Genomic DNA, 41,153 nt, shown 5'->3' with positions numbered 1-41,153 from the left:
CGTACCCCCCCCCCCCCCCCCCCCCCCCCCCCCCCCCCCCCCCCCCCCCCACCCCCCCCGCCCCCCCCCCCCCCCGGGGCCCCCCCGCCCCCCCCCCCCCCCCCCCCCCCCGGGGCTGACGGAGTGTGGCCTTCGTTCCGCTCCACGTCAATCGACCGGTCGAAACCCACCGAAACCGGCCAATCCGCGCTGGATCTGATCGATTTTGTACGAATTCCAGGCATGTCACATCAGTCGCCTGCGCGATTTGTCCGTATTGTTACTCACTAGATCGTGATCTTTCGCTAAAGCCGGGCACGGTAGCTGCCGAAGCAGACTGTGACCCTTTCCAAACGCGGAACACTCCGACCGCCCCCATCGGGGTTCCGTCCGCCACTCCCCGCAGGAGGCCTGGTGTCGGTCCTTCTTGAGCACCCCGCAAACGTGGTCGCCTACCGGCCGACCAAGCCCACCGCCATGGTGGTCATCGCCGATCCCCGCGTCCGAAACACCGTCACCCGCCACCTGTGGGCCCTCGGCGTCCGAGACGTGATCGAAGTGTCCTCGATCGCGGAGGCCCGCCCCCGGGTCTCCACCCCACGCGACATCTGCGTCGCCGACGTGCACCTCCCGGACGGCTCCGGGCTGACCATCCTGGCCGAGACCCGCGCCGCGGGCTGGCCCAACGGCCTGGCACTCTCCGCCGCCGACGACATCGGCGCCGTCCGCAGCGCGCTGGCCGGCGGCGTCAAGGGCTACGTCGTCACCGGGACGCGCACCAACGTCGCCATGCCGGGCCGCCCGGGCCTGCCGCTCGGCGCGGGCGGCCTGGCCGGCCGGATGCGGCGCCCCGGCATGCCGGGCGTGCCGGGCTCGGCCGGTGTGCCGGGCGCCCCCGGAGCCCCCGGAGCGCCGGGCGCACAGCAGGCCGCGTACCGCGAGCTCTCCGGCCGCGAGGTGGAGGTGCTGCGGCTGGTCGCGGAGGGCCAGTCCAACAAGGCGATCGGTGTGGCGATGGGCCTGTCCGCGCTCACCGTGAAGAGCCACCTCGCCCGGATCGCCCGGAAGCTCGGTACCGGCGACCGGGCCGGGATGGTCGCGGTCGCGTTGCGGACCGGAATCATTCACTGACGCCCTAGGTGGGACCGCTGCGGCGGCCCTGGAGGAACGTTTCCTCCAGGGCCGTATTTTCGCCCGCTCGCCTCTGTGTTTTCGCCCGCTCGCCTCCGGGGCGCTCTGGTCCGGTGCCGACGGTCGTCGCTCCAAGGCCCCTCGTTCCTCGGGGCCTCCTCGCTCCTTCCTTTCGGCACCGGCGCGCCCCTTCGGCTCGGGGCGGGTAGGGCGGGCTGGGGCGGGCGGAACGAGGCGAACGGGTGGGAGCGGGTTGGGATTGGTGCGGCGCTTCGGCTCGGACCGGGTGGGCGGAGAGATCGTCATGGACCCGGTCTGACCAGTCCGACAACACTCCCGGTTCTGAGGACCGTCGTACCCTTGGTGGGTGACCGACGCCGTAGCAGCCATCCCAGAAGAAGCAGCCCCGGTCCCGCTCCTTGAGCCGAAGGAGGGGATCCCGCCAGTCGTGGCGGACGAGGGGGCGCTGGCCGCCACCGTCGCCGCCTTCGCCGCGGGTACCGGACCGGTCGCCGTCGATGCCGAGCGGGCCTCCGGCTACCGCTACGGACAGCGCGCGTACCTCATCCAGCTCCGCCGCGCGGGCGCCGGCTCCGCGCTGATCGACCCGATCGCCTGCCCCGACCTCAGTGGGCTGGGCGCCGCCCTCGCGGACACCGAATGGGTGGTGCACGCCGCCACCCAGGACCTGCCCTGCCTGGCCGAGGTCGGCATGAGACCCCAGAGACTGTTCGACACCGAGCTGGCCGGGCGGATCGCCGGCTTCGCCCGGGTCGGCCTCGGGCCGATGACCGAGAGCGTGCTCGGGCTGAGCCTGGCCAAGGAGCACTCGGCGGTCGACTGGTCCACCCGCCCGCTGCCCGAGCCCTGGCTGCGCTACGCCGCTCTGGACGTCGAGGTGCTGGTCGAGCTGCGTGACGCACTCGAACAGGAGCTGGACGCCCAGGGCAAGCTCGACTGGGCGCTGGAGGAGTTCGCCGCGATCGCCGCCGCGCCCCGGCCCGCGCCGCGCACCGACCCGTGGCGCCGCACCTCCCAGCTGCACAAGGTCCGCCGGCGCCGCCAGCTGGCCGTGGTGCGCGAGCTGTGGCTGACCAGGGACCGGACCGCGCAGGAGCGCGACATCTCGCCGGGCCGGGTGCTCTCGGACGCCGCGATCGTCAACGCCGCGCTGGCCATGCCGCTCAACATCGCCGCCCTCCAGGGCGTTCAGGGCTTCGGGCCGCGGGTGCACCGGCGCCAGCTGGAACAGTGGCTGGCGGCCGTACAGCGGGGCCGGGACGTCCCGGAGAACCAGCTGCCGCCCGCCGCCGCACCGCACGACGGCCCGCCGCCGCCGCGCGCCTGGGCCGAGAAGGACCCGGTGGCCGCCGCCCGGCTGTCCGGGGCGCGGGCCGCGGTGAGCGAGCTGGCCGAGCGGCACAACCTGCCGGCCGAGAACCTGATCACCCCGGACCTGGTCCGCCGGGTCTCCTGGGAACCGCCGGCCGACGCCGACGCCGAACGGGTGGCCGCCGCGCTGCGCCGGCTCGGCGCCCGGCAGTGGCAGGTGGAGCTGGTGGCACCGGCGATGGCCGCGGCCTTCGCCAAGGCGGCGGCCCAGGAGAACTGAGCGGCACCGGCACACGGAGGTACGCCGAAAGGGGATGTCGTCACGGACGGCATCCCCTTTCGGCGTACCCGGGCCGGGGGAGTCCGCAGAGGCATGTGACGGGGTGTGGCGGGGACGTGGCGCGGGACACACGGGGAGATCGGGCCGCCGGGCCTGGGCAGGTTGGTTACCGACGGGTAGCATGGCGGTGGAGCGGCGCCGCCCGGGTCTTCGACGGCGGCGGCCTGCCCACCTCAACCGTTGGTCCCTGGGAGGAGAGCCCCCGTGCCTCGTACCGCGAGGGACGTCGTCTTCGTCGATGGCGTCCGCACCCCGTTCGGCAAGGCCGGCCCGAAGGGCATCTACCACGAGACCCGCGCCGACGACCTGGTCGTCAAGTGCATCCGGGAACTCGTACGCCGTAACCCGAACCTGCCCGTCGAGCGGATCGACGAGGTCGCCGTCGCGGCCACCACGCAGATCGGCGACCAGGGGCTGACCATCGGCCGCACCGCCGCCCTGCTGTCCGGCCTGCCGAAGTCCGTCCCGGGCTACGCGATCGACCGGATGTGCGCCGGCGCGCTGACCGCCGTCACCACCACCGCCGGCGGCATCGCCTTCGGCGCGTACGACGTGGTCGTGGCCGGCGGCGTCGAGCACATGGGCCGCCACCCGATGGGCGAGGGCGTCGACCCCAACCCGCGCTTCGTCTCCGAGAAGCTGGTCGACGAGTCCGCCCTGTTCATGGGCATGACCGCGGAGAACCTGCACGACCGGTTCCCGCACCTGACCAAGGAGCGCTGCGACGCCTACGCCGTGCGCTCGCAGGAGAAGGCCGCCAAGGCGTACGCCAACGGCGACATCCAGCCCGACCTGGTGCCGATCTCGATCCGCAACACCAACCCCGAGGTCGGCGAGACCGGCTGGGGCCTGGCCACCGTGGACGAGCCGATGCGCCCGGGCACCACCCTGGAGAACCTGGCGGGCCTCAAGACCCCGTTCCGCCCGCACGGCAACGTCACCGCGGGCAACTCGGCCGGTCTGAACGACGGCGCCACCGCCTCGCTGCTGGCCGCCGAGGACGTCGCCGAGGAGCTCGGCCTCCCGGTGAGGATGCGGCTGGTCTCGTTCGCCTTCGCGGGCGTCGAGCCCGAGGTCATGGGCATCGGCCCGGTGCCGGCCACCGAGAAGGCGCTGGCCAAGGCCGGTCTGACCATCGACGACATCCAGGCCTTCGAGATCAACGAGGCCTTCGCCGTCCAGGTGCTCGCCTTCCTGGACCACTACGGCATCGCGGACGACGACGAGCGGGTCAACCCGTACGGCGGCGCGATCGCCTACGGCCACCCGCTGGCCTCCTCCGGCGTGCGCCTGATGAACCAGCTGGCCCGCCGCTTCGGGCAGCGCCCGGACGTCCGCTACGGCCTCACCACGATGTGCATCGGCTTCGGCATGGGCGGCACGATCATCTGGGAGAACCCGCACTGGAGCGGAGCCACCGAGCAGGCAGAGTCCGAGGGCGGTAAGTGACCATGAGCACCACTGAGCTGCTGCAGCACGGCGCCGGGCTGTTCCCCGGCGAGGTCGTGACCACCGCGCACGTACGCCACCTGGACCTGCCGCTGCGGGCCGGACGGCTGGCCCTGATCACCCTGGACAACGGCTTCGACCACACCAAGCCGACCACCTTCGGCCCGGGCTCGCTGCTGAAGCTGTCCGCCGCACTCGACCAGGTCGAGGCGGAGGCCGCCGAGGGGACGATCGTCGGCGTCGCCGTCACCGGCAAGCCGTTCATCTTCGCGGTCGGCGCCGACCTCAAGGGCGTCGAGCTGCTCAAGGAGCACGCGGACGCGCTGGCCATCGGCAAGGGCGGCCACGAGGTCTTCAAGCGGATCGCCGCGCTGCCCGTCCCGTCCTTCGCCTACTACAACGGCGCGGCGATGGGCGGCGGCGTCGAGGTCGGCCTGCACTGCACCTACCGCACGGTCAGCGCGGGCGTGCCGGCCTTCTCGCTGCCCGAGGTCTTCCTGGGCCTCGTCCCGGGCTGGGGCGGCTGCACCCTCCTGCCGAACCTGGTCGGTCCGGCGAAGGCCGTCAAGGTGATCATCGAGAACTCGATGAGCCAGAACAAGCAGCTCAAGGGCGCGGACGTGTTCGAGCTCGGCATCGCGGACGCGATCTTCGAGCCGGCCGACTTCCTGGAGCAGTCGCTGCTGTGGACCGCCAAGGTCCTCAACGGCGACGTCGTGGTCGAGCGCGAGGAGATCGACCGCGGCAAGGCCTGGGACGACGCCGTCGCCTGGGGCCGGCTGGTCGCCGACGCCAAGGTGCACGGTGCCGCTCCGGCCGCGTACAAGGCGCTGGACATCATCGCCCGGGTCAAGGACCAGGACCTGCAGGCGGGCTTCGACGCCGAGGACGCGGCCCTGGCCGACCTCATCATGAGCGGCGAGCTGCGCAGCGGCATCTACGCCTTCAACCTGGTGCAGCGCCGGGCCAAGCGCCCGTTCGGCGCGCCGGACAAGTCGCTGGCCCGCCCGGTCACCAAGGTCGGCGTGGTCGGCGCCGGTCTGATGGCCTCGCAGCTGGCGCTGCTGTTCGCCCGCCGGCTGGAGGTGCCGGTGGTCCTCACCGACATCGACCAGGAGCGCATCGACAAGGGCGTCGGCTACGTCCACACCGAGATCGACAAGCTGCTCGGCAAGGGGCGGATCGGCCAGGACAAGGCCAACCGCCTCAAGGGCCTGGTCACCGGCTCGCTCGACAAGGCCGCCGGCTTCGCCGACGCGGACTTCGTGATCGAGGCCGTGTTCGAGGAGATGGGCGTCAAGCAGACCGTCTTCGCCGACCTGGAGAACGTGGTCTCGCCGACCTGTGTGCTGGCGACCAACACCTCCTCGCTCTCGGTCACCGAGATGGCCTCGAAGCTGAAGCACCCCGAGCGGGTCGTCGGCTTCCACTTCTTCAACCCGGTCGCGATCCTCCCGCTGCTGGAGATCGTCCGCGGCGAGCAGACCGACGACGCCTCGCTGGCCACGGCCTTCGGCGTCTCGAAGAAGCTGAAGAAGACCGCCGTACTGGTCAAGGACGCCCCGGCGTTCGTGGTGAACCGGATCCTGACCCGCTTCATGGGCGAGATCCAGAGCATCATCGACGAGGGCACCCCGATCGCCACCGTCGAGAAGGGCGTCGAGCCGCTCGGTCTGCCGATGTCCCCGATCGTGCTGCTGGAGCTGGTCGGCCCGGCCATCGCGCTGCATGTCTCGGAGACCCTGCACGGCGCCTTCCCGGAGCGGTTCACCGTCTCCGAGAACCTCGGCCGGGTGGTCAAGGCCGGCAAGCGCGGCTTCTACACCTGGGTCGACGGCAAGCAGGTCCTCGACCCCGAGGTGCTGGAGCTGCTGACCTTCGGCGACTCCGTGCTGACCGAGGAGCAGGTCCTCGACCGCGCGCTGGAGGCCGTGACGCAGGAGATCGGCCTGATGCTGGCGGAGGGTGTCGTCGCCGAGGCGCAGGACATCGACCTCTGCATGATCACCGGTGCCGGCTGGCCCTTCCACCTGGGCGGGATCACCCCGTACCTGGACCGTTCGGGCGTCGCCGAGCGGGTGAACGGCAAGAGGTTCCTCGCCCCGGGCGTGGCCTCCGTCCCCGCGTAACGCGGCCGGACCCGCAGGAGCCCCGGTGACCTCCACGGTCACCGGGGCTCCTGCTCGTGTGCCGGGCCCGGGGCTCAGCGCTTGAGGCGGTAGACCACGGTGTCGGCGAAGACGCCGACCATCTCGTAGTGGGTGTCCAGCAGGTTCTCGATCTTCGGCACCAGCCCGGGCTGGTACGGGGCGAGGCCGGAGTCGTCCACCACGACCTCGGGCAGGCTCTTGGCGATCTCCTGGTCGAAGGTCTGCCAGGCGTTGCTGACGCTGAACTGTTCGCCGACGTTCGGGTTGCCGTCCTTGCCGCCGCTGTAGTTCGTCAGGAAGCCCGCCGTCAGGTAGCGGGTGGCCGGCTTGCGGTCGGCCAGCCAGTACAGCTCCGGGTGCATGCCCCAGACCAGCACGGTGTCCTTCGGCGTGGTCTGCGCGGCGACGGCGGTGGCGACCTCCGTGGTCCGGTCGAGCCGCTCCCCCGGCCAGGCCAGCGCCAGGCCCCAGAACACCGTCGCGACGGCCGTGGTGTACACCAGGACCGGCCGCCAGCGGACCGCCGAGGTGGCGACCGCGCCGGTGCCCAGCAGCACCAGCGGGGGCATCAGCTGCAGGTAGTAGTGGCCGAAGAAGTGGAAGCCGACACTGACCGCGACGGCCGAGGAGAGCAGCCAGACCCAGAGGTCGGTGGTGGAGCCGTGCTCCTCCCCCGCGACGGGCAGCGGGCGGTGGCGGTACTTCAGCCAGAGCCGGCGCCCGACCGGCAGCAGGAAGCCCAGGCCGGCCCCCACCAGGATCGCGGAGTTGCCCAGCGCCCGGCCGGTCATCTGGAGCCAGGCACCGCCGAAGGAGGCGTAGTCGCCGCTGCCGGTGACCACCCAGAACAGGAAGCCCTTGGGCTTGGTGAGGATCACCGCGACCAGCGCTATCGGCAGCGTGAACCCGAAACCGATCTTGAACAGGGCGGGCAGCCAGCGCACCCCGCGCCGGCGGGCGTCCTGGAACAGCATCCAGAGCACCGGCAGCATCACGGCGCCGCCGGTCTGCTTGGTCAGCGAACAGAGCGCCACCGCGATGCCCGCGGCCAGCCAGCGGCGCCGCTCGGCGTACCGGAAGGCGGCCACCATGGCGGGCAGCATGAAGACCTCGAAGGTGGCCGCCTGGGTGTCCTCCGGGGAGAGCCCGATGGAGACCAGCAGGTAGAGCAGGCCCGCCCCGGCGCCGGCCCGGTTGCCCCAGCGGCCGCGGGCGATCGAGGCCAGCAGGATCGCGGTGACCAGGTGGGCGACCACGGCCAGGGTGCGCAGCGGCCAGAGCGAGGCGGAGCCGAAGACGGTGAAGCAGGCCTGGTAGAGCCAGGGCAGCAGCGGCGGCTTGCGGTCCACGACGGTGTCGTACAGCACCCCGCCGTCGGAGAGCATCCGCGCCTGGGTGGCCAGGAAGCCCTCGTCGGGGCTCCAGACCGGCCGGACGAAGGAGGGGATGTGGGTGACGAGCGCGACCAGGGCCAGCACCGGCACCAGCCTCGTCCAGTAACCCGTACGGACGCCCGCCCAGCGGTCGGCCAGGAAGGCCGCCATGGGCAGGCGCTGGGCCGGGCCGGCGAGGCGTGGGTGGGTGGGGGTCGTCGGCACGAGTGACAACCTACCGGGCGGGATCGGCGCGGGCAGCGCCGGTCCCGCCTTTCGGTGCGATTATCAGCCTTGCCTGTGACGAACTGTTACAGAGTTGCGTCGGTCGGCCGTCCGTGGGACGGCCCGGGCCCCGGTCAGGCCTCGACGGGGGCCACGTCCAGCCGGGAGACCAGCGCGGTGACCCGGCGGGCGATGTCCGGGGCGTTGAGGCCGATCTCGGCGAGGATCTCGGCCCGCGAGGCGTGGTCCAGGAACTGCTGCGGGATGCCGAAGTCACGCACCGGCACGTCCACCTCGGCGTCGCGCAGCGCCTGCGCCACGGCCGCGCCCACACCGCCGACCCGGCCATTGTCCTCGATCGTGACGACCACCCGGTGCTCGGCCGCCAGGCCGGGCAGGGCGGCGTCCACCGGCTTGACCCAGCGCGGGTCCACCACGGTGGCGGTGATGCCCTGGGCGGCCAGCAGGTCGGCCACCTCCAGGCTGGCGGGGGCCATCGCGCCGACCGAGACGATCAGCACGTCGGCACGGCGGTCGCCGGCCGGGGCCTCGGCCGCGCGCAGCACGTCCATGCCGCCGACCCGGCCGACCGCGGCGACGGCCGGGCCGACCGTGCCCTTGGAGTAGCGGACCACGGTCGGGGCGTCCCCGACCTGGACGGCCTCGCGCAGCTGGGCGCGGAGCTGGTCGGCGTCACGCGGGGCGGCCAGCCGCAGGCCGGGGACGACCTGCAGGATCGACATGTCCCACATGCCGTTGTGCGAGGCGCCGTCGGTGCCGGTGACGCCGGAGCGGTCCAGCACGAAGGTGACGCCCAGCTTGTGCAGGGCGACGTCCATCAGGACCTGGTCGAAGGCCCGGTTGAGGAAGGTCGCGTAGACCGCGAAGACCGGGTGCAGGCCGTTGGTGGCCATACCCGCGGCACTGGTGACGGCGTGCTGCTCGGCGATGCCGACGTCGAAGATGCGCTCCGGGAAGGCCTTGGCGAACGGCGCCAGGCCCACCGGGTGGAGCATCGCCGCGGTGATGCCGACGATGTCCTCGCGCTCGTGGCCGAGCGCGACCATCTCCTCGCCGAAGACCGACGTCCAGTCCTTGCCGGAGCTCTTGATCGGCAGACCGGTCTCCGGGTGGATCACGCCGACCGCGTGGAAGCGGTCCTCGTCGTTGTTCTCGGCGGCGTGGTAGCCGCGCCCCTTCTCGGTGAGGCAGTGCACGATCACCGGGCCGCCGAAACCGCGCGCCTTGGTCAGCGCGGACTCCAGGGCGGTGAGGTCGTGGCCGTCGATCGGGCCGATGTACTTGAGGCCGAGGTCCTCGAACATGCCCTGCGGGGCGATGAAGTCCTTCAGGCCCTTCTTGGCGCCGTGCAGGGTCTCGAACAGCTGCTGGCCGACCACGGGGGTGCGCTGCAGCGCGTCCTTGCCCCAGGAGAGGAAGCGCTCGTAGCCCTGGGTGGTGCGCAGCGTGGCGAGGTGGTTGGCCATGCCGCCGATGGTCGGCGAGTAGGAGCGCTCGTTGTCGTTGACGACGATGACGAGCGGACGGTCCTTGGCGTCGGCGATGTTGTTGAGCGCCTCCCAGGCCATCCCGCCGGTGAGCGCGCCGTCGCCGATGACGGCGACGACCGGGCGGTCCTGGTGCCCCTGGATCTGGTTGGCCTTGGCGAGACCGTCGGCGTACGAGAGCACGGTGGAGGCGTGCGAGTTCTCGATCACGTCGTGCTCGGACTCGGCGCGGGAGGGGTAGCCGGAGAGGCCGTCCTTCATCCGCAGCCGGGAGAAGTCCTGGCGGCCGGTGAGCAGCTTGTGGACGTAGCTCTGGTGGCCGGTGTCGAAGAGGATGCGGTCGCGCGGGGAGTCGAAGACCCGGTGCAGCGCGATGGTCAGCTCCACCACGCCGAGGTTGGGCCCGAGGTGGCCGCCCGTCTTGGAGACCTCCGTCACCAGGAAGGTCCGGATCTCCTGGGCCAGTGCGGCCAGCTGTCCGGGCGTGAGCCGGTCGAGATCGCGCGGTCCCCGAATGCGGGTCAGCAGGGCCACCCGTTCCTCCTCGTTCAAAGTTGCGGACCGCGGGGGTCCGACGGGCGTCGCTGCCCGGTGTGCCGGCGCGCTCCGACGGTCTCGGTCGGTGCCGACCGGTCGAGTCTAATGTCCGCCTCCCGGACACCGAGCGGCGCGCCCGGTGCCACCGGCCGGTTACCGCCGGCCGCCGGGGTGCGGCCCGCACCCGGATCCGGCCGGGGCCGCGCCCCGCTCAGGGCCGGGCGACGGACGCCGGGACCGGGCGGCCGACGGCGCCCGACTCGTCCATCTCGCTCATCACCAGGGCGAGCGCGCCGAGCACCTCGGCCCGGCCGCCCAGGGTGCCGGGGACCACCGAGAGCTGACGGGCGGCGCTGGGGATGGCGTACCGGGCCACCGAGTCCCGGATCGGGCCGAGCACCAGCTCACCGGCCTCGGCGAGGTCTCCGCCGAGGATGACCCGGCGGGGGTTGAGCAGGTTGCAGAGGGTGGCGACGCCACTGCCGATCTGCCGGCCGGCGTCGGCGATCACCCGGCGGCAGCCGAGGTCGCCGTGGTGGGCCAGCTCGACCACCCGGGGCAGGGTGAGCCCGGTGCCGAGGGTGGGGGTGAGCAGGCCGAGCAGGTAGCGGGAGCCGACGAAGGTCTCCAGGCAGCCCCGGTTGCCGCAGCGGCAGACCGGGCCGGCCTCGTCCAGGGTGATGTGCCCGATCTCACCGGCGGTGCCGCCCGGGCCGCGGTAGAGCTGGCCGTTGACGACCAGACCGGCGCCGACGCCGCTGGCCACCTTGATGTAGGCGAGGTCGCTCACCCCGCGGCCGGCGCCCCAGACCAGCTCGCCGAGCGCGCCGAGGTTGGCGTCGTTGTCCACGTGCACCGGCATGCCGAGCCGCTCGGCCAGCTCCCGGCCGGGGGCGATGCCGGTCCAGCCGGGCAGGATCGCGGTGGAGCCGAGGGCGCCGGTCTCCACGTCGATCGGGCCGGGCACGCCGAGGCCGACGCCGATCACCTTGTCGGGGCGGAAACCGGCCTGCTGGAGCAGCCGCTCGACCAGCGCCTCGGCGCGGTCGAAGCCCTGCTCGGCGGAGACGTCGACGTCGATCGGCGCGCTCTCCTCGGCGAGCACCCGGTGCGCCAGGTTGCCGACGGCGACCCGGAGATGGGTGTGGCCGAAATCGATGCCCACCACGATCCCCGCGTCGCCGCTGAGCGAGACGCTGCGGGCGCGGCGGCCGCCGGAGGAGGTGTCGGCGACCACGACGGTGCCGCCCTCCTTCAGCTCCCGGACGATGTTGGACACGGTGGCCGCCGAGAGGCCGGTGCCGCGGGCGATCTCCGCCTGGGTCAGCGAGCCGGCCATCCGTACCGCCCGCAGCACCCGGTCCAGGTTCGCCCGGTGCAGCGAGGACTGCGAGCCCGGTGTGTCCGTCGACATGATCGACCCTCCCAACGGCGAGGGAACCCCTCCGCCGGGCGTCCCCTTCAACTCCTGAAGCCTACGGCGCGGAGCGGCCCGGGGGTGCGGTCCGGGGCGGGACCGGACGGCGGCGGCCGGTGCGGTCCGGGGCCGTCGCGCAGGGGTCCGGGGGCTCCTGAGGAGGGCCCGGGAAAGCCCACCCGTACGATGGTGCCCAATCTCACCCGCCCCACCGGCCCCGGATGTGAACCGGCCGGGGGGCGCTTCCAGACATGACGGGGCAGCAGATGGCAGGGGATCACCCGATACCGGGGACAGGCGATTCGTCCGGCGGCGGTGCGCAGGGCAACCGGGGCGTCTCACTCGGGCGCACGCCCGGCGGCGTGGACCCGGCCGCCGTGGCGGACCAGAGGACACATGTCGACGGGGCGCCGGTCCCGGGCCGGGTCGCACCGGCCGCGCCCGGCACACCACCGCCGCCCGGGCCGCCGCCGGCTCCGGCTCCGGCTCCGGGCAGCGAGTACGCCTACGCGCCCACCGCGGCCGCGTTCCCCGCGCAGAGCGCGCCGCCGCCCCCGCCGGGCGCACCGGTCGGCCCGTACGACCCGGCTCCGCCGTACCAGGCGCCCGTCGCCGGCCAGCCGTACGGCTACCCCGCCCCGCCACCGGCCAACGGCTACGGGTACCCGCAGCAGGCCGGGTACGGCTACCAGGGCGTGCCGGTGCCGCCCGCGCCGAAGCAGCGCAACCCGGTGATGCTCTGGGGCGGGATCATCGGCGGCGTGCTGGCGATCGCCATCGTGGCCGGCCTGGTCGTGCTCCTCACCGACGACCCCAAGCACGACCCCGTGGCGAGCACCGGGGGCACCGTCACCGGCGGCAGCGTCACCGGCGGGACCACCGACGACCCGACCACCTCGAACTCCCCGAGCGCCAGCGCCAGTGGCGGCACCGGCGGCGGCAAGGCGGGCGCCTACAACCTCGCCTGGAACGCCGCCAAGCCCGCCAACGCCGGCAGCGGCTCCCAGGTCCTCGGGGCCTGGGGCACCGACAAGGTCCTCGTCCGCGCGGACACCACCGGCATCCGGGCCGTCAACGCCTCCGACGGCAAGGAGGCGTGGACCATCGCGCCGCCGGCCGGCGCGAAGGAGTTCTGCACCGTCTCGCACGGGGTGAACTCCAAGCACGTGGTCGCGGTGTCGCTCAACACCGGTGACAGCGACTGCTCCACGGTCGGCACGGTGGACCTCACCAGCGGCAAGCTGCTCTGGTCGACCAAGGTGACCACCGACCGGCTCTCCGGGCCGACCCTGAGCATCACCGACAAGACCGTCGTGATCGCCGGCACCGCCATCGGCGCGGTCAGCATCACCGACGGCTCGCCGGTCTGGCAGTACCAGCCGCGCGAGAAGAACTGTTCCGTCTACAGCAGGGCGGCCGGCAACCAGATCGCGATCAGCGACCGCTGCTACCAGGGCTCCAACACCACGGCGCAGCTCCAGATCGTGGACGCGGAGACCGGCAAGGCCACCAGCGGCGCGCTCCCGCTGGACGACCTGGAACACGTCGACAAGGCCCTCTCGTCCTCGCCCCTGGTGCTGCTGATCACCAACAACACCAGCGGCGACTACGTGCTGCCGTTCGACAAGAGCAACAAGCCGATGGCCAAGCTGCCGGTCAAGGAAGCCGGTTCGGACAGCCTGCGGCTCTCCGGCGAGCACGAGGCGTTCACCCAGAACGTGATCAGCGGCACCACGCTGTACGCGCAGGTCAACGGCACCAAGCCGGCCATCAACGCGTACGACCTGACCACCGGCAAGCGGCTCTGGTCCTCCACCGGCGGCACCAACCAGGGCATCCGGCTGGTCTCCGGCACCGACAAGGACGGCCGGGTCCGCGCGGTGCTGGACATGGGCTACAACAAGGACGCCAAGCTGGTCACGCTCGCGCCCACCGACGGCTCGGTGAGCGAACTCGGCGACCTCGCGGCGCCGAAGGGCACCTACACCATCTCCAGCAGCACGGAGTACGTGATCCAGCCGGACGGCTCGCTCGTCGGCTTCGCCCGCAGCGGCGGCTCGGACGCGCCGGTCTTCAAGTACGCCAAGAAGTGAGGCACCGCCACCCCGGGAAATGCGGTCGGCGCGAGATGCGCTGACCCCCCGTCGCGGGCGGGGCGGGACGGGCCGAACGGCCTGCTCCGCCCCGCCCGCGATTATTCGCCGGCCCCGCGCGTTGGGCATGGGAGGATGCGAAGCATCAGCCTGACGAAGGAGTCCTGCGAGTGCCCGGCACCAACCTGACCCGTGAGGAGGCCCGCACCCGGGCCGACCTCCTGCACGTGGACGCGTACGACATCGAGCTCGACCTGAGCTCGGCCCGCGAAGGAGGCACCTTCCGGTCCACCACCGTGGTCCGGTTCACCGCGAGCACCCCCGGCGCGGCCACCTTCATCGACCTGGTGGCACCGAGCGTCGAGGAGATCACGCTCAACGGCGAGCGGATCGACACCGCGAACTTCGCCGACAGCCGGATCGCGCTGCCCGGCCTCGCCGCCGAGAACGAGCTGCGGGTGGTCGCCGACTGCGCCTACACCAACACCGGTGAGGGCCTGCACCGGTTCGTCGACCCGGTCGACGGCGAGACCTACCTGTACACCCAGTTCGAGGTGCCGGACGCCCGCCGCGTCTTCGCCTCCTTCGAACAGCCCGACCTCAAGGCCGCGTTCACCTTCCGGGTGACCGCCCCCCGGGGCTGGGTCGTGGTCTCCAACTCCCCCACCCCGGTCCCGACCGGCGAGGGCGACACCCAGGTCTGGACGTTCGAGCCGACCGGCCGGATCTCCACCTACATCACCGCGCTCGTCGCCGGCCCGTACGTCGGTGTCTTCGACAGCTACGAGAACGGCGACCAGAAGGTGCCGCTGGGCGTCTACTGCCGGCCCTCGCTGCGCGAGTTCCTGGACGCCGAGGCGATCTTCGCGGTCACCAAGCAGGGCTTCGACTACTTCCAGGAGAAGTTCGACTACCCGTACCCGTTCGCCAAGTACGACCAGCTCTTCGTCCCGGAGTTCAACGCCGGCGCGATGGAGAACGCGGGCGCCGTCACCCTGCGCGACCAGTACGTGTTCCGTTCCAAGGTGACCGACGCCGCGTACGAGCAGCGGGCCGCGACGATCCTGCACGAGCTGGCCCACATGTGGTTCGGCGACCTCGTCACCATGGAGTGGTGGAACGACCTCTGGCTGAACGAGTCGTTCGCGACCTTCGCCGAGGCCGTCTGCCAGGCCGAGGCCCCCGGCTCCAAGTGGCCGCACTCCTGGACCACCTTCGCCAACCAGATGAAGACCTGGGCGTACCGGCAGGACCAGCTGCCGTCCACCCACCCGATCATGGCCGAGATCAACGACCTCGAAGACGTCATGGTCAACTTCGACGGCATCACCTACGCCAAGGGCGCCTCGGTGCTCAAGCAGCTGGTGGCGTACGTCGGCCAGGACGCCTTCTTCCAGGGCGTGCAGGCGTACTTCAAGCGGCACGCCTGGGGCAACACCCGCCTGAGCGACCTGCTCGGCGCGCTGGAGGAGACCAGCGGGCGCGACCTCAAGGCCTGGTCCAAGGCCTGGCTGGAGACCGCCGGGATCAACGTGCTGCGCCCGGAGCTCACCCTCGACGGCGACGGCGCGATCGAGACCTTCACCGTCCTTCAGGAGGCCCCCGCGCTGCCGGCCGGCGCCCGCGGCGAGGCCGTGCTGCGCCCGCACCGGATCGCCATCGGCCTCTACGAGCCGGCCGACGGCGCGCTGGTGCGCACCGGCCGGATCGAGCTGGACGTCGACGGCCCGCGCACCGACGTCCCGGAGCTGGTCGGCCGCCACCGCCCGGCCGTCATCCTGCTCAACGACGACGACCTCTCCTACGCCAAGGTCCGCCTCGACGAGGACTCGCTGGCCGTCGTCACCGAGCACCTCGGCGGTTTCGCCGACTCGCTGCCGCGCGCCCTGTGCTGGGCCTCCGCCTGGGACATGACCCGCGACGGCGAGCTGGCCGCCCGCGACTACCTCGCGCTGGCGCTCTCCGGCCTGGAGCGGGAGTCCGACATCGGCGTCGTCCAGTCGGTGCACCGTCAGGTCAAGCTGGCCCTCGACGCCTACGCCGACCCGGCCTGGCGCGAGCAGGGTCTGGCCCGCTGGGCCGAGGCCGCCGAGGAGCGGCTGCGCGCCGCCGAGCCCGGCAGCGACCACCAGCTGGCCTGGGCCCGCACGCTGGCCGGCGTCGCCCGCACCGACGGGCAGCTCGGTCTGCTCGCCGGGCTGCTGGACGGCTCGGTCGAGCTGAAGGGCCTGGCCGTGGACACCGAGCTGCGCTGGACGCTGCTCGCCCGGCTGGCCGCCACCGGCCGCGCCGACGACGCGGCGGTCGAGGCCGAGCTGGCCCGCGACAACACCGCGGCCGGCCAGGAGCACGCCGCCAGCTGCCGGGCCGCCCGGCCGACCGCCGAGGCCAAGGCCGCGGCCTGGGCCTCCGTGGTGGAGTCGGACACGCTCACCAACTACGTCCAGGACGCGGTGATCGCCGGCTTCCAGCAGGCCGACCAGCGCGAGCTGCTCGCCCCCTACACCGCGAAGTACTTCGCGGCCGTCAAGGGCGTCTGGGAGACCCGCAGCCACGAGATCTCGCAGCAGATCGTCGTCGGCCTGTACCCGGCGCTCCAGGTCGAGCAGGCCACCCTGGACGCCACCGACGCGTGGCTGGCCTCGGCCGAACCGGCCCCGGCGCTGCGCCGGCAGGTCGTCGAGGCGCGGGCCGGTGTGGAGCGCGCGCTGAAGGCCCAGGCGGCCGACCGGGCGGCGGGCGCCCGGAGCTGATCCCGCGGGAACGCCCGAAGGGGCGCCGGACCTGGTCCGGCGCCCCTTCGGGGTCTGTACGGGTCCTGTGGCGGGCCCTCGGGCTACTTCTTCTTGGCCTTGCCGCCGTACGGCAGACCGGCCAGGGCGGCGATGATCACGAAGGCCGCGATCGGGGCCAGCACGTACAGGCCGAGGGTCTGGGCGACGCTCAGGCCGCTACCCGGGTCGTCGCCGTCGTCCCGGGTGAGGGCCATGGCGGGCGACGACAGCAGCATCATCAGCGTGACCGTTGCGGAGACCGCGCCGGCTCGCAAAGCGTTCCTCTTGTCCACGTCGCCCAACTTACCCGTCGTTTACGCGGGCGCGCTCGGCGGGGTCGGCCTTTCGGACCGGGTCGGCGGGGGCTGGGTCGGCGGGGGCTGGGGTACCGGGGCCGCCCGGCGGGGACGGCTGTGGCTGCGGCCCGGCGCGCAGGAGATCGGGCAGGGCCCGGGCGGCCGGTACCGCGGCCAGGGCGTCCAGCGTCACCGGGTGGCCCTCGGCGTCGGCGACCGGCAACCGCCAGTTGGGGTACTGGTCCCAGGTGCCGGGCAGGTTCTGCGGGCGCGGATCGCCCACCAGGTCCGGCAGCCAGACGCCGACCAGCCCGGCCGGGGTGGCCGCCAGGAAGCGGTACAGCGCCTGCGCGGAGAGCGGCTCGCCCTCGGCCAGCAGGCCCAGCCGGAGCAGTTCCGCCCGCCAGTCGGCCAGCTCCGCCGCCGCCTCGGCCTGCTCCTCGCCGAGCGCGCGGGCCAGCAGGCCGAGCCGGTGCCGCAGTTCGACGTGCTCGCCGGAGAGCCGGGCCGCGGTGCTCGGCAGGTCGTGGGTGGTCAGGGTGGCCAGGCTGCCCGGCCGCCAGCGTTCGGGGGGCAGGATCTCCCCCTTGGCCTGCCAGTCCCGCTCGAACCAGAGGACGGACGTGCCGAGGATGCCGCGCGCCGCCAGCTCCTCCCGCACCCCCGGCTCCACCGTGCCCAGATCCTCGCCGATCACGGCGGTACCGGCCCGGTGCGCCTCCAGGGCGAGCACCCCGAGCATCGCCTCGGCGTCGTAGCGGACGTAGGCGCCCTCGGTCGGCGCGTGCCCGGCCGGCACCCACCAGAGCCGGAACAGGCCCATCACGTGGTCGACCCGGATCGCCCCGGCGTGCCGGGCGGCGGCGCGCAACAGCTCGGCGTACGGGGCGTAGCCGGCCGCGGCGAGCGCGTCCGGGCGCCAGGGCGGCAGGCCCCAGTCCTGGCCGTGGGCGTTGAACGCGTCCGGCGGTGCGCCGACCGAGATGCCGCCGGCCAGCACGTCCTGGAGCACCCAGGCGTCGGCGCCGTCCGGGTGCGCGCCGACCGCCAGGTCGTGGATCAGGCCGACGGGCATCCCGGCGGTCTCGGCGGCCCGCTGGGCGTGGGCGAGCTGCTGGCCCACCTGCCAGGCGAGCCAGCGGTGGAACTCGGCCCGGTCCGCCAGCTCCTCGGCGGCGCGGGCGGTCTGCGGGCCGTCCGGGTGGCGCAGGTCCTTCGGCCAGCCGTGCCAGTCGGCGCCGTGCACCTCGGCGAGGGCGTTCCAGAGCGCGTGGCGTCGCAGCCACTCGCCCTCACGGGCCTGGTACGCCTGGAAGGCCGCCTCCCGTCCCACGCCGCGCGGCACCTGGTACAGCAGTTGCAGGGCCTCGCGCTTCAGCGCCCAGACGGCGTCCCGGTCGATCAGCCCGTCGTGGCTCAGCACCTCGGCCCGCAGCCGCGCCGCGCGCCGGCCCAGCTCCTCCGCCTCGGCGCGCTGCTCGCCCGTCAGATAGCCGTACTCGGGCACCGCCTCGATCCGCAGGTGCACCGGGTCGGCGAAGCGGCGGGAGGAGGGGCGGTACGGGGAGGGGTCGGAGGGGACGGCGGGCAGGGCGGCGTGCAGCGGGTTGATCTGCACGAAGCCCGCGCCGAGGCCGCCCGCCCACTGGGCGAGCTCGACGAGGTCCCCTAGGTCGCCCATGCCCCAGGAGCGGTCGGAGAGCACGGAGTACAGCTGGGCGAGGAAGCCCCAGCCGCGGCCGGGGAGCTGGGGCAGCCGCTCCGGTGCGACGATCAGCGGCGCCCGGCCGCTGCGCTCCGGGGTCTCCGCCGTGAGGGTGTGCCGCCCGAGCGGCAGGTCGGCGGGCAGCCAGTGCGAGTGCCCGCGCGGCAGCTCCCAGCGGCCGCCGTCCTCCAGCTCGACGGTCAGCCGCGCGTCGGCCGGCACGTCCAGCGCGGTGCGCCGGCCGGCCCGGACCACCACGCACGGCGGCAGCAACCGGGCCGCCAGCGCTGCCCGGTGACGCTCCAGCGCCTCCCGGGCGGCCTCCGGCGTCCCCGCCTCCACCCCGAGCGCGGCCAGCACCGCCACCAGCGTCCGCGCCCCCACCGGCACGGCCCCGCTCCCCGGGTTGTACCTCGTGTCCACCCCGTACGCGTGCGCCAGCGCCACCAGTTCGGCCGGAGGCGCCGGCGCGTCCTGCGCCGGCACCTCAAGGCTGTCGGCTCCGTTACGGTCGAGATAAGCGGCCACTCGCGGCTCCTGCGATGTCTCGGCAACGCCCTGTCAGGACAGCCACAGTCCTACCCGCGTGACGGGCCGGTGACCCGGCGCGACACGGGCGCGCTACGCCCGGGGCACCTCGGTCGGCGCGCTGCTCGGGCATCCGCGGCAGGATCGACTGATTGTCCGACTCCGGCCGCGGCCCGGGCCCGCGACGCCGGTCGGTGTCGCGGGCCCGGGGTGTGTTCGGGGGCGGTCTTTACAGATGATCAAATAGGACAAACTTGGCATAGCCGTCGGTGACATTGACACCGGAACACCCAGCTGGTGGGCTTTGGCCGCGATGTGGTTCCAGCCCGGCGAGGAGGCTCCTGTGCAAGCCCGAGTATCCGTCTTCGCCGGGCGGCGGCTGCGGCAGCAGGTGGAGCAGAGTGCCGCGCTGCGGGATGTGCTCCAGCATCCGGCGGCGGTCTCGGCGCGGCAGGTAACGGCGCGGACCTGCCGCCAGCTGGCGCCGCGGACGGCGGACCGGCTGATCGCGGATCTCAAGGGGACGGAGCCGTTGCTGGCCTCGGTGCGCGCCGAGCGGGCGGCGGCCGACCGGCCGGGGGCGCCGGGCCGGCGGACGCTGCGGCTCGCGGCGACGCTGTCGGCGGCGGCCGTGGTCGGCGGGCTGCTGGCGGGGTCCGTGCCGTCGGTGGCGTACGCGGCGGCGCCGGGGCCGGATGTGGTGAGCAGCGCGCCGCAGACCCCGCTGGGCAGTGTGAGCAACCCTCAGGTGTTCCCGCGGCCGCAGGAGCAGAGTGTGGCCGGGAAGCCGGTCGCGGTGCCGGCGGCGGTGACGCTGGTGGTCGCGCCGAAGGCGGACCACGGTGCGGTGGACGCCGTCCGGGAGGTGCTGGAGATCGCCGGGGCGACCTCGGTGACGCCGCAGGAGGAGGCCGACGCGCCGGCCGCCGGTTCGCTGGTGGTGTACGTCGGCGGGCCCGCCGAGGGCGCGGGCGGCGCGGTGGACAGGGTGCTGCGCGGGCTGACCGCGGCGGCCGGCGGCAAGGACGTCGCCGCGCCCTCGCCCGGCGGGCTGCCGGCCGGCGGGTACGTGCTGTCGGCCGGTCAGCTGCCGGCCCAGGGCGGCGGGACGTACGGCGCGGTGGTGCTGGCCGGCACGGACGCGGCCGGGACGTTCTACGCCGCGCAGAGCCTGCGCCAGCTGCTCGCGGCGGTGCCGGCCGGGCAGGGGCAGGCGCCGGGTGCGGCCGGTCTCGGCCTGCCGGGCATCACGCTGCGCGACTGGCCCTCGGGCGCGCCGGTGCGGGGCACCGCCGAGGCGTTCTACGGCACCCCGTGGAGCCAGCAGCAGCGGCTGGACCAGCTGGACTTCCTCGGCCGTTCCAAGCAGAACTTCTACCTCTACGCCCCGGGCGACGACCCGTACCGGCTCTCCCGCTGGCGCACCGCCTACCCGCAGGCGCAGACCGAGGAGCTGCGCGCGCTGGGCGCCCGGGCCTGGCGCAACCACGTCACCCTCGGGTACTCGATCGACCCCGGGCAGTCGTTCTGCTACAGCTCGGGCCGGGACGCGGACGCGCTGGTGGCCAAGCTGGACGGGCTGCGCAAGCTCGGCTTCACCGCCTTCCAGCTGCAGTTCCTGGACGTCAGCTACGACGAGTGGCACTGCGGCGACGACCGCTCCAGGTACGGCACCGGGCCGGCCGCCGCCGCCAAGGCGCAGGCCGAGCTGGTGGCCAAGGTGCAGGACCGGCTGATCGCGAAGAACCCCGGGCTGGCGCCGCTCACCGTGGTGCCCACCGAGTACCACCAGCAGGGCACCACGCCCTACCGCAAGGCGCTGGCGGCCGCGCTGCCGGCCGGGGTGCAGGTCGCCTGGAGCGGTGTCGGGGTGATCCCGGAGAAGATCACGGGCGCTCAGGCCGCCGAGACCGGGGACCTGTACGGGCACCCGCTGGTCACCATGGACAACTACCCGGTCAACGACGCCACCCCGGACCGGCTCTTCCTCGGCGCTTACACCGGGCGCGACCCCGGGGTCGCCACCCGCTCCGCGGCGATGCTCACCGGCGCGATGCGGCAGCCGGTCGCCTCCCGGATCGCGCTCGCCACCGCGGGCGACTTCGCCTGGAACCCGTCCGGTTACAAGCCGGACGAGTCCTGGCAGGCCGCGCTGCGCTCGCTGGCCGGCCCGACCGGCGGCGGCGCCACGCCCGCCGGGGCGGCGCTCGCCGCCGTCACCGCGCTGGCCGGCAACAGCTCGTCCTCGCCGCTGTCCAAGCAGGAGTCCGGCTACCTCACGCCGCTGCTGGAGCGGTTCTGGGCCACCGCCGAGCCGAACGCCGGCGCCGCCCCCGACCTCGCCAAGCTGATACAGGCGGCGGCCCCGCTGCGGGAGGCCTTCGCCGCGATGGCGGACGCCCGGCAGACCCTGGCCGCCACCCAGGCCACCGCCCCGCTGGCCGCCGAGGCCGCCCCCTGGCTGGCCCCGCTGCACGACTACGGCCTGGCCGGGCAGGCCGCGCTGGACATGCTGCTGGCCCAGCACGGCGGCGACGGCCCGGCCGCCTGGAAGGCCCGGGTCGAGCTCAACAAGTTGCGCGAACAGCTCGGGCAGAGCCCGGCGACGGTCGGCGCGGGCGTGCTCGACCCGTTCCTGGAGCGCGCCGTCGCGGCCGCCGACACCTGGGCCGGTGTGGCCGGTGGCGGCGTCACGCCGACCACCACCCTGGGCACCGCGCACGACCACCTGCCGGCCCTGATGACCGACGGCGTCGCCGACACCTTCTACTGGAGCTCGGCACCCCCGCAGCCCGGCGACTCGGTGGGCCTGGACCTCGGCGGCGGCCGCCCGGTCGGCAGTGTCACCGTGCTGATGGGCTCCTGGGGCAGCGGCCCGGACGGCGCCAGCGCGATCGACGACTACATCCGCGACGGTGTCCTGGAGTACTCCACCGGCGAGGGCGGCTGGAAGCAGCTCGCCCAGGTGAAGAACCAGAAGAGCGTCACCGCGCAGCTGCCCGCCGGGACGGTCGTCCGGGCCGTGCGGCTGCGCGCCACCGCCGCGCAGAAGACCGCCGTGGCGGTGCGCGAGTTCTCCGTCACCGCGCCGGACGACGCCCCGGCCAGCGTCTCCGGCGGCCCCGGCGCCCTGCCCGGCTCCTCGCCGTCCGCCGTGCTGGACGGCAACCCGGACACCGCCTACCGGGCGGCCACCGCGCCGACCGCGACGGACGAGCCGCTCACCGTCGAGCTGGGCGCGGCCCGCCCGCTGGACCGGCTCACCGTGCTCACCGACCCGGGCGTGCGGGCCACCGCCACCGTCTCGGTGCGCCATGCCGACGGCACCTGGGTGCAGATCGGCACCGTCCAGCCGGGCTACAACGAGCTGTCGGCCGGCGGCCAGGTCGCGGACGCGTTCCGGCTGGCCTGGAAGCCCGGCGGGGAGCCTCCGGTGGTCAACCAGGTGATCCCCTGGTACGCGGACGCCCCGGCGGCCCGGCTGAGCCTCTCCGACCCCGCGCTGGACGTGGTGACCGGCGCGGCCGCCCCCACCCAGACCCGGGTGACGGTCGAGGCGGGCCGCCCGGAGGGGACCGCCGGCGAGCTGCGGACCGAGGTGCCGGCCGCGGCCAAGGGCCTCACGGTGGCCCCGGCGGCCGGGCTGACCGTGCCGCGCGGGGGCCGGGTGGGCGTGCCGCTGCTGGTCACGGCCGCGCCGGGGACGCCGTCCGGGACGTACCAGGTGCCGGTGCTGTTCGTGGCCGGCGCGACCACCGTGCGGCAGGTGCTCCAGGTGCACGTGGTGCCGCCGACCGGCGGCCCGGACCTGGCCGTCGGCGCGCAGGCGACCTCCTCGGGCGACGAGACCTCGTCCTTCCCCGCCTCGGCGGTGGCCGACGGCGACCCGAAGACCCGCTGGTCCTCGCCGGCCCGGGACGACGCCTGGGTGCGGCTGGAGCTGCCGCAGGCCGCCCACCTGGGGGCGGCGGTGCTGCACTGGCAGGCCGCGTACGCCTCCGCGTACAAGATCCAGACCTCGCCGGACGGCGTCACCTGGACCACGGTGGCGACGGTGGACGACGGCAAGGGCGGTGACGAGACGGTGCGCTTCGACGCGCCGGGGGCGAGGTTCCTGCGGGTGCAGGGCGTGGCCAGGGCCACCAAGTACGGCTACTCGCTCTGGGGCGTCGAGCTGTTCGCCGTCACTCCGGAGGCCCCGCCGGCCGGTCAGCCGAACCAGCCCGGTACGCCGGGTGCGCCCGGCACCCCCGCCCAGCCGGTGACGCCGCCGGTGGCGCCCGGCACCCCGCCGCAGAAGCCGTAGCGGAGTCTGCGGCGCAGTCCGTCGCGGAGTCCGCGGCAGGCCCCGGACGGCGGGCCGCCGCGCTCCCCGGGGCGGGGTGCGCGGCGGCCCATGAGGCGTACCGGAGATATGACGGGCAAGCCCTTGTGGAGCGGGATCAGGCGGAGAGCGGTTCGGGATGCTCACCGCGGCGGACGGGGGGCTGGTGGGCGGAGTGCGCCCGGCCGAGGGGCACGGGGTGCGCGGCCTCGGTATGGTCGTGGTGCTCGTACTCGCCCCACTGCGGGGCGCGCATCAGGTCGCCGCCGCCGTAGGGCTCCAGATAGGGCCGCCAGCGCGGGTCCTTGATCCCGGTGCCGATGATGCGCCAGGCCAGCCCGCTGGGCGGGGCCGGTGGGCGCTTCATCCGCCAGCCGAGTTCGGTGAGGTGGCGGTCGGCCTTGGTGTGGTTGCAGCGGCGGCAGGCGGCCACCACGTTGTCCCACCGGTGCTGGCCGCCCCGGCTGCGCGGGATGACGTGGTCGACGCTGGTGGCGGCGGCCCCGCAGTAGACACAACGGCCGTGGTCACGGGCGAACAGCGCCCGGCGGGTGAGCGGGACGGGCCCGCAGAACGGGACCCGGACGAAGCGGGTCAGACGGACGACGGACGGCGCCGGAAGGGCGCTGGTGGCGCTGTGCAGAGTGACTCCCGAGTCCTCCAGGCTGACCGCCTTGTGGTTGAGGACCAGGATGAGTGCGCGGCGCATCGATACGACGCCGAGTGGCTCGTAGGACGCGTTGAGGACCAGGACATGCGGCACGGATGCCTCCTTGGACGCCTGCGGCGCGTGGCTCGCGCCGGGACGAGCGGTTGGATCACACAGCGGGTGCGTGATCTCCCCCAGTGTCGCCTTACGCCTTTGTACGGCGCCACCACTCCTGTGTAACGGACCTGACGTGAACTCCGGGTGTGGCTTCTGTCATACCCGGTATGCCCGGGCGAAGGACGGGTTGCACCCGGGCGCCCTCCCGGGGGACGGCTCGGCCGGTCGGAGCAGCGGCGTGACCGCCGCCGACGGGGTGGTGTGGGGGGCGCGACGGTGCGTTGACGGGGCGTCCGGGCCTGGTCCGCGCGCCGTCGGCGTGTCCGACGGGTGGTTCGGCGGCGGATAGGCTAAGGCGGACGGTCCGCAGGCCCCGGGGCGACCACCGCCACTGCCGGCGGGCCCGCCACGCTCCCTGCAGGAAGGTCCCGCACGTGTCCTGGTCCGGTGCCGCCGGCCTCCTCGCCGACGCGTCCACGAAGCTCACGGCCGCGGCGCTCTCGGCGACCACAGCCTCGTCCACGACGCCGAGCCCGTCCCCGAGCCCCACGGCGCCCGAGCTGCCGCAGCTCGACCTCAGAATCCCCACCAGCGCGCAGGAGGTCAGCGACACCACCAGGCAGGCGGCCGGCTGGCTCGACTCGCACTGGCAGGACTGGCTGGCCGGCGGGGTGCGGATCGTCTTCATCATCGTGCTGGCCCTGGTGCTGCGGGCCGTGGTGCGCAAGCTGATCACCCAGCTGATCGCCCGGATGATCAAGCCGGGCGAGGCCGACGACGAGCCGGGCCGGCTCGGCGGGCTGCTGGCCAACACCGGGGTGGTCAACCCGGAGCGCCGGCAGCAGCGCTCGGAGGCGATCGGCTCGGTGCTGCGCAGCGTGGCGTCGTTCTCCATCCTGGGCACGGCGGCGCTGATGGTGCTCTCGGCGCTCGGGGTCAATCTGGCACCGCTGCTGGCCAGCGCCGGTGTGGCCGGTGTGGCGATCGGTTTCGGCGCGCGCAACCTGGTGACGGACTTCCTCTCCGGGGTCTTCATGATCATGGAGGACCAGTACGGCGTCGGCGACGAGATCGACACCGGGGTGGCCTCCGGCACGGTGCTGGAGGTCGGCCTGCGGGTGACCAAGCTGCGCGGCGCGAACGGCGAGATCTGGTACATCCGCAACGGCGAGGTGAAGCGGATCGCCAATATGAGCCAGGGCTGGTCGACGGCCTCGGTGGACGTGCAGGTCGGCTACCGGGAGGACCTCGTCCAGGTCGAGGCGCTGATCCAGGAGACGGCGGAGGCGCTGGCCAAGGAGGCGCCGTTCGACGAGCTGGTCTGGGCGCCGGTCTCGATCCTGGGCGTGGAGTCGGTGGCGGTGGACTCGGTGGTGCTGCGGGTCGAGGCCAGGACGGCGCCGGGCAAGGCTCCGATGGTGGCGCGGGCGCTGCGGCAGCGGCTGAAGACGGCCTTCGACCTGGCCGGGATCAAGGTCAAGGAGGAGGTCCCGGCGGCGGCCGCCGACACCGGAGCGGCCACCGGCACGGCCGCCGCCGCGGTGGTGCTGACGACCGCCTCGGCGACCACGCCCGCCGATGCCGCGCCGCCGTCCGCGCTGGCGGACCCGGCGTCGCCGCGCTCCCTGGCGACGGCGCCGATACCGGCACCGTTGCGGCCCGCCGAGGACGGCGCCAAGGCGCCCTGAGCGGCCGCCCGGCTCCGGGCCGGGTCCGTCCGTACACCGCCGAGCCCCGCTCCCCCTTCGCCCAGGGGGAGCGGGGCTCTCGCGTGTGCGGGCACGGCGGACCGGGGCGGGGCGCGAGCAGGCCCCGCGTGCGCGGGCTCACGCTTCGACGCGCCCGGGTAACGGTCCCGCGCGCCCGGGTAACGCTTCGGCATCCACCGGCCGGAGGGCCATTGACACCCCTCTGGCGGGGTCATACGGTCCTGTCACAAGCGAACTGGAAAGTTTCCTAACAGTTCGCCCGACGGTTCGTCCCGGGCACCGGCGCGTCACTCGGCCGCGCCCCCGGACACCCGCCGCCACCGGCCGAAAGAGGAGGATCGAGGCGTGACCAGGACCATCGGCTCCGCCCGAACCCCCCTCGCCGGCACCCCCAGCCTGCTGCGCGCCATCAACGACCGCGCCGCCCTCGAACTGCTGCTGGAGAACGGGCCGCTCTCCCGTACCCAGATCGGCACCCTGACCGGCCTCTCCAAGCCCACCGCCTCCCAGCTGCTGGCCCGCCTGGAGGCGGCCGGGCTGGTGCTGCCGGTGGGCACCACCGCGGGCGGCCCCGGCCCCAACGCGCAGCTGTACCAGGTGAATCCGGCCGCCGGCTACGTCGCCGGACTGGACGTCACCACCAGCCATGTCCGGATAGCGGTCGCCGACATCACCGGCACCACCCTCGCCGAGCACGTGGTGCCCACCAAGGGCTGGCCCGCGGCCGGCGTCGTCCCCCGGGTCGCCGAGGCGGTCGCCGGGACCGTCCACGCCGCCGGGCTCGCCGAGGACAGCCTGCGCGCCGTGGTGATCGGCGTCGGCGGCGCCCCCGACCCGGTCACCGGCAAGCTCCGCTACGCCTCCCACCTGCCCGGCTGGCACTCGCCGAGACTCGTCCAGGAGCTCTCGGAGGCGATCGGCGCGCCGGTGTCGATCGAGAACGACGTGAACCTCGCCGCCGTCGCCGAGCAGGCCTCCGGTGCGGCGCTGGGCTTCGAGGACTTCGTCCTGCTCTGGGCCGGCGAGGGCACCGGCGCCGCGATCGTGATCGCCGGCCGGCTGCACCGCGGGTTCACCGGCGGCGCCGGGGAGGTCGGCTACATGCCGGTGCCCGGCTCACCGGTCGTGCGGGACGTGCGCCGCCGCAACTCCGGCGGGTTCCAGGAACTGGTCGGCGCACCCGCCGTCCGGGCGCTGGCCCGGGAGCACGGGCTCGGCGCGCCCACCGCGGAGGAGTCGCTCGCGCGGGCCCTGGAGACCCCGGGCGCCGGCGACGAGTTCCTCGCCGCCCTGGCCGGCCGGCTCGCCGTCGGACTGGCCGTGATCGTCGCCGTCGTGGACCCCCAGCTCGTGGTGGTCTCCGGCGGTGTGCCGAGTGCGGGCGGCGAACGGCTGCGCGCACTCGTCGAGGAGGAGCTGGCCCGGATCTCGATCGCCCGGCCGGAAGTCCGCAGCAGCGCCCTGCCGGGCTCGCCCGTCCTGCTCGGCGCGCTGCAACGCGCGCTGGCGGCCGCCCGCGAGGCGGTCTTCTCCACTCACTGACCCGCCCACTGGTCCACCTGCGATCCACCCACTGATCCGCCCACCGACGCTCCCGCCCGCACCAGGCACCACCGGCACCACGCACCACCCGGCACCACCCGGCACCGCCTCGCACCACCACCAGCACTGCACCTGAAACCTCTCCCCCAACCCCCGAACGCGGGACCCGAGGCAATGACGCCTGCCCGCGCACCCCCAGGAGGACCTCGAAGTGCACACCACCTCCCGCAGAGGACGCCGTACGTTCGCCGCCGTCGCCGGCAGCGCCGTGCTGGCCCTGCTCGCCACCGCCTGCACCGGCAGCAACGACGACGGCGGCAACGACGACTCCGCCAGCGGCAAGGACGTCACCATCACCTTCTGGCACGGCTGGAGCCAGGACTCCGAGGTGAAGGCGATCAACGACAACATCGCCGCCTTCGAGAAGGCCCACCCGAACATCCACGTCAAGGCCGTCCCCAACATCGCCGACGACAAGGTCAACCAGGCCCTGCGGGCCGGCGGTGACGAGGCCCCGGACGTGGTCTCCTCCTTCACCACCAACAACGTCGGCATGTTCTGCTCGACGAAGGCCTTCGCCGACCTGAAGCCCTTCCTCGACAAGGACAAGATCGACACCGCGAAGACCTTCCCGGCCGCGATGCTCAACTACACGCAGTTCCAGGGCAACCAGTGCTCCCTGCCGCTGCTCGGTGACGCCTTCGGCCTGTACTACAACAAGGCCGCGTTCACCAAGGCCGGCATCACCACGCCGCCGAAGACCTTCAGCGAGTTCGCCGACGCCGCCGTCAGGCTGACCATCGCCGACGGCGACGGCTTCAAGCAGCTCGGCTTCATGCCGACCTACCACGGCTACGAGACCACCGTCGAGCACTTCCTCGGCCAGTACGGCCCGACGTACTTCGGCACCGACGGCAAGTCCAGCATCGCCACCGACCCGAAGGTCGCCGCGATGCTCAACTGGCAGAAGGGCCTGGTCGACAAGCTCGGCGGCTTCGACAAGCTGGAGAAGTACCGCTCCACCTTCGGCGAGGAGTTCAGCGCCAAGAACCCCTTCCACACCGGCCAGGTCGCGATGGCCCTGGACGGCGAGTGGCGCACCGCCTCGCTGGCCGCCGACAAGCCGGACTTCGAGTGGGCCACCGCGCCGTTCCCGGTGCCGGACGACCAGGCCGACAGCTGGGGCCGCGGCTACCAGACCGGCACCATCGTCGGCATCGCCAGCAGCAGCAAGAAGCAGGCCGCCGCCTGGGAGCTCGTCAAGTACCTGACCACCGACACCGACGCGGTGGTCAGCTTCGCCAACGCGATCCACAACGTGCCGAGCACCTTCGCCGCGCTCGACTCGCCGAAGCTGATCAGCGACGCCAACTTCAAGACCTTCCTCGACATCGCCAAGAACGCGCACTCGGGCACCACCCCGGCGAGCGTCAACGGCGGCGGCTACATCGTGTCGCTGCAGAACCTCGGCTACGCGTACGAGTCCGGCAAGCAGAGCGACCTCCAGGCCGGCCTCACCGCCACCGCCAAGGAGATCGACGCCGCCATCGCCCAGGCCAAGTAAGGGCCGGACGGAGCTCCCATGTCACTCGCGTTCGGCACCCGCAAGGGCACCGGACCGACCGACCCGGCGGCGCTCTCCTCGCAGCACCTGCTGCGCCGGAAGCGCCGCCGGGAGGCGGCCCGCACCCTCGCCTTCCTCTCCCCCTGGCTGATCGGCTTCTGCGTCTTCTTCCTGTACCCGCTGATCTCCACCGTCTACTTCTCCTTCATGAAGTACAACGGTTTCGGGGCCCCCACCTTCAACGGCCTGAAGAACTGGGACTACGTCTTCAACGACTACCCGTTCTTCTGGCAGGGCCTGCGCAACACCCTCTGGCTCGTCGTCATCATGGTCTCCCTGCGGGTGGTGTTCGGCCTCGGCATCGGGCTGCTCATCACCAAGGTGAAGACCGGCGCCGGCTTCTTCCGCACCGCGTTCTACCTGCCGTACCTGGCCCCGCCGGTGGCCGCCACGGTGGCCTTCGCCTTCCTGCTCAACCCCGGCACCGGCCCGGTCAACCACTTCCTCGGCGAACTGGGGCTGCCGCAGCCCGGCTGGTTCGCCGACCCCGACTGGTCGAAGCCCGCGCTCACCATGCTCGCCATGTGGGGCATCGGCGACCTGATGGTCATCTTCATGGCGTCCCTGCTGGACGTCCCCAGGGAGCAGTACGAGGCGGCCGAACTCGACGGCGCCGGACCGTTCCAGCGTTTCCGCTACGTCACGCTGCCGAACATCTCGCCGATCATCATGTTCTCGGTGGTCACCGGCGTCATCCAGAGCATGCAGTACTACACCCAGGCGATCGTCGCGGGGAAGGTCGCCGGCGGCATCGCGGGCAACTCCGGGCAGCAGTTCGAGCCCGGCTTCCCGCAGGGCTCCACCTGGACCCTGCCGCAGATGGTCTACAACCTCGGCTTCCAGCGCTTCAACAACGGCGCGGCCTGCGTGGTCGCCCTCGTGCTGTTCGCCATCGCGATGGCCGTCACCTCGCTCCTGCTGCGCCGCAAGTCCGGCTTCATGGCGAGCGACGACTAGCGGACCAGTGAGGACCCCACCATGACTCTCAGCACCACGCTCACCAAGACCCGCACACCGTCCGGCACTTCGGGCACCTCCGGCCCGCGCAGCGCCGCCGCCCGGGCCGCCCGCCGCCGCGCGGCGCTCAACTGGGTCGCCGTCCACTCGCTGGCCATCGCCGCCACGCTGTTCTTCCTGCTGCCGTTCGTCTTCGCCTTTCTCACCTCGGTGATGACGGACAGTCAGGCGCTCACCACCAACTACTGGCCCACCTCCTGGGAGTGGGGCAACTACCGCACGGTATGGGAGACCCCCGGCTTCCTGACCTGGTGGCGCAACACCCTGCTGTACGCCGGTCTCGGCACCGTCCTGACCATCGTCTCCAGCCTCCCGGTGGCGTACGCGCTCGCCAAGTTCCGTTTCAGGGGCCGCAATCTGGCCCTGATGGCCGTCATCTCGATGATGATGCTGCCGCCGCAGGTCACCATCATCCCGATGTACCTGTTCTGGTCGAAGCAGATGCACCTCACCGGCACCCTCTGGCCGCTGATCATCCCGATGGCCTTCGGCGACGCCTTCTCGATCTTCCTGCTGCGCCAGTTCCTGCTGACCATCCCCAAGGAGTACATCGAGGCGGCCCGGATCGACGGCTGCGGCGACCTGCGCACCCTGCTCAAGGTCGTGCTGCCGATGGCCAAGCCGGCCATCGCCGCCGTGGCGCTGTTCCAGTTCTTCTACGCCTGGAACGACTACTTCGGCCCGCAGATCTACGCCAGCAACAAGCCCAGCGCCTGGACGCTCTCCTACGGGCTGGAGTCCTTCAAGAGCGCCCACCACACCAACTGGAACCTCACCATGGCCGCCACCCTGCTGGTGATGGCACCGGTGATCATCCTCTTCTTCTTCGCACAGAAGGCCTTCATCGAAGGCGTGACACTGACAGGGGTCAAGGGCTGATGTCCGCACTCAAGCTGGCCATCGTAGGCGGCGGATCGACGTACACCCCGGAGCTGATCGACGGCTTCGCCCGGTTGCGCGACACCCTGCCGATCGGCGAACTCGTCCTGATCGACCCGGCCGCCGACCGGCTGGAGCTGATCGGCGGGCTGGCCCGGCGGATCTTCGCCAAGCAGGGCCACGGCGCGGTCGTGACGACCACCACCGACGTCGAGGCCGGTGTCGCCGACGCCGACGCGGTGCTGCTCCAGCTGCGGGTCGGCGGACAGGCCGCCCGCAACCGGGACGAGACCTGGCCGCTGGAGTGCGGCTGCGTCGGCCAGGAGACCACCGGGGCCGGCGGCCTGGCGAAGGCCCTGCGCACCGTCCCGGTGGTGCTGGACATCGCCGAGAAGGTCCGCCGCACCAACCCCGACGCCTGGATCGTCGACTTCACCAACCCCGTCGGCATCGTCACCCGGGCCCTGCGGAACGCCGGGCACAAGGCCGTCGGCCTCTGCAACGTGGCGATCGGCTTCCAGCGCCGCTTCGCCGGACACCTCGGCGTCGACCCCGAGCTGATCCGCCTGGACCACGTCGGCCTCAACCACCTGACCTGGGAGCGCGGCGTCACCCTGCTCGACGCCCCGGGCGCGTCCACCGGGCGCGAGGTGCTGCCCGAGCTGCTGGGCACGTACGGCAAGGAGATCGCGGCCGACCTGCACCTGCCGCAGCCCGTCATCGAACGGCTCGGCGTCGTCCCGTCCTACTACCTGCGCTACTTCTACCAGCACGACGTGGTGGTCCAGGAGCTCAAGGAGAAGGGCTCGCGGGCGGCCGAGGTCGCCGAGATCGAGCGGCAGCTGCTGGAGATGTACGCCGACCCGGCCCTGGACACCAAGCCGGAGCTGCTGGGCAAGCGCGGCGGCGCGTTCTACTCCGAGGCCGCGGTGCAGCTGATCGCCTCCCTGCTGGGCACCGACGGCCGGACCTCCGTCCAGGTCGTCAACACCCGCAACGACGGCGTGCTGCCGTTCCTGCCCGACGACGCCGTCATCGAGGTGCCGGCCGAGGTGGACGCGGCCGGTGTGCGCCCGCTGCCCCAGCGGGCCGTCGAGCCGCTGTACGCCGGCCTGATCGCCGCCGTGACCTGCTACGAGCACCTCGCGCTCGACGCCGCCCTGCGCGGCGGTCGCGACCGGGTCTTCGACGCCCTGCTCGCCCACCCGCTGGTCGGCCAGATCGAACTCGCCGACCAGCTGACGGACCGGCTGCTCGCGCACAACCGCGAGCACCTCGCCTGGGCCTGAGGCGCCCGCGTGCCCGGCCCGCGCCCCCACCGGGGCCACGGGCCGGGCCGCGAGGAGACCGACCACCCCCGGCCGGGGACAACGGCCGGGCCACGTACGAGCCGCGGGGACCTGATGACCCACCAGCCCGAACCACTTCTGCCCGGCGTTCTCGCCATCGACGCGGGCAACTCCAAGACCGACGTCGCCCTGATCGGCGCCGACGGCACCGTCCACGGCTCCGCCCGGGGCGGCGGCTTCACACCGCAGAAGACCGGCGGCGCGGCGGCCGTGGCCGGTCTCGCACCGCTGGTCGAGGAGGCGGCCGCCGCGGCCGGGCTCTCCCTGAACGGCATCCTGACCACCCACGTCAGCGCCTGCCTCGCCAACGCCGACCTCCCGGTGGAGGAGGAGGCGCTGCGCACCGCCCTGGAGTCGCACCCCTGGGGCGTCAGCAACACCGTCGCCAACGACACCTTCGGCCTGCTGCGGGCCGGCACCGACGGCCCGCGCGGCGTCGCCGTCGTCTGCGGCGCCGGCATCAACTGCGTCGGCCTGCTCCCCGACGGCCGCACCGCCCGCTTCCCCGCCCTCGGCGAACTCACCGGCGACTGGGGCGGCGGCGCCGGCCTCGCCGTCAGCAGCATGTGGCACGCCGTCCGCGCCGAGGACGGCCGCGGCGGCCCGACCGCGCTCGCCCGGGCCATCGCCGAGCACTTCGGCCTGCCGAGCACGGGCACGGTCGCCGAGGCCATCCACCTCGGACACCTGCCGTCGGCGCGGATGCACGAGATCGTCCGGGTGCTGTTCGCGGTCGCCGAGGAGGGCGACCCGGTGGCGCTGGAGCTGATCGACCGGCAGGCCGACGAGATCACCCGGCTGGCCGTCGTCGCGCTGCGGCGGCTCGACCTGCTGGACTCGCCCACGCCGCTGGTGCTGGGCGGCGGCGTGCTCGCCTCCCGGCAGCCGCTGCTGCTCGACAACCTGACGGCCCGGCTGGCCGCCGCCGCCCCGCTGGCCGAGCCGCGGGTCGTGGTCGCTCCGCCCGTCCTGGGCGCGGCGCTGCTGGGCCTGGACCACCTGGGCGCCGGCGCCGGGGCGCAGTCCCGGCTCCGCGAGGCGTACGACACCGCACGGCCCGTCGCGGCGTAACGCCCGTCCGGACACTCCGCCCCCGACCGGTCCGCACACCCGTCGGGGGCGGCCCGCGTGGAACCGCGGCCGGGGCGGGCGTCGTGTACGGAGGTGCCGAATCCGGTCACGCCCCAGGGAGACTTGCGTCATGACCGCGCCCCGTCTGCTGCTCGCCGCCCTGCTGCTCTGTACGGCCGCCCTCGGCCTCTCCGCCTGCACCCCGGTGGACGAGGACCCGACGGTGGCCGCCGCCGGCGAGTTCGACGACGGTGACGACGACGGCGACGGTGCCGACGGTCCGACCGTCGCCCTGGTCTCCCCCGCGGCCGCCGCCTGCACCACCGCCGCCGAACGCCCCGGCCACCGCGTCCTCCAGGTGGTCACCGTGGCCCGCGACCAGCTCACCGCCCGCCCCACCCGGTTCGTCTGCGGCCCGGACATCCCCGACGACGGCTACTACGAGCCCACCGGCTCCCCCGCCCGCTACACCTTCGCCGCCACCGCGACCGCCACCCTGGTCGATCTGGAACACGCCGAACCGGCGAGGCCGGTACCGGTGCCGGAGCTGGTCGACCACCTCGACGACTGCCTCGCGGACCGCGAACCCGAGCCCCCGTACGGCTGCTACGGCAGCGACTACGACGTGGTGCTGGACTCACGCGGCCGGATCATGCGGATCGGGGAGCTGTACCACCCCTGAGGGCTCATGAGGTCCTGCCCCGGGGACGGCGTCCCGGGCCGGTGGAGCGGTGGGCTTCTCCCCATGGTGCGACCGGTGGTGATGCCCGATCAGTGACGCCGGCCAATGATCACCTCGCCGGGCGGCTTTGTATCGTTGGTGGACGGAACGTGTCGTAATCGATCCCATCGCGCGCCGCGTGAGGGAGGACGGAGATCGCCGATGACCACCGACGCCACTCGAAGGATCATTGTGGTCCGTCATGCGCGGGCCGAGCGGGAGACACAGGTCGACCACGAGCGCCACCTGGACGACCAGGGCCGCACGGACGCGCCGCTCGCCGGACGGTGGCTCGCCGGGTCCGGCCTCACGCCCGGTCTGGCGCGTGTCTCCGACGCCGTCCGCACCAGGGAGACCTGGGAGTTGATGGCCCAGGAGTTTCCGGAGAAGCCCGCGGCCGGCTACGAGGAGGCGCTCTACACGCCCGGCCACGACGAGGGCGGGCTCGGCGGGCTGATCGCGCTCGTGAACGGGACCTCCGACGAGGTGAACGACCTGCTCGTGGTCGGCCACAATCCCGAGATGCACGCGCTGGCCGACACCCTCGCCGGGGAGGCGGAGGGAGACCTGCGCGCCCGCATGGAGCGGTCGGAGTTCCCCACCGCCGCCGTCGCCGTCCTGGCGTTCAGCGGCTCCTGGAAGAGCCTCGGGCCCGGCAGCGCGCGGCTCGTCGGCTACTGGACCCCGCAGGGCTGACGCCCAGCGGCCCTTGCCGGGTACGGAGTCGGGCCGGCGGTGCTACACCGCTGCCGCCGTGCGCGGGCAGGGGCCGAAGACCAGGCGGTCGCGGGCGGTCCGGTCGGCCTGACCTGGCCGGGGTCGCCGACCGCCTCGGTACCCAGGACGCGGCGGCCCGCCGCTCGTCCGGCACGGGGGCGTGCGGGGAGAACGGCATGCCGCCGGGGCCCGGGTGCGGGTCAGTGCCCGGTCGTGGTCGTGAAGCCCTCCGGCGCGCGGAGGTCGATCGCCCCGGTGTGGTCGGTCGACACCTCGATCGGCAGGCCCGCCACCGTCAGACCGGTCACGCGCAGTGCCTCGTACCCGGGCGTGATGTGGGAGCGGACCCGCAGCCGCCGGTTGGGCGCGTCGGCCTCCAGGCCGAGCAGTGCCTGGAGGACCAGCACGGAGGAGGCCGCGGCCCAGGCCTGGGGCCGACAGGACGCCGGGTACGGGACCGGTCGGGCGTACTGGCCGCGGGGGTGGCCGGCGAACAGCTCGGGGAGCCGCTGGTCGAAGGCCGCCGCGGCGCGGACCAGACCGGCGGCCAGCGGCGCGGCGGCGTCGTGCAGGCCCGCGCGGGCCAGGCCGTGGACGGCGATGGCGCTGTCGTGCGGCCAGACCGAACCGGTGTGGTAGCCGAGCGGGTTGAAGCCGGCCGCGTCGGCGTCGAGGGTGCGCAGGCCGAAGCCGCTGTCCATGCCCGGGGCGGTGAGCCGCCGGGCGACCAGCGCGCTCTCCTCCTCGTCGAGCAGGCCGGTGCCGAGGAGGTGCCCCATGTTGGAGGCGATGGAGTCGACCTTCCGCTTGTCCCGGTCGAGGGCGACGACCGGGTACGGGCCGTGGGCGTCCTCGGCCCAGAAGTGGGCGCGGAAGCGCAGCCGCAGGTCCTCCGCCCACTGCCGCCAGCGGTCGGCGCCCGGCCGGCCGAAGGCGTCCAGCAGCGTGGCCGCCGCGACGGCGGCCTCGTGGGCGTAGCCCTGCACCTCGCTGAGCGCGATGGGCGCGTCGGCGATCCGGCCGTCGCGGAAGCGGATGCTGTCGGAGGAGTCCTTCCAGCCCTGGTTGGACAGGCCGGTGCCGGAGGTGTCCACGTACTCCAGGAAGCCGTCGCCGTCGGCGTCGGCGTGGTGCTCCAGCCAGGTCAGCGCGGATTCGGCGTACGGCAGCAGTTCCTCGACCTGGTCCCCGGGCAGGCCCCAGCGCCAGGCGTCGTGCAGCAGGGTGATCCAGAGCGGGGTGGCGTCGGCGGTTCCGTAGTAGCAGGGCGGCAGTTGGGAGCCGGCGTCGAGGTGCTGCTCCTCGCGGCGGACCTCGTGGAGGATCTTGCCGGGCTGCTCCTCGGTCGCCGGGTCGACGGCCCGCCCCTGCCGGCGGGCCAGGGTGCGCAGCGTCCCGGCGGCGAGGTCGGTGCCGAACGGGAGCATCATCCGGGCCGCCCAGAGGGAGTCCCGGCCGAACAGGGTGAGGAACCAGGGTGCTCCGGCGCCGAGGAAGTGGTCCTCGGGCCGCAGCGGGTCGGAGAGCAGGAGTCCGCGCAGGTCGCGGTGGGAGCGGTCGATCCAGTGGGCGAGGTGGTGGTCCCGTCCGGTCACCTCGGGGGTGTTCCACGGGGCGGCGTCGGCGGAGGGCGCGGGGAAGAGGTCGCCGTCGCGGTGTTCGGCGGTGCACTCCAGGACGGCCTGCCAGCTGGCGCCGGGCGCGAGTTCGAGGTCGAAGCCCAGGACACCGGTGTCGGTGGCGCGGTGGTCGGGTACCGGTGAGACGGTGAGGGTGGCGGTGAGCGGTCCTTCGGACCAGCGGAGGCCGTCCTGGTGGGCGGCGGGCGCGGTGGCGGGGACGTCGCGGCCGGCCTTGACCTCGTCCATGGCGGCGAAGTCGCTCTCCGCGCGCAGGTCGAGGCGGAGCCGGGCGGTGAGGCCGCCCGCGTTGCGGACGGTGTAGCGCTCGGTGAGGCGGCCGGGCCGGAGCTCGCGGCGGCGTTCCAGGGTGACGGCCGGGTCGGCGGTCAGCTCGGCGAGGCCGCGCAGCACGGTGACGAAGGTGGTCTGTCCGTCGTCGCCCTGCGCGGTGGCGACGGGTGCGTTGGGAACGCCCGGGACGCCGATCTCCAGGCGCGAGAGGAACCGTCGGTCGCCGTGGTAGAAGCCGTCCGCGCCGCCGCCGACCTGGCCGTCCGAGCGCGAGGCGCAGAAGCTCGGGGCGGCCACCGAGAGCTGGGCGTCGTGCAGAAACGGCTGCAGGCTGATCTCTGACATGGCCTCGGCATCCTCGTTTTGGGGCTTGACAGTTGCTTCCATCCGGGCGCAACCTTTCTGTCATTGGAGCGTTCCAAAACACTAACCCCCTGGTGGGGCTAATGGAACACCGTCTTGGAACGCTCCAAGTAATTCGCCGAACGAGACCGAACCCCGGGACCACCGCCATGCCTGCAAGCTCCTCCCCCGCGCCGAAGGCGGGCTCGTCGGTGACGCTCGAGATGGTCGCCGCCCGGGCGGGCGTGGCCCGTCAGACGGTCTCCAACGCCATCAACTCCCCCGAACTGCTCCGCCCGCAGACGCTGGAGCGGGTCCAGCGCGCGATCGACGAGCTCGGCTACCGGCCGCACCGGGCCGCCCAGGCGCTGCGGACCAGGGCCAGCAAGCTCATCGGCTACGGCATCCGGCCGAGCCTGGCGGGCGCCCCGACCCCGGTGCTCGACCAGTTCCTGCACTCCCTCTCCGAGGCCGCCGACCAGGCGGGCTACCGGGTGGTGCTGTTCGCCGCCACCCCCGGGGACGACGAACTGGGCTGCTACCAGCGGCTACTGGACGAGCACGGGGCCGACGGATTCGTCCTGAGCGGCACCGATCGCGGCGACCGGCGTCAGGGCTGGCTGCACGACCGCGGCGTCCCGTTCGTCGCCTTCGGCCGTACCTGGTCCGGCCGGGACGTCGGCGACTGGGTCGACGTCGACGGTGCGGCCGGCACCGCGGCGTCCGTCCGCCGACTGGCCGGGCAGGGCCACGAGAAGATCGGCTTCCTCGGCTGGCCGAAGGGCTCCGGCGTCGGTGACGACCGTGCCCGCGGCTGGCAGACCACCATGCGCGAGCTGGGCCTCTCCGTCCGGGGCCGCCGGGTCGAGAGCCTGGACGACCCCGCGAGCGCCACCGAGGCCGCCGAGCGGCTGCTCGCGGGCGGTGCGACCGCCGCGGTGGCGGCGAGCGACACCCTCGCCGTCGGCTGGTACCAGGCGCTCCGCCGCAGCGGCCGCACGCCCGGCCCGGACGCGGCCGTCATCGGCTTCGACGACTCCCCCATCGCCCCGGCGCTCTTCCCCGCGCTGTCCAGCCTCGCCCAGCCGCTCGACGCGGTGGGCCGCGAGTGCATGCGGCTGCTCCTGGAACGCCTCGGCGACGCCCGGCGCCCGACCGAGCACGTGCTGCTCGCTCCCACGCTGGTCCTCCGCGACAGCGTCTGACCGCCCGGCCCGGTCCGCTTCGCCCTCCATCCCCCCCTCCAAGCACCCCCCACCCTCGCAAGGAGAACCTGCATGGCCACCACTCGCACCCTCGCCGCGGCCATCTGCGCGGTCGTCGCCCTCGGCGCCGTCACCGGCTGCTCCTCCTCCGGCGGCTTCAGCGACTCACCGGCCACGCAGGCCTCCGGCGAAGGCCAGAGCCTGAACGTGCTGATAGCCACCTCCGGCGACGCCGAGACCGCCGCGGTCAAGGCCGCCACCGCCGACTGGGCCAAGCAGACCGGCAACACCGTCACGGTGCAGATCGCCAGCGACATCAACCAGCAGCTCGGCCAGGCGTTCGCCGGCGGCAACCCGCCGGACCTCTTCTACGTCAACTCCGACCAGTTCGCGAACTACGCCAAGGGCGGCTCGCTGTACGCCTACGGGGACCAGATCCCCGACGCCTCGGACTTCTCCGAGCAGCTGCGCAAGGCGTTCAGCTACGACGGCAAGCTCACCTGCCTGCCCAAGGACAGCTCCACCCTCGCGCTGGCGATCAACACCACGCTCTGGCAGCAGGCCGGGCTGACCGAGGCCGACTACCCCACCAGCTGGCAGCAGCTCTCCGACGACGCCGCCAAGCTGACCAAGGACGGGACGACCGGTCTGGTCGTCGCCCCGGACTACCAGCGGCTCGGCGCGCTGATGAAGCAGGCCGGCGGCTGGATCACCAACCCCGAGCAGACCACGATGACCGCCGACAGCCCGGCCAACAAGCAGGCCCTGGAGTACGTGCAGTCCATGATGAAGGCCGGCTCGGCCAAGTACGTGGCCGAGGTGGACGCCGGCTGGGGCGGCGAGGCGCTCGGCAAGGGCAAGGCCGCGATGACCATCGAGGGCAACTGGCTCAAGGGCGCGATGGCCGCCGACTACCCGGACCTCTCCTACAAGGTGCTCCCGCTGCCCGCCGGCCCGGCGGGCCAGGGCACCCTCGCGTTCAGCAACTGCTGGGGCATCGCCGCCAAGAGCCAGCACCAGGCCGCCGGCGTCGACCTGGTCAAGCACCTGACCTCGGCGAACCAGCAGATGAACTTCGCCGACGCCTTCGGCGTGATGCCCTCGCGCACCAGCGCGCTGGCCACCTACGCCGAGAAGTACCCGCAGTCCAAGGCCTGGGTCGACGGGGTCGCCCACTCCCAGGCGCCGGTGACCATCCCCGGCTTCAACCAGGTGCTCACGCAGTTCAACACCGATCTGCAGTCGCTGAAGACCGGCGACCCGGCGACCATCCTCGCCAACCTCCAGCGCAACGGCGAGCAGGCCCTGAAGAATGCCAAGTAACAGCACGCCGGGCCGACGAAGCCTGCGTGAGGGAGCATGGGGCTGGCTGTTCGTCAGCCCCATGGTCCTGGTCCTCGGCCTGTTCCTCGTCCTGCCGATCCTGATGGCGCTCTGGGTGAGCCTGCTGCACTGGGACGGCCAGTCCAACCCGTTCAGCGGCCAGGCCGACTTCGTCGGACTGCAGAACTACCGCAACCTGTTCACCGAGGACGGGCTGGACCGCGCCCTCTTCGCCACCTCGATGCGCAACACGCTGTACTACGTGGTGCTCACGGTGCCGCTCCAGACGGTGCTGGCGCTCTTCCTCGCCATCATGGTCAACCAGCGGATGCTGCGCGGCAAGGGAGCGCTGCGGACGGTCTTCTACTTCCCCTCGGTCACCAGCTCGATCGCGATCTCGACGGTCTTCCTCTTCCTCTTCCAGGGCAGCGGCGCCGTCAACCGGATGCTGGGCTGGCTGGGCGTGAAGGGCCCGAACTGGTTCGCCGATCCACGCGGCATCGTCTGGGTCGTCCTCGGCTGGTTCGGCGTCTCCGGCCCCGCGCAGGGCGGGGGTTCGGCGGGCCACGGCCCGCTGGGCCTCTCCTGGTCGGAGTGGTTCTCCGGTCCGTCGGTGGCGATGTGCACCCTCATCCTGATGGCCGTCTGGACGACCTCCGGCACCTTCATGCTGATCTTCCTCGCGGCCCTGCAGAACATCCCCCGCGAACTGGAGGAGGCCGCCGCGCTGGACGGCGTCAACCGGCGCCAGCTGCTGCGCCACGTCACGCTGCCCGCGCTGCGGCCGGTGCTCTTCCTGGTCCTCACCCTCGGGCTGATCTCCACCTGGCAGGTCTTCGACCAGGTCTATGTGATGGGCAAGGGCGCCCCCGGCAACACCACGCTGACGCCCGCGTACCTGTCCTACTCGGCCGGCTTCGACAACGCCGACTACGGGCAGGGCGCCGCCATCGCGTTCGTCCTGCTCGCCATCATCCTGCTGCTCACGGCCCTGCAGCGCTGGGTCCTGCGCGAGCGGGACGCCAAGCCGAAGCGGAAGCCGAAGGGAGCCGGCCGTGCCACACGCTGACAAGCCCGAACAGGAGCGGCCGGTCCTCGGCCGCTTCCCGAGGCCGGTACGGATCCTGGGCTACACGGCCCTGGCCGGGTTCGCGCTGCTCTATCTGCTGCCGTTCCTCCTCCAGCTGGCGAACAGCTTCAAGACCGACCCGGAGGCGGCCGCCAACCCGATGTCGCTGTTCCCGGGCGACGGGACGCTCGCCGCGTACCGGCGGCTCTTCGGTCTGGCGGACGGCGTCGCGAACGTCCCGTTCCTGACCTGGCTGGGCAACTCCACGGTGATCGCCGTCCTGGTCACGGCCGGGCGGGTGCTGTTCGACTCGATGGCGGGCTACGCCCTGGCCCGGCTCCGGTTCCCCGGCCGCCGGCTGTTGTTCGCCTTCGTGCTCGCGGTGATGGCCGTCCCGGGCGTCGTGCTGCTGATCCCGAAGTTCCTGGTGCTGAAGAGCTTCGGCATGTTCGACACCTACAGCGGCATGATCCTGCCGCTGCTCGTCGACGCCGCGGGCATCTTCATCATGAAGCAGTTCTTCGAGTCGGTGCCGCGCGAGATCGAGGAGGCCGCCCGCATCGACGGCGCCGGTGTCCTGCGCGTCTTCTGGTCCGTCGTCCTGCCGATGTCCCGCCCCTCGCTGATCACGCTCACCGTGCTCTCCTTCCAGGGCTCGTGGAACGAGTTCACGCACTTCCTGGTCTCCACCCAGTCCAGCGAGCACGACACCCTGACCACCGGTCTGGCGCACTTCGTCTCCGGC

General features: G+C 73.1%; 27 protein-coding genes (1 of these 27 only partly in view). 20 read left to right on the top strand and 7 right to left on the bottom strand.

Translation table 11 applies throughout. The features are described 5' to 3' along the window. The first annotated feature begins 393 nt into the window (after positions 1-393). The 4 genes from ACIP82_RS23920 to ACIP82_RS23905 all read left to right on the top strand — a co-directional run bounded on the left by ACIP82_RS23920 (position 394) and on the right by ACIP82_RS23905 (position 6,360). Positions 394-1,110 (top strand): response regulator transcription factor, encoded by a 717-nt coding sequence (locus tag ACIP82_RS23920; protein WP_363613457.1) that lies wholly within the window; start codon positions 394-396, stop codon positions 1,108-1,110. Between the two features lie 367 nt (positions 1,111-1,477). Next, positions 1,478-2,722 carry a ribonuclease D gene (locus ACIP82_RS23915; protein ID WP_363613455.1) on the top strand — a complete coding sequence of 415 codons (1,245 nt, stop codon included), beginning with the start codon at positions 1,478-1,480 and terminating at the stop codon, positions 2,720-2,722. 264 nt (positions 2,723-2,986) lie between these two features. Further along, entirely contained in the window at positions 2,987-4,231 is a 1,245-nt protein-coding gene (locus ACIP82_RS23910) for an acetyl-CoA C-acyltransferase (protein ID WP_363613453.1), read from the top strand. Between the two features lie 2 nt (positions 4,232-4,233). Continuing rightward, a complete protein-coding gene (locus ACIP82_RS23905; RefSeq protein WP_363613451.1) occupies positions 4,234-6,360 on the top strand; it encodes a 3-hydroxyacyl-CoA dehydrogenase NAD-binding domain-containing protein in 2,127 nt (708 codons plus the stop codon). Positions 6,361-6,434: 74 nt separating this feature from the next. Here the strand turns inward: ACIP82_RS23905 and ACIP82_RS23900 are convergent, their stop codons facing one another. The 3 genes from ACIP82_RS23900 to ACIP82_RS23890 form a co-directional block, all read right to left on the bottom strand. Continuing rightward, positions 6,435-7,979, bottom strand: a complete 1,545-nt coding sequence (locus ACIP82_RS23900; RefSeq protein ID WP_400655965.1) for an ArnT family glycosyltransferase — start codon at positions 7,977-7,979, stop codon at positions 6,435-6,437. A gap of 134 nt (positions 7,980-8,113) precedes the next feature. Then, the gene (dxs, locus tag ACIP82_RS23895; protein ID WP_400655963.1) at positions 8,114-10,021 is read right to left on the bottom strand and encodes a 1-deoxy-D-xylulose-5-phosphate synthase; all 1,908 of its coding nucleotides are present in this window, start codon (positions 10,019-10,021) and stop codon (positions 8,114-8,116) included. A 214-nt stretch (positions 10,022-10,235) separates the two neighbouring features. Then, entirely contained in the window at positions 10,236-11,438 is a 1,203-nt protein-coding gene (locus ACIP82_RS23890) for an ROK family transcriptional regulator (protein WP_363613445.1), read from the bottom strand. Positions 11,439-11,818: 380 nt separating this feature from the next. On the opposite strand from ACIP82_RS23890, the gene ACIP82_RS23885 reads away from it, so the two are divergent. Then, positions 11,819-13,534 carry a PQQ-binding-like beta-propeller repeat protein gene (locus ACIP82_RS23885; RefSeq protein ID WP_400655960.1) on the top strand — a complete coding sequence of 572 codons (1,716 nt, stop codon included), beginning with the start codon at positions 11,819-11,821 and terminating at the stop codon, positions 13,532-13,534. A gap of 170 nt (positions 13,535-13,704) precedes the next feature. After that, on the top strand, positions 13,705-16,287 hold the full coding sequence (gene pepN, locus ACIP82_RS23880) for an aminopeptidase N (RefSeq protein ID WP_400655958.1): 2,583 nt from the start codon (positions 13,705-13,707) through the stop codon (positions 16,285-16,287). An 83-nt stretch (positions 16,288-16,370) separates the two neighbouring features. Here pepN and ACIP82_RS23875 read toward each other — a convergent pair whose 3' ends face one another. Together ACIP82_RS23875 and malQ are read right to left on the bottom strand one after the other, a co-directional pair. After that, positions 16,371-16,601, bottom strand: a complete 231-nt coding sequence (locus tag ACIP82_RS23875; RefSeq protein ID WP_363613439.1) for a hypothetical protein — start codon at positions 16,599-16,601, stop codon at positions 16,371-16,373. Between the two features lie 10 nt (positions 16,602-16,611). Further along, on the bottom strand, positions 16,612-18,795 hold the full coding sequence (gene malQ / locus ACIP82_RS23870; RefSeq protein WP_400655989.1) for a 4-alpha-glucanotransferase: 2,184 nt from the start codon (positions 18,793-18,795) through the stop codon (positions 16,612-16,614). Between the two features lie 385 nt (positions 18,796-19,180). On the opposite strand from malQ, the gene ACIP82_RS23865 reads away from it, so the two are divergent. Then, positions 19,181-23,143 (top strand): beta-N-acetylglucosaminidase domain-containing protein, encoded by a 3,963-nt coding sequence (locus tag ACIP82_RS23865; protein WP_400655956.1) that lies wholly within the window; start codon positions 19,181-19,183, stop codon positions 23,141-23,143. Positions 23,144-23,279: 136 nt separating this feature from the next. On the opposite strand, the gene ACIP82_RS23860 is transcribed toward ACIP82_RS23865, so the two are convergent. Then, entirely contained in the window at positions 23,280-23,924 is a 645-nt protein-coding gene (locus ACIP82_RS23860; RefSeq protein ID WP_363613241.1) for an HNH endonuclease, read from the bottom strand. Positions 23,925-24,487: 563 nt separating this feature from the next. On the opposite strand from ACIP82_RS23860, the gene ACIP82_RS23855 reads away from it, so the two are divergent. The 9 genes from ACIP82_RS23855 (at position 24,488) to ACIP82_RS23815 (ending at position 34,535) form a co-directional block, all read left to right on the top strand. After that, positions 24,488-25,615 (top strand): mechanosensitive ion channel family protein, encoded by a 1,128-nt coding sequence (locus ACIP82_RS23855; RefSeq protein ID WP_400655986.1) that lies wholly within the window; start codon positions 24,488-24,490, stop codon positions 25,613-25,615. Positions 25,616-25,981: 366 nt separating this feature from the next. Continuing rightward, positions 25,982-27,178 carry an ROK family transcriptional regulator gene (locus ACIP82_RS23850; RefSeq protein ID WP_363613245.1) on the top strand — a complete coding sequence of 399 codons (1,197 nt, stop codon included), beginning with the start codon at positions 25,982-25,984 and terminating at the stop codon, positions 27,176-27,178. Positions 27,179-27,389: 211 nt separating this feature from the next. Beyond that, entirely contained in the window at positions 27,390-28,742 is a 1,353-nt protein-coding gene (locus tag ACIP82_RS23845; RefSeq protein ID WP_400655952.1) for an ABC transporter substrate-binding protein, read from the top strand. 18 nt (positions 28,743-28,760) lie between these two features. Continuing rightward, complete coding sequence (locus ACIP82_RS23840) at positions 28,761-29,759, top strand: sugar ABC transporter permease (protein ID WP_363613249.1); 999 nt, start codon at positions 28,761-28,763, stop codon at positions 29,757-29,759. 21 nt (positions 29,760-29,780) lie between these two features. Further along, positions 29,781-30,698 (top strand): carbohydrate ABC transporter permease, encoded by a 918-nt coding sequence (locus ACIP82_RS23835; protein ID WP_400655949.1) that lies wholly within the window; start codon positions 29,781-29,783, stop codon positions 30,696-30,698. Further along, positions 30,698-31,987 carry a 6-phospho-beta-glucosidase gene (locus tag ACIP82_RS23830; RefSeq protein WP_363613253.1) on the top strand — a complete coding sequence of 430 codons (1,290 nt, stop codon included), beginning with the start codon at positions 30,698-30,700 and terminating at the stop codon, positions 31,985-31,987. Before ACIP82_RS23835 ends, ACIP82_RS23830 begins: the two co-directional genes overlap by 1 nt. Positions 31,988-32,101: 114 nt before the next feature. Next, positions 32,102-33,118, top strand: a complete 1,017-nt coding sequence (locus ACIP82_RS23825) for a BadF/BadG/BcrA/BcrD ATPase family protein (protein WP_363613255.1) — start codon at positions 32,102-32,104, stop codon at positions 33,116-33,118. Positions 33,119-33,248: 130 nt separating this feature from the next. Further along, entirely contained in the window at positions 33,249-33,800 is a 552-nt protein-coding gene (locus ACIP82_RS23820; RefSeq protein ID WP_400655946.1) for a hypothetical protein, read from the top strand. A 201-nt stretch (positions 33,801-34,001) separates the two neighbouring features. Beyond that, positions 34,002-34,535 carry a histidine phosphatase family protein gene (locus ACIP82_RS23815; RefSeq protein WP_363613259.1) on the top strand — a complete coding sequence of 178 codons (534 nt, stop codon included), beginning with the start codon at positions 34,002-34,004 and terminating at the stop codon, positions 34,533-34,535. Between the two features lie 221 nt (positions 34,536-34,756). On the opposite strand, the gene ACIP82_RS23810 is transcribed toward ACIP82_RS23815, so the two are convergent. After that, positions 34,757-36,814 (bottom strand): glycogen debranching N-terminal domain-containing protein, encoded by a 2,058-nt coding sequence (locus ACIP82_RS23810; RefSeq protein WP_400655944.1) that lies wholly within the window; start codon positions 36,812-36,814, stop codon positions 34,757-34,759. A gap of 209 nt (positions 36,815-37,023) precedes the next feature. Between ACIP82_RS23810 and ACIP82_RS23805 the strand changes: the two genes are divergently transcribed. The 4 genes from ACIP82_RS23805 to ACIP82_RS23790 form a co-directional block, all read left to right on the top strand. Continuing rightward, positions 37,024-38,016, top strand: coding sequence for a substrate-binding domain-containing protein (locus ACIP82_RS23805; RefSeq protein ID WP_363613263.1), 993 nt, complete (start codon positions 37,024-37,026; stop codon positions 38,014-38,016). 72 nt (positions 38,017-38,088) lie between these two features. Further along, positions 38,089-39,339: an extracellular solute-binding protein gene (locus ACIP82_RS23800; protein ID WP_363613265.1), complete on the top strand. Its 1,251-nt coding sequence runs from the start codon at positions 38,089-38,091 to the stop codon at positions 39,337-39,339. Then, the gene (locus ACIP82_RS23795; protein WP_400655940.1) at positions 39,329-40,408 is read left to right on the top strand and encodes a carbohydrate ABC transporter permease; all 1,080 of its coding nucleotides are present in this window, start codon (positions 39,329-39,331) and stop codon (positions 40,406-40,408) included. The genes ACIP82_RS23800 and ACIP82_RS23795 overlap by 11 nt, the downstream gene beginning before the upstream one ends. Further along, positions 40,395-41,153 carry the 5' portion of a carbohydrate ABC transporter permease gene (locus ACIP82_RS23790; protein ID WP_400655938.1) on the top strand. Its footprint extends 135 nt past the window's final position, so the window shows 759 of its 894 coding nt (coding positions 1-759); the start codon lies at positions 40,395-40,397; its stop codon lies off the right edge, out of view. The genes ACIP82_RS23795 and ACIP82_RS23790 overlap by 14 nt, the downstream gene beginning before the upstream one ends.

Origin of the sequence: Kitasatospora sp. NPDC088548 (genome assembly GCF_044753005.1) — a bacterium.
GTDB lineage: Bacteria > Actinomycetota > Actinomycetes > Streptomycetales > Streptomycetaceae > Kitasatospora.
This window is presented reverse-complemented; position numbering and strand designations above follow the sequence as displayed.

What these genes read in the sequence shown, in the direction of transcription:
- ACIP82_RS23905 (WP_363613451.1), top strand. Translation starts at nt 4,234, where the DNA reads ATGAGCACCACTGAGCTGCTGCAGCACGGCGCCGGGCTGTTCCCCGGC.
- ACIP82_RS23830 (WP_363613253.1), top strand. Translation starts at nt 30,698, where the DNA reads ATGTCCGCACTCAAGCTGGCCATCGTAGGCGGCGGATCGACGTACACC.
- ACIP82_RS23840 (WP_363613249.1), top strand. Translation starts at nt 28,761, where the DNA reads ATGTCACTCGCGTTCGGCACCCGCAAGGGCACCGGACCGACCGACCCG.
- ACIP82_RS23820 (WP_400655946.1), top strand. Translation starts at nt 33,249, where the DNA reads ATGACCGCGCCCCGTCTGCTGCTCGCCGCCCTGCTGCTCTGTACGGCC.
- ACIP82_RS23890 (WP_363613445.1), bottom strand. Translation starts at nt 11,438, where the DNA reads ATGTCGACGGACACACCGGGCTCGCAGTCCTCGCTGCACCGGGCGAAC.
- ACIP82_RS23835 (WP_400655949.1), top strand. Translation starts at nt 29,781, where the DNA reads ATGACTCTCAGCACCACGCTCACCAAGACCCGCACACCGTCCGGCACT.
- ACIP82_RS23810 (WP_400655944.1), bottom strand. Translation starts at nt 36,814, where the DNA reads ATGTCAGAGATCAGCCTGCAGCCGTTTCTGCACGACGCCCAGCTCTCG.
- ACIP82_RS23795 (WP_400655940.1), top strand. Translation starts at nt 39,329, where the DNA reads ATGCCAAGTAACAGCACGCCGGGCCGACGAAGCCTGCGTGAGGGAGCA.
- ACIP82_RS23800 (WP_363613265.1), top strand. Translation starts at nt 38,089, where the DNA reads ATGGCCACCACTCGCACCCTCGCCGCGGCCATCTGCGCGGTCGTCGCC.
- ACIP82_RS23815 (WP_363613259.1), top strand. Translation starts at nt 34,002, where the DNA reads ATGACCACCGACGCCACTCGAAGGATCATTGTGGTCCGTCATGCGCGG.
- ACIP82_RS23825 (WP_363613255.1), top strand. Translation starts at nt 32,102, where the DNA reads ATGACCCACCAGCCCGAACCACTTCTGCCCGGCGTTCTCGCCATCGAC.